Annotated in this window: 33 protein-coding genes and 1 pseudogene; 11 read left to right on the top strand and 23 right to left on the bottom strand. The window is 72.8% G+C overall.

Annotated elements, in window-relative coordinates; all coding sequences use genetic code 11:
* Positions 1 to 91: 91 nt before the first annotated feature.
* Positions 92 to 484: a winged helix-turn-helix transcriptional regulator gene (locus ACFV5N_RS02840; RefSeq protein ID WP_385593141.1), complete on the bottom strand. Its 393-nt coding sequence runs from the start codon at positions 482 to 484 to the stop codon at positions 92 to 94.
* A 115-nt stretch (positions 485 to 599) separates the two neighbouring features.
* On the opposite strand from ACFV5N_RS02840, the gene ACFV5N_RS02835 reads away from it, so the two are divergent.
* Genes ACFV5N_RS02835 through ACFV5N_RS02825 form a run of 3 tightly spaced genes read left to right on the top strand, consistent with a single transcriptional unit; the run spans position 600 to position 2,726 of the window.
* On the top strand, positions 600 to 1,007 hold the full coding sequence (locus tag ACFV5N_RS02835) for a RidA family protein (protein ID WP_385593138.1): 408 nt from the start codon (positions 600 to 602) through the stop codon (positions 1,005 to 1,007).
* 60 nt (positions 1,008 to 1,067) lie between these two features.
* A complete protein-coding gene (gene recO / locus ACFV5N_RS02830; RefSeq protein WP_385593135.1) occupies positions 1,068 to 1,817 on the top strand; it encodes a DNA repair protein RecO in 750 nt (249 codons plus the stop codon).
* Between the two features lie 48 nt (positions 1,818 to 1,865).
* The gene (locus tag ACFV5N_RS02825; protein WP_385593133.1) at positions 1,866 to 2,726 is read left to right on the top strand and encodes an isoprenyl transferase; all 861 of its coding nucleotides are present in this window, start codon (positions 1,866 to 1,868) and stop codon (positions 2,724 to 2,726) included.
* Here ACFV5N_RS02825 and ACFV5N_RS02820 read toward each other — a convergent pair.
* The 9 genes from ACFV5N_RS02820 to ACFV5N_RS02780 form a co-directional block, all read right to left on the bottom strand.
* The gene (locus tag ACFV5N_RS02820) at positions 2,716 to 4,269 is read right to left on the bottom strand and encodes a protein kinase (protein ID WP_385593130.1); all 1,554 of its coding nucleotides are present in this window, start codon (positions 4,267 to 4,269) and stop codon (positions 2,716 to 2,718) included. The genes ACFV5N_RS02825 and ACFV5N_RS02820 overlap by 11 nt on opposite strands.
* 53 nt (positions 4,270 to 4,322) lie before the next feature.
* A complete protein-coding gene (locus tag ACFV5N_RS02815) occupies positions 4,323 to 5,315 on the bottom strand; it encodes a hypothetical protein (protein ID WP_385593128.1) in 993 nt (330 codons plus the stop codon).
* Positions 5,312 to 7,249, bottom strand: coding sequence for a hypothetical protein (locus ACFV5N_RS02810; RefSeq protein WP_385593125.1), 1,938 nt, complete (start codon positions 7,247 to 7,249; stop codon positions 5,312 to 5,314). Before ACFV5N_RS02810 ends, ACFV5N_RS02815 begins: the two co-directional genes overlap by 4 nt.
* Positions 7,250 to 7,260: 11 nt before the next feature.
* Complete coding sequence (locus ACFV5N_RS02805) at positions 7,261 to 8,061, bottom strand: toll/interleukin-1 receptor domain-containing protein (protein WP_385593122.1); 801 nt, start codon at positions 8,059 to 8,061, stop codon at positions 7,261 to 7,263.
* A 71-nt stretch (positions 8,062 to 8,132) separates the two neighbouring features.
* Complete coding sequence (locus ACFV5N_RS02800) at positions 8,133 to 9,350, bottom strand: multiprotein-bridging factor 1 family protein (RefSeq protein ID WP_385593119.1); 1,218 nt, start codon at positions 9,348 to 9,350, stop codon at positions 8,133 to 8,135.
* Positions 9,351 to 9,392: 42 nt separating this feature from the next.
* Positions 9,393 to 9,824 carry a Fur family transcriptional regulator gene (locus ACFV5N_RS02795; protein WP_026047845.1) on the bottom strand — a complete coding sequence of 144 codons (432 nt, stop codon included), beginning with the start codon at positions 9,822 to 9,824 and terminating at the stop codon, positions 9,393 to 9,395.
* Positions 9,825 to 9,885: 61 nt separating this feature from the next.
* Positions 9,886 to 10,758, bottom strand: coding sequence for a metal ABC transporter permease (locus ACFV5N_RS02790; RefSeq protein ID WP_385593116.1), 873 nt, complete (start codon positions 10,756 to 10,758; stop codon positions 9,886 to 9,888).
* Positions 10,758 to 11,483: a metal ABC transporter ATP-binding protein gene (locus tag ACFV5N_RS02785; RefSeq protein ID WP_385593113.1), complete on the bottom strand. Its 726-nt coding sequence runs from the start codon at positions 11,481 to 11,483 to the stop codon at positions 10,758 to 10,760. Before ACFV5N_RS02785 ends, ACFV5N_RS02790 begins: the two co-directional genes overlap by 1 nt.
* Positions 11,484 to 11,506: 23 nt before the next feature.
* Positions 11,507 to 12,520: a metal ABC transporter substrate-binding protein gene (locus tag ACFV5N_RS02780; protein WP_385593111.1), complete on the bottom strand. Its 1,014-nt coding sequence runs from the start codon at positions 12,518 to 12,520 to the stop codon at positions 11,507 to 11,509.
* A gap of 184 nt (positions 12,521 to 12,704) precedes the next feature.
* Here ACFV5N_RS02780 and ACFV5N_RS02775 point away from each other — a divergent pair, with 184 nt between their 5' ends.
* Positions 12,705 to 14,087, top strand: a complete 1,383-nt coding sequence (locus tag ACFV5N_RS02775; protein ID WP_385593108.1) for a glycine--tRNA ligase — start codon at positions 12,705 to 12,707, stop codon at positions 14,085 to 14,087.
* A 64-nt stretch (positions 14,088 to 14,151) separates the two neighbouring features.
* Here ACFV5N_RS02775 and ACFV5N_RS02770 read toward each other — a convergent pair whose 3' ends face one another.
* Positions 14,152 to 14,736, bottom strand: coding sequence for a Uma2 family endonuclease (locus ACFV5N_RS02770; protein WP_385593146.1), 585 nt, complete (start codon positions 14,734 to 14,736; stop codon positions 14,152 to 14,154).
* A 240-nt stretch (positions 14,737 to 14,976) separates the two neighbouring features.
* Here ACFV5N_RS02770 and dusB point away from each other — a divergent pair, with 240 nt between their 5' ends.
* A complete protein-coding gene (gene dusB / locus ACFV5N_RS02765) occupies positions 14,977 to 16,125 on the top strand; it encodes a tRNA dihydrouridine synthase DusB (RefSeq protein WP_385593105.1) in 1,149 nt (382 codons plus the stop codon).
* A 150-nt stretch (positions 16,126 to 16,275) separates the two neighbouring features.
* On the opposite strand, the pseudogene ACFV5N_RS02760 reads toward dusB, so the two are convergent.
* The 4 genes and pseudogenes from ACFV5N_RS02760 to ACFV5N_RS02745 all read right to left on the bottom strand — a co-directional run.
* A pseudogene (locus ACFV5N_RS02760) lies at positions 16,276 to 17,397 on the bottom strand (Cmx/CmrA family chloramphenicol efflux MFS transporter); the annotation flags it as partial.
* 262 nt (positions 17,398 to 17,659) lie between these two features.
* The gene (locus ACFV5N_RS02755) at positions 17,660 to 18,172 is read right to left on the bottom strand and encodes a tetratricopeptide repeat protein (RefSeq protein WP_385593102.1); all 513 of its coding nucleotides are present in this window, start codon (positions 18,170 to 18,172) and stop codon (positions 17,660 to 17,662) included.
* Between the two features lie 40 nt (positions 18,173 to 18,212).
* Positions 18,213 to 20,189 (bottom strand): glycogen debranching N-terminal domain-containing protein, encoded by a 1,977-nt coding sequence (locus ACFV5N_RS02750; protein WP_385593100.1) that lies wholly within the window; start codon positions 20,187 to 20,189, stop codon positions 18,213 to 18,215.
* Positions 20,134 to 21,591, bottom strand: a complete 1,458-nt coding sequence (locus tag ACFV5N_RS02745) for a trehalase family glycosidase (RefSeq protein ID WP_385593097.1) — start codon at positions 21,589 to 21,591, stop codon at positions 20,134 to 20,136. Before ACFV5N_RS02745 ends, ACFV5N_RS02750 begins: the two co-directional genes overlap by 56 nt.
* A 151-nt stretch (positions 21,592 to 21,742) precedes the next feature.
* Here ACFV5N_RS02745 and ACFV5N_RS02740 point away from each other — a divergent pair, with 151 nt between their 5' ends.
* The 3 genes from ACFV5N_RS02740 (at position 21,743) to ACFV5N_RS02730 (ending at position 27,211) form a co-directional block, all read left to right on the top strand.
* On the top strand, positions 21,743 to 22,984 hold the full coding sequence (locus ACFV5N_RS02740) for an ROK family protein (protein WP_385593096.1): 1,242 nt from the start codon (positions 21,743 to 21,745) through the stop codon (positions 22,982 to 22,984).
* Between the two features lie 282 nt (positions 22,985 to 23,266).
* A complete protein-coding gene (ppdK, locus tag ACFV5N_RS02735; protein WP_385593144.1) occupies positions 23,267 to 25,939 on the top strand; it encodes a pyruvate, phosphate dikinase in 2,673 nt (890 codons plus the stop codon).
* A 312-nt stretch (positions 25,940 to 26,251) separates the two neighbouring features.
* Positions 26,252 to 27,211 carry an ArsR/SmtB family transcription factor gene (locus ACFV5N_RS02730; RefSeq protein WP_385593094.1) on the top strand — a complete coding sequence of 320 codons (960 nt, stop codon included), beginning with the start codon at positions 26,252 to 26,254 and terminating at the stop codon, positions 27,209 to 27,211.
* A 267-nt stretch (positions 27,212 to 27,478) separates the two neighbouring features.
* Here the strand turns inward: ACFV5N_RS02730 and ACFV5N_RS02725 are convergent, their stop codons facing one another.
* Positions 27,479 to 28,162 carry a response regulator gene (locus ACFV5N_RS02725; RefSeq protein ID WP_385593092.1) on the bottom strand — a complete coding sequence of 228 codons (684 nt, stop codon included), beginning with the start codon at positions 28,160 to 28,162 and terminating at the stop codon, positions 27,479 to 27,481.
* Positions 28,159 to 29,823 carry an ATP-binding protein gene (locus ACFV5N_RS02720; RefSeq protein ID WP_385593090.1) on the bottom strand — a complete coding sequence of 555 codons (1,665 nt, stop codon included), beginning with the start codon at positions 29,821 to 29,823 and terminating at the stop codon, positions 28,159 to 28,161. Before ACFV5N_RS02720 ends, ACFV5N_RS02725 begins: the two co-directional genes overlap by 4 nt.
* A gap of 79 nt (positions 29,824 to 29,902) precedes the next feature.
* Here ACFV5N_RS02720 and ACFV5N_RS02715 point away from each other — a divergent pair, with 79 nt between their 5' ends.
* On the top strand, positions 29,903 to 30,907 hold the full coding sequence (locus ACFV5N_RS02715) for a Bug family tripartite tricarboxylate transporter substrate binding protein (RefSeq protein WP_385593087.1): 1,005 nt from the start codon (positions 29,903 to 29,905) through the stop codon (positions 30,905 to 30,907).
* On the opposite strand, the gene ACFV5N_RS02710 is transcribed toward ACFV5N_RS02715, so the two are convergent.
* The 5 genes from ACFV5N_RS02710 to ACFV5N_RS02690 form a co-directional block, all read right to left on the bottom strand.
* Complete coding sequence (locus ACFV5N_RS02710) at positions 30,898 to 31,842, bottom strand: oxidoreductase (protein WP_385593084.1); 945 nt, start codon at positions 31,840 to 31,842, stop codon at positions 30,898 to 30,900. The genes ACFV5N_RS02715 and ACFV5N_RS02710 overlap by 10 nt on opposite strands.
* Positions 31,843 to 31,904: 62 nt before the next feature.
* A complete protein-coding gene (locus tag ACFV5N_RS02705; protein WP_385593082.1) occupies positions 31,905 to 34,178 on the bottom strand; it encodes a glycoside hydrolase family 3 N-terminal domain-containing protein in 2,274 nt (757 codons plus the stop codon).
* A gap of 54 nt (positions 34,179 to 34,232) precedes the next feature.
* A complete protein-coding gene (locus tag ACFV5N_RS02700) occupies positions 34,233 to 35,063 on the bottom strand; it encodes a carbohydrate ABC transporter permease (protein WP_385593080.1) in 831 nt (276 codons plus the stop codon).
* Positions 35,060 to 35,956 (bottom strand): carbohydrate ABC transporter permease, encoded by an 897-nt coding sequence (locus ACFV5N_RS02695; RefSeq protein WP_385593077.1) that lies wholly within the window; start codon positions 35,954 to 35,956, stop codon positions 35,060 to 35,062. The genes ACFV5N_RS02700 and ACFV5N_RS02695 overlap by 4 nt, the downstream gene beginning before the upstream one ends.
* Before the next feature lie 14 nt (positions 35,957 to 35,970).
* The gene (locus ACFV5N_RS02690; protein WP_385593074.1) at positions 35,971 to 37,266 is read right to left on the bottom strand and encodes an extracellular solute-binding protein; all 1,296 of its coding nucleotides are present in this window, start codon (positions 37,264 to 37,266) and stop codon (positions 35,971 to 35,973) included.
* A gap of 238 nt (positions 37,267 to 37,504) precedes the next feature.
* Here ACFV5N_RS02690 and ACFV5N_RS02685 point away from each other — a divergent pair, with 238 nt between their 5' ends.
* Complete coding sequence (locus tag ACFV5N_RS02685) at positions 37,505 to 37,810, top strand: YciI family protein (RefSeq protein ID WP_385593071.1); 306 nt, start codon at positions 37,505 to 37,507, stop codon at positions 37,808 to 37,810.
* A gap of 75 nt (positions 37,811 to 37,885) precedes the next feature.
* Here ACFV5N_RS02685 and ACFV5N_RS02680 read toward each other — a convergent pair whose 3' ends face one another.
* On the bottom strand, positions 37,886 to 38,923 hold the full coding sequence (locus ACFV5N_RS02680) for a LacI family DNA-binding transcriptional regulator (RefSeq protein WP_385593068.1): 1,038 nt from the start codon (positions 38,921 to 38,923) through the stop codon (positions 37,886 to 37,888).
* Between the two features lie 136 nt (positions 38,924 to 39,059).
* Between ACFV5N_RS02680 and ACFV5N_RS02675 the strand changes: the two genes are divergently transcribed.
* Positions 39,060 to 40,417: endo-1,4-beta-xylanase (locus ACFV5N_RS02675; RefSeq protein ID WP_385593065.1), on the top strand; the 1,358-nt coding region annotated here is incomplete at its 3' end.

Genomic DNA, 40,417 nt, shown 5'->3' with positions numbered 1-40,417 from the left:
GGGCGGCCACGCTCGACGGACACGGCAAGGCGCTCGGCTACCACCTGCTGACCCTTGCCCTGGAAGAACGGCCGGTCGGCGACGCCAGCGGCTAGCCGGCGGACCCGGTGGCGAAGCGCCTGCGGGAGTCCTCGATGTGCCGCAGGTTCTGGTGGGTCCAGGAGCACATCGTGTCGACGGTGGCCCGCAGACCGCGCCCGGGGCCGGTCAGGGTGTACTCGACGCGCGGCGGCACGGTGGGGTGCACCTCGCGGTGGACCAGGCCGTTGCGTTCCAGCATGCGCAGGTTCTGGGTGAGCATCTTGTGGCTGATGCCCTCGACCTCCGCGCGCAGCTCGCTGAAGCGCAGGGTGCGCTCGCCCAGGGCCTCGATGATCAGCAGGGCCCATTTGTTGGCGACGTCCGAGAAGATCTCGCGGGCGAGGGAGTCGGCGCGGCGCAGATCCGCCTCGTCGGGCAGGCCGCTGTACTGCTTGGTCACCATCAGGTTCCCCTGTCACGGAAAAGTGCGTTCTTCCAGGTCAGCGTTCACTCTCCTAGGGTTTCCAAGGAACCGCAAGAGAGTGCGGACGCCCGATGCCGAGGAAACGGAGCCACCCATGGCCATCACCCTGATCGACCCGCCCGGACTGCCCGAGATCGGCGCCTACCGGCAGGTGTCGGTCGCGACCGGCTCGAAGCTGGTCTTCGTCGCCGGCCAGGTCTCCTGGGACGCGGACGGGACGACGGTGGGCGAGGGCGACCTCGCCGCCCAGGTCGAACGCTGCTATCTGAACGTGGCCACCGCGCTGGCCGCGGCCGGTGCCACCTTCCGTGACGCGGCGAAACTGACCGCCTACGTCGTGGACTGGACGCCGGACAAACTGCCGGTGTTCCTGTCCGGAGTGGCCCGGGCAGCCGACCGGCTGGGCATCACTCCGCTCCCGCCCGCCTCGCTCATCGGGGTCGCGGCCCTGGACGTCCCCGACCATCTGGTGGAGGTCGAGGTCACCGCCGTCCTCGACTGACCGGCCGGGGGCCGTTCCCCGCCGGGCGGGGAACGGCCCGGGCTGAGGCAGAATGCGCACATGAGTCTGTTCCGCGACGACGGCATCGTGCTGCGCACCCAGAAGCTGGGCGAGGCGGACCGGATCATCACCCTGCTCACCCGCACCCACGGACGGGTCCGGGCGGTGGCGCGCGGCGTGCGGCGCACCAAGTCGAAGTTCGGGGCGCGGCTGGAGCCGTTCTCGCACGTCGACGTGCAGTTCTTCGCGCGCGGCAGCGAGCTGATCGGCCGCGGACTGCCGCTGTGCACCCAGGCCGAGACCCTCGCCGCCTACGGGCAGCCCATCGTGACCGACTACGCCCGCTACACCGCCGGCACGGCCATGCTGGAGACCGCCGAGCGCTTCACCGACCACGAGGGGGAGCCCAACGTCCAGCAGTACCTCCTGCTGGTCGGCGGGCTGCGCACCCTCGCGAGCGGGGAGCGTACGCCGGGCATGGTGCTGGACGCGTTCCTGCTGCGCTCGCTGGCGATGGGCGGCTACGCGCCCAGCTTCGAGGACTGCGCCAAGTGCGGGCTCCCCGGACCGAACCGTTTCTTCTCCATCGCCGCGGGCGGGGTGATCTGCGGCGACTGCCGGGTGCCCGGGAGCGTCGTCCCCTCGCCCGAGGCGCTGCGGCTGCTCGGCGCGCTGCTGACCGGCGACTGGCCGGCGGCGGAGGCCGCCGAGAGCCGGCACGTACGGGAGGGGAGCGGGCTGGTGTCCGCGTATCTGCACTGGCATCTGGAGCGCGGGCTGCGGTCCTTGAGATTCGTGGAGAAGGGCTGACCGGGGTTACGCTCGACCGCAGAGCTTTCGAACCGTGGAGAGTCCCCTATGGCCGCCGTCCAGCGCCGGTTCCTGTCCCGGCAGCACCGTGAGTACCGGGCGCCCGATCCCCACCCCTCCGGCGCGCAGCCGCCGAAGCTGCCGGGTGAACTGATCCCGCGGCACGTGGCGATCGTCATGGACGGCAACGGCCGCTGGGCGAAGGACCGCGGGCTGCCGCGCACCGAGGGGCACAAGGTCGGTGAGACCGTCGTCCTGGACGTGGTCAAGGGCTGCCTGGAACTCGGCGTCAAGAACCTCTCCCTGTACGCCTTCTCCACCGAGAACTGGAAGCGCTCCCCGGAGGAGATCCGCTTCCTGATGGCGTTCAACCGCGATGTGATCGACCGGCGCACCGACGAACTCGACGCGATGGGCGTCCGCATCCGCTGGGCCGGGCGCGAGCCCCGGCTGTGGAAGTCGGTGGTGACCAAGCTCAAGGCCGCCGAGGAACGCACCCGCGACAACGACGCGATGACCCTGTACATGTGCGTCAACTACGGCGGCCGGGCGGAGATCGCCGACGCGGCGGCCCGGCTCGCGGCGGACGTGGCGGCGGGGCGCCTCGACCCGGCGAAGGTCACCGAGAAGACCGTCGCCCGGTACATGTACCACGCCGACATGCCGGACGTGGACCTGTTCATCCGGCCCTCGGGCGAACAGCGCACCTCCAACTACCTGATCTGGCAGAGCGCCTACGCCGAGATGGTGTTCCAGGACATCCTGTGGCCGGACTTCGACCGGCGGGACCTGTGGGACGCGTGCGTGGAGTACGCCTCCCGCGACCGCCGCTTCGGCGGGGCACTGCCCAACGAGGTCCTGCTCGCGCAGGAGGCCGCCGCCGAGCGGCGCGGGGACGTCAGCGGCTGAGGACCGGATCGCCGACGGCGAAGACCCAGTCGGAACAGTACGACTCGGGAAGCGCCTCCAGCTCCAGCCGCAGCACGTCCGTGACATCGAGGTCGAAGCTCTCGCTCTCCCCGAACGTGAAGGTCCGGCTCGCCAGCACCTCCCCGTCGCCGCGCACGGTGAACCGTACGGTCTCCTCCACCGAGGTGTCGTGGAACCCGGCGGTCAGGCGCAGCGACGTCCAGGAGCGGCCGAGGTTGTAGGAGACCGGCTCCTCCAGGACGCAGGTGCTGAAGCTGAGGGAGTCCTCGTACGCGACGCCGTCGATGTGGACGGGCTCGGGCACCACGCCGTAGGGCAGGCTCACCGGTTCGAGCGACACCAGCGGCGCGGGGCCGGTCTCCGGCGGATCCAGGATGATCTCCCCGCCCGCTTCCTCCCCGGCTTCCTCGCCCACCTCCTCGCCGTCGCCCGGCCCCGGCCGGGTGACGGTCACCGTCACGGTCGCCTCCGGCGCGGCCGAGGCGCCGTCCGCCCCGGAACCACCGGCCAGCAGATAGCCGCCGGCCCCGCCCAGCGCGATCGCCGCCACCGCCCCGGCGGCCAGCAGCGGCAGCTCGCGGCGGCGTCGCGGCCCCGGAGCGGGCGCGAAGGGCGGAGGCGGCGGCGGGGACGTGACACGCCCGGTGTGCGCGCTCACCGCCCGCACCTCCCGCACCCACCCGGTCAGGCTGTGCGGGCGGCGCTCCGGGCGGGCCTCGAAGAGCCGCGGCAGCGTCGCGGAGCCCGCCACCCCCGGCAGCGCGCCGAACGCCTCCCGCAGCTCCTCCGGGGTGGTGGGCGGGGACTGCCCGCTGAGCAGGAAGTACGCCAGCGCCCCGAACGCGTACCGGTCGGCGGCCGGCGACCGCTTCCCCTCGTACACCTCGGGCGCCGCGAACCCCGGGGTCAGCCACGGCTCGGCGGTGTGATGCTCGGTGGCCAGCTTGCTCAGCCCGAAGTCCACCAGCGTCGCCTGGCCGTCCGCGTCCACCATCACATTGCCCGGCGACAGATCGCCGTGGATGACGGTGCGCCCGGAGGGCGTGGCGGCGCCCGAGTGCAGCCAGTCGAGCACCTCGGCGAGCTGTTCGAGGGTGCGCAGCACGGCCCGCCGCTCGGCGGGCAGCGCCAGCTCCGGCGACAACTCGGCGCGCCAGTCCCGCAGATCGAGCCCGTCCACATGGTTCATCACCAGACACAGCGCCCGCCCGGTGGTCGGCGCGCCCCGCCCGGCCGGGTGGGGCGGCGGCCCCTCGAAGTGCTCGCGGACCCCGACCACCCCGACCCGGTGCGCGAACCGCAACAGCTCGGCCTGCTCGTTCCACTTGGCGCTGATCTCGGCGAACCGCTGCCGGCTGACCGTCCGCCGCATGTCCAGCACCTTGACGACCACGGGCTCGGTGCCCCCGGACAACTCGATCTCGGCGAGATACAGCACGGCCTCGCCACCCCGCCCGATGGACCGCACCAGCCGATACCGGTCCGCGGCCCCCTCCGGCCCCACGAACAGACTCCCCGCCACGCTGCCCCCATCTCCCCCGGCGACAAGGAAACTCAGCGTACGCGCCGGGTGTGTCAGTCGTCAGGCCCCGCCCCGGGCACGAAGGCCCGCCGGATTTCCTCGGCGGCTGCGGGCCGGCCGGAGTTCTCCAGGATTTTGATGATCCGATCGATGAACAGGGTGTTGTCGACGGAGATGTCCGCGTGGCGCATCAGATCGACCAGCGCCTCCACGACCGTCCGTTCCGACTCGGTGAGAGGGGTGTCCTCCACCGGCTCCGAGGGGTTCAGCGGGGAGGCGGCGGCATCGGGGAGCTCCTGATTGTTGGCCGCGGCCGACAGCAGGGTGAACAGACCGATGAGATCCACCGTTTCGTGCAGCTTGCTCTCGTCCCTGGACAGCCACCACACGAGGGCGCTGCCCGGATCCTTGAGCACGTCGTCCCCCAGGTAGGCGCGCTTGCTCCGTTCGTGGTGGCGCTCGTGTTCCCACACCTCCTCGTCCTTGCGGACCCGGGCCAGCTTCTCCAGCCGCTCCCGGTCGGGCCCGGGAAGGGAGAGCGAGATGTCCCGGGCCATCGCCACGACCAGCCGGCGGTCGTCGGGGGCCGCGACTCCCAGCTCCCCGCTGAGCAAGTGCTGCGTGAGGGAGACCTGTGAGGGATGCCCCCGGCCGGTCACCGCCTGGGCCCGGGCGATCACGGACCCGGCGGCGAGCGCCGCCCCGTCCAGCGGATACGGGGAACCGTCCCCGGAGCCCGTCTCGTACCAGCGGACGGTGGCCGAGAACTCGACGTGGTAGTCCGGGGCAGCGGTGGGCAGGGCCACCCGCTCGACGCGGTGCTCCCGGTACCGGGGCCCGTCGAAGGACGGCTGGGGGAGGTATCCGGCGTCGGCGGAGGGCTCCTCGCGTGTACGCGTGGCCGTGGCCGCGAGGGTGCACAGCACGGTGAGGGCCAGGATGCTCCAGGACCACTGGGGCCAGTCCAGGCTGATGCCGATGATGAGGAACAACAGGACGGAGAGCACCGTCAGATAGCCCATCAGGGTCTTGTGGTTGGAGGTCATCCGACGGGTTCCTCTTCCTGTGCGAGGTCGATGGTGTCCAGCAGAAGATGGGTGATCGGCAGCCGCTCGGGTGCGGCATGGGCCCAGTGGCGGGCCGCCGCGTACATCTCCTGAAGGTGGTACGGGTGATGGCGTGCGGCGTTCACCAGCACCGTGAGCAGCAGTTCCGGGCTGCGGCCCTCGGCACACGCGTGCAGCCACCTCCCCAGTGCCTCCCGCCACCGTTCGCACGGCTCCCGTTCGAGCACCACGCGCCAGCCGGCGGTGAGCACGTCCGGGAGGCCGGGCCGGAGGATGAGCGGCGCGGGCGGGGTGGTGAGACGGAAGGGGTCGGCGAGTTCGAGGAAGAACCGGGCATCGAGTTCCCAGGGCCGGCTTCCCTCGGGCGGATTGGCGAGCCGGCCGAGCATGAAGCGCAGTTTCCGAGGGTCCACCACCTGCTGGCGCAGTGCCTCCAGCGCCACGGGAGTGGCGCCCGCGTGGTCCTCGCGCCTGGCGAGCTGATGCAGCCGGACCAACGCCTGGTGCGGGTGGGTGTGTGCGATGACGCCCGTGCACACACCGGCGATCACCGTGCGGAGCTTGTCGGTGATGGTCCGGTCCGTGCACCAGAGGTAGAGGGTGTTCCTGAACCTGCCGGCGTACTCCTCGCTGCGCAGGCCGCGCTCCAGAGCATCGGCGGCGACCGCCATGAGTTCGCGCCCGGCACCCGGGCCGGTCCAGCTGCGGGCCAGTGCCTCCAGGTCCTCCGGGCGGCCGGTGCGCAGGCACTGCTCGGCGAACCGGTCCATGAGGGCCGCGCGTTCATCGGAATTCAGCGTCACTTCACGGGCCACCCGGTCCACCCACACCCGGAAGGCGTCCCGCAGATCGGGCCGATTGGTCCAGAAGTGGAACCGTACGGCCCGGTCGTAGGCGAGCTGCGTGAAGCGCACCCGGCCGTACGCGTCGGTCTCGGCGTCGACAGCGGCGAGCAACTGGGAGAGATCGGCGCGCTCCAGCGGAGTGCCGGGTTCCTCCGGGGGCTGGTCGAGGACGTCGTACAGAATCTGCGTGGCCTTGAGGACGGACTCACCGAGCGCGCCGTTGAGCATGGCGGCGGAGATCAGCAGGGCACGCTGCCAGCCCCGCCGGTGCCGGGCGATGCGGTTGCTGACGTCGCGGGTCCAGGGGCGGGTGGCGAGCAGTGCGTGGTCGCACCACTGGGCGAACGAGTCGCCCTGCTGGGTCTGCCGGGCCGAGCCGATGAGTATGGCCAGCTCGGCGGTCTGGCCCATGGAAGCGCCGGACAGGCGTTTGTCGAGCGGTGGATACCGGACGTCGGCACGCCGCAGCCGGATCTGCCCGTCCAGACGCAGATAGCGCTGCAACACCTCGGTACTGTCCGGGCGCCCGAGACGGGCGGTGAAAGGCCGCAGTTCGGCCGGGGTGAAGTCGTGGTCCGGCGGCAGGACGACGACGAGCTGGGCGCCGCGTGCCCGGATCTCGGTGTAGTAGGCGGCCAGTCTGCCGCGGATGACGGAGAGCGGATGGGGGCCGGTGCGGGTGAGGTCGAGGAAGAGCCTGTCGCCGCTCTCCACCGTCTCCGGATCGAGAATCGGCTCGCCGGGACTGTCCGGCGTGTCGTTGAGCTCGGTGATCCCCCGCACGGCCGACCGGGGAGGCCGCAACAGCATCATGGCCGCACTGCGCCGGCCGGTACCGGCGGCACCGGAGAGGAGGGCCACGCCGTGCTCCTCCAGCAGTGACTGGGCGGCGCCGAAGCCGCCGGGGGAGACGAAGCGCTGGGTGAGCCAGCGCAGATAGGCCTCGGCGATGACCCGCCGGTCGCGTCGGACGGACAGAGTTCCGTCCGAAGTGGTGTGGAAAACCACCTGAGTGCCGCTGCCGGTGTGGACAGGTCCGCTGGCCTGGTTGAGGAGAGCTCCGATCACCGAGTTGGGATTCACCGGCCGGACTCCGGTGTGTCATCGTCGCGCTGAGGGGATCCGACATTCACTTGGCCGGAACCGAAGTTCAGACCCGTTCCCCGCACATCCCCTGAGATCATCGCCCCGGAACCGGTGTGCACCGAACCCGAGGGCTGGTTGATGACCGTTCCGGAGTTGGGGGAGTTATGGGTGACACGAGAGTTGTCGGTATGCACGCCTCCGGTCACGTCGCTCAGTTGGTGCGACGTGCCCACACGTCCGCTGACGGAGTTGCTGATCGACCCGGGACCGGGCGCGGGGGGCGCGTCCTCCCCGTTGGTCTCCCGCATGCCCCGGGCCGCGAGCTCCGGCACATACTGCAAGACCTCGTCCACGATGTGATCAAGGTCCACCTGGGACCGGTGTTCGAAACGCACGTACTGCGCCTTCGCGAGGAAAGCCAGTGCCTCCGGCAGTTCGGTCTCCGTCAGGCGGGTCATCTCGCGGCTGATCAGCACCGGGATGACCGGGATGCCGAACTCGTGGGCCTGAAGGATCTCCCGGCGTGTCCAGTCGGTCTCACTGTCCAGGGCCCGGCCGCCTGTTCGGGCGGGGAACGCGGCCCACTTCCGGCCGATGATGGCCAGGAGAATCCGGCAGCGCCGGATGGCGTCTTCCAGTTCCTTCTCGTAGTCCTTTCCCGCCTGGATGGAGTGGCTGGCGTAGAACACGCGGTCACGTCCGAAGCGGCGGGCCAGCTCGCTCTGAATGTGCACGGCCGCCATTTCCTCATCGCCCGTACGGTAATTGATGAAGACTTCCGGAGAATTGGGCATGACAGGATCACCTTTCTGGTGGGGAGAGACTGCTGAAGGTCGGGAAGTGAAACTGCGGCGAGGGGCGGTCGTCAGCCGGCGGGCCGCAGTGAAGCGGTGATGCGCGGGGAGAGTTCCCGCACCGCTCCGTGGGTGGCGAACCGGTTCAGTTCGCGGTGCAGGCGGCGCAGGTCGGTGCCGATGGTGGCCGAGTCGACGACATCGACCGAGCGGAGGAGGGCGTCCGTCACCGCGCACGCGTGGTCGATCTCGCCCGCCGTCGCGTGGGCCAGCGCGCGGCGGATGCCGAAGCGGGCGCGGGAACGCATGGCGCCGGTGCCCAGCCGGCCCAGCTGGTGGTCGAGTACCGCCGCCGCTTCGGCGGGGCGGCCCAGGTCGTACAGGCACCAGCCCTCGGCCATCGCGGCCGGGTCGCCCACGTTCGAGGTGCCGATGACCGGCGCCGGGGAGTCACCCGGGTCGCGTGAGAGCAGGTCACGGGCCCGGTCCAGGCTGCGTCGGCAGGCGGTTTCGTTGCCGTCGAGGGCGTGGCCCTGTGCCTCCCGGACGGCCGCCAGGCCCCGGATCCGGGGCGGTGCCGAGGAGTGCTGAGCGGCACGGGCCAGGGTGATGGTCGCGTCGGCGTCCCCGGCGTACATGGTGATCAGCGCGCGCCGCACCAGCGCGTAGTGGGCCAGGTCGTGGTCACCGCCCGCTTCCGCCAGGCCGACCGCGTGATCGGTCCAGCGCTGCGCCGAGTCGCTGTCGCCCGCCTCCTGGGCCATCCAGCCGGTGAACTCGGCGTAGCGGGAACCGAGGAGGAGCAGTCCCCGCCGGACGGGTTCGCCGGTGCGGTTGGCCTGGTCGGTGACGGCCCGGGTCTGGGCGGTCAGCGCCGGGAGCACCGCCCGCGGGCCGGCTACCTGGCCGAGCTGGCGGAACTGGTCGAACAGCGAGCGCAGGAAGGTCAGCGAGGCGCCCTCTTCCGGTGTGGCCGAGGTCGCTGCCGCCGCCGGAGCTGGATCCGCGCCGGCCATGCTTGCTACCAGGACGGATGCCGTCCCCGCACGTACTGCGGCGCGGCGCCGTACCCCTTCACCCTGCGGTGCGGCGAGTGCGGTGAGCCGGCCGTTCGCGTTCAGGGCGGTGTCGCACAGGCGTGCCAATTGAGGGGGTGGCTGCTTGTCGCCCCGCTCGATTTTGCTCAGATGGCCTTTGCTGTAATGGATCTTCTGCGCCAGCCGGGCCAGGCTCAGCCCGGCTTCTTCCCGCAGTCTGCGTAATTCGCTGCCGAATCGGGTGTCCGTCACAGCGAAAAGCGTGCGGCACCACGAGAGGGGCTCACAAGGTGGTCAGGGGTGTTTCCCGTTTCCTCTTGCCGCCGTGCATTCGTCGCAGGTGCCGAAGATCTCCACGGTGTGGCCGACGTCCGTGAAGCCGTGGTCGCGGGCCACCGCCTCGGCCCATTTCTCCACCGCCGGGCCTTCCACCTCCACGGCCTTGCCGCAGATCCGGCAGACCAGGTGGTGATGGTGGTCGTCGGTGCTGCACCGGCGGTAGACGGCTTCGCCGTCGCTGGTGCGCAGGACGTCGACCTCGCCGGCGTCCGCCAGTGACTGGAGGGTCCGGTAGACGGTGGTCAGGCCGACCGAGTCGCCGCGGTGTTTGAGCATGTCGTGCAGCTCCTGCGCGCTGCGGAACTCGTCCACCTCGGCCAGCGCCGCCGCCACCGCCGCACGCTGGCGGGTCGACCGGCCACGGACCGGGGGTCCTGGCGTGTCCACGTCTACCACTGCTCCCTGCTGGTGCTGGGCGTCCTTGTGCGCCCCAAGGGTAGCGGCTCGGCTAGGGCCGGGCCGCCAGGGCGTTCTCGGTGGCGGGGGACGGCCGCGCCGCCCGGCGGGCGCGGCGCCGGGCCAGGGGCAGGGCCAGCAGCGACACCACCGCGAAGACGCCGAGGGCGATCAGGACGATCGTCGCGCCGGGCGGTACGTCCGCGTGGTACGAGGTGACGGTACCGGAGATCGAGACCAGCACGCCCACGCCCATCGAGAGAATCAGGGTCGCCTTGAAGCCGCGGGTGACCGCCTGGGCCGTCACCACGGGGATCACCATCAGCGCGCTCACCAGCAGCAGCCCCACCACCCGCATGGCGACCGTCACCGTGGCCGCGGCCGTGACCGCGAGCAGGAGGTTCAGGGCGCGGACCGGCAGCCCGGAGACCCGGGCGAACTCCTCGTCCTGGCAGACGGCGAACAGCTGCCGGCGCAGACCCAGCGCCACGCACAGCACGAACGCCGACAGGACGCAGATCGCCGTGATGTCCTGCGGGGAGACGGTGGTGATCGAGCCCCACAGGTAGGTGGTGAGGTTGGCGGTCGAGCCGCCGGGCGCCAGGTTGATGATCATGACGCCGCCCGCCATGCCGCCGTAGAACAGCATCGCCAGCGCGATGTCCCCGCGCGCCCGCCCCGAGGAGCGCAGCAGCTCCATGGCGACCGCGCCGAGCGAGGAGACCAGGACCGCCATCCACACCGGGTTGGCCTGGAGGAGGAACCCCAGCGCCACCCCGGTCAGGGCCACGTGTCCGATGCCGTCGCCCATGAGGGCCTGGCGCCGCTGGACGAGGAAGATCCCCACCGCGGGCGCGGCCACCCCGATCAGCAGCGCGGCCAGCAGGGCCCGCTGCATGAAGGCGTAATCCAGGAGGTCCAGCATCACAGGATCCCCGTTTCCAGCTCGTGCGGATGGCAGGCGTTGGTGGCTTCCACCAGGCCCGCCGACAGGGAGACCGAGCGGGTGATCAGCGGCTCCAGCGGGCCCAGCTCGTGCAGGACGACCAGGGTGGACACGCCCTGCGCCAGCTGGCTGCGCAGGGTGTCCGCCAGGATCCGCTGGCTGGCCAGGTCGACGCCGGCCAGCGGCTCGTCCATGATCAGCAGCTCCGGCTCGCCGGCCAGCGCCCGGGCGATCAGCACCCGCTGGTGCTGGCCGCCGGACAGGGCCTCCACCGGGTCCCTGGACCGGTCGGCGAGGCCGACCAGCTCCAGCGCCCGGTCCACCGCCGCCCGGTCCGCGCGCCCCAGGGGCCGCAGCCGGCGCCGCGCGAGCCGCCCGGCGGAGACCACCTCGCGTACGGTCGCGGGCACCCCGCCGGCCGCCGTGGAGCGCTGCGGTACGTACCCCACCCGGCGCCAGTCGCGGAACCGCCGCACCGGAGTGCCGAACAGCGCCAGCTCGCCGCCGGTGACCGGCACCTGGCCGACCGCCGCGCGGACCGCCGTGGACTTGCCCGAGCCGTTGGCGCCGAGCAGGGCCACCACCTCGCCCCGCCCCACGGTCAGATCGATGCCGCGCAGCACGGGCCGGCCGCCCAGCTCGGCGTGCACGCCGCGCAGGGTCAGCGGGGGCTCGGCTATGGCGGGGTCCGCTGCCGGTTCCATGCGGGGTCCTTTCCTTCCGTCCGTTACGAGGCGCCGAGCGCGTCGCGCAGGGCCGCCAGATTGGCGCGCATGACCTCCAGGTAGTCAGCGCCGGCGGACCGGTCGGTGATTCCCTCCAGCGGGTCGAGGACGCCGGTCTTCAGCCCGAGGTCGTCGGCGAGGGTGCGGGCGGTGGCGTCGCTGGCCAGGGTCTCGAAGAACACGGTGCTGACGTTGTCCCGCGCGGCGACCTCGTGCAGGTCGCGCAGCCGGGCCGCGCTGGGCTCCGACTCGGGGTCGATGCCGGCGATGGCCTCCTCGTGCAGCCCGTACCGTTCGGCGAGGTAGCCGAAGGCGGCGTGGGTGGTGATGAAGGTCCTGGTCTCGGTCTCGGCGAGGCCCGCGGTGAACTCCTCGTCGAGGGTGGTGAGCTGGGCGATCAGCGCCTCGGTGTTGGCCTCGTAGTCGGCGGCGTTTTCCGGGTCGGCCTCGGCCAGCGCGTCGCCGACGCCCTGGGCGACCTCGGCGTACTTCACCGGGTCCAGCCAGATGTGCGGGTCCTCGGCGCCGTGGTCGTGACCGTGGTCGTGGTCATGTCCGTGGTCGTCGTGCTCGTCGTCGCCGTGCTCGTCGTCGTGCGCGTGGTCCTCGTCCGTCCCGTGCGCCTCCAGGGACGTGAACGAGGTGGCCTCGACGATGTTCCCGACGCCGGACTGGGCGATCGCCTCGTCGACGGCCGGCTGGAGCCCCTTGAGATACACGATGACGTCCGCCTCGGTCAGCCGGGCGGTCTCCTTGGGACTCAGATCGAGATCGTGCGGCTCCACGCCCGGCTTGGTGAGCGTGGTGACCGTGACGTGCTCACCGCCGATCCGCTCCGCCAGGAACTCCATGGGGTAGAACGACGCCGTCACGGCCAGGGTGCCGTCCGGGCCGCCGCCGCCGCCCGCCGTGCCGGAGTCCGATCCGCAGGCGGTCAGGGTGAGCACGCCGAGGGCCGCAGCACCGGCGGCCAGCGTGCGGGCGGGGGATATCCGGGGGCGGCGTCGTCTGCTCATGACAGCCATTTTCAAGTGGGATGGAAACCATTGTCAAACGTTGGACCGAGTATGTGACCGGTACCTCCCGATGGCTTCCCGATGGCCCCGATACCCGCCGGTGATCCGGCCCTCACGATTTGCTGCGGCCCCCTCGTACGCCGGTAATCTGGGGCCACTCCATCGTCGTCCTGAAGAGAGCACCGTGGCCGCCGACAAGATCGACACTATCGTCAGCCTCAGCAAGCGCCGTGGCTTCGTCTACCCGTGCAGCGAGATCTACGGCGGGCAGCGCGCCGCCTGGGACTACGGTCCGCTGGGCGTGGAGCTGAAGGAGAACATCAAGCGCCAGTGGTGGCGTTCGATGGTCACCTCGCGCGACGACGTGGTCGGGATCGATTCCTCCGTCATTCTGGCCACCGAGGTGTGGGAGGCATCCGGTCACGTCGCGACCTTCACCGACCCGCTCACCGAGTGCACCTCCTGCCACAAGCGTTACCGCGCGGACCACCTGGAGGAGGCGTACGAGGCCAAGCACGGCCACCTCCCCGCCACCGGTCTGAGCGAGCTGAACTGCCCGAACTGCGGCAACAAGGGCACCTTCACCGAGCCCAAGCAGTTCTCCGGCCTGCTGTCCACCCACCTCGGCCCGACTCAGGACTCGGGCTCGGTGGCGTACCTGCGCCCGGAGACCGCGCAGGGCATCTTCACCAACTTCGCCTCCGTGCAGCAGACCTCGCGGCGCAAGCCGCCGTTCGGCATCGCCCAGATGGGCAAGTCGTTCCGCAACGAGATCACGCCCGGCAACTTCATCTTCCGCACCCGCGAGTTCGAGCAGATGGAGATGGAGTTCTTCGTCAAGCCCGGCGAGGACGAGCAGTGGCAGATCTACTGGATGGAGCAGCGCTGGAACTGGTACCGCGGCCTCGGCCTGCGCGAGGAGAACATGCGCTGGTACGAGCACCCGAAGGAGAAGCTGTCGCACTACTCCAAGCGCACCGCCGACATCGAGTACCGCTTCAACTTCGGCGGCTCGGAGTTTGGTGAGCTGGAGGGCGTGGCCAACCGCACGGACTACGACCTGAGCGCGCACTCCAAGGCCTCCGGCCAGGACCTCAGCTACTTCGACCAGGAGGCCGGCGAGCGCTGGACCCCCTACGTCATCGAGCCGGCCGCCGGTGTCGGCCGGGCCATGCTGGCGTTCATGCTCGACGCCTACGTCGAGGACGAGGCGCCCAACGCCAAGGGCAAGCTGGAGAAGCGCGTCGTGATGCGCTTCGACCCGCGGCTGGCGCCGGTCAAGGTCGCGGTGCTGCCGCTGTCCCGCAACCCGCAGCTGTCCCCGAAGGCGAAGGGGCTGGCGACCGCGCTGCGCCAGCACTGGAACATCGAGTTCGACGACGCGGGCGCCATCGGCCGCCGCTACCGCCGCCAGGACGAGATCGGTACGCCGTTCTGCGTCACCGTCGACTTCGACACCCTGGAGGACAACGCGGTGACCGTGCGCGAGCGCGACACCATGAAGCAGGAGCGCGTCTCGCTGGACCAGATCGAGTCCTACCTGGCCAGCCGCCTGATCGGCTGCTGAGCAGTACACGTCCCACCGTGGCCCGGTCCCGCGCCGGCGGGGCCGGGCCACGGCCGTTACCGGGTCACTTCTCCCACCCCGCGGTGTCGATCGCGCAGTCGAACGGTGCGGGGAGCGCCACCGTCGGGCCGAACAGCACGGTGTTCTGCTGCTGGTAGCCCTGGGCGGAGGGTGCTGTGTACACGGTGAGGCTGCCCTTCTGCATATCCACCAGGAGGTAGACCGGGACGCCCGCCACCCCGTAGCACTCCACCTTGTCGTACCGGTCGACATCCGCCGTGGACGCCGAGGTCAGTTCGGCGACGAGCGACAGGGCGTGCCCCGGCAGCCGCGGACTGCGGATCCGGGTGGCCTGGACGTCCGCCACGTGGAGATCGGGGCCGAACGCACGGCTCATCTCGGGAAAGATGTAGAGGCAGGGAGCGACACTCACCCGGTGCCCCGCGGGGAGGTGGGGCCGGAGCTGATCCGCCAGGGACTCCATGATGTCCAGGTAATACCCCTGCGACCATGACGACATGATGATCTTTCCCCCGGTGATCTCCGCCCGATACCCCTCGGGCACCTCCATCTCCTCCAGCGTCTGACACAGCTCCTCGAACAGTGCCGGGGACGGTATCGACATCGGTCGCTCTATCACCATCGTCATGATGCACCTCCTCAGGCGCCCGGGCCAGTAACCACACAAAGTGGAGGAGTGGCTACTGACAGCGCCCCGTGTCCGGTGCTCAGCCCCGCAGGCCGCGCAGCAGCAGGGCGACGACGGCGGCGAGGGCGTCGTCGGCGTGCGCGGGTTGGTGGAAGACGGCGGTGGCCCGGTGCACGGTGCGACGGGGGAGGGGCCGGGCTCCGGGCGACCGCCGCCGGCCGGATACGGGACAATGGGCGGATGACCGCACCGCCCGTACCCTCCCTCCAGATCGGACCGCACACCGTCGACCCGCCCGTGGTGCTCGCCCCCATGGCCGGGATCACGAACGCGCCGTTCCGCACCCTGTGCCGGGAGTTCTCCGGGGGCCGCGGGCTGTTCGTCAGCGAGATGATCACCACCCGGGCCCTGGTCGAGCGCAACGAGAAGACCATGCAGCTCGTCCACTTCGACGCCGCCGAGAAGCCGCGCTCCATCCAGCTCTACGGGGTCGATCCCGGCACCGTCGGCCGCGCCGTCCGCATGATCGCGGAGGAGGACCTGGCCGACCACATCGACCTCAACTTCGGCTGCCCCGTCCCCAAGGTGACCCGGCGCGGCGGCGGCTCCGCCCTGCCGTACAAGCGTCCGCTGCTGCGCGCGATCCTCCGCGAGGCCGTCCGGCACGCGGGCGGGCTGCCGGTGACGATGAAGATGCGCAAGGGCATCGACGACGACCACCTCACCTACCTCGACGCGGGCCGGATCGCGGTCGAGGAGGGCGTGACGGCGATCGCGCTGCACGGCCGCACGGCGGCGCAGCACTACGGCGGCGAGGCCGACTGGTCGGCGATCGCCCGGCTGAAGGAGGCCGTGCCGGAGATCCCGGTGCTCGGCAACGGCGACATCTGGACGGCGGACGACGCGGTGCGGATGATGCGCGAGACCGGCTGCGACGGGGTGGTCGTGGGACGCGGCTGCCTGGGCCGGCCGTGGCTGTTCGGCGATCTGGTGGCCGCCTTCGACGGCCGGGGGCCGCAGGCGTACGCGCGCCCCACGCTGGAGCAGGTCGCCGAGGTCATGGTGCGGCACGCCCGGCTGCTGGGGGAGTGGCTGGGCGACGAGGCACGCGGCGTCATCGACTTCCGCAAGCATGTCGCCTGGTACACCAAGGGCTTCTCGGTCGGCTCGGAAGCCCGCCGGAAGCTGGCGGTGGCCGGCTCGCTGGACGAGCTGTCCGCGCTGCTGGGCGAGCTGGATCTGACGCAGGAGTGGCCCCCGGGGGCGGACGGCCCCCGGGGACGGACCTCGGGGCGCAACCGGGTCGCGCTGCCGGACGGCTGGCTCGGCGACCCGTACGACTGCGCGGGGGTGGCGGCGGACGCCGAGCTGGACACCTCCGGGGGTTAGGCCGACGGCCGGGCCGGGGCTCCGGGGCGCCCGAGTGCGGGCGCCCCGGGCCCCGCCACGGTCAGCCGGCCGGGGCCGTCCGGGCGGGGACGGCTCGCCCGTGTCCTCCCGGCCGCCGTCCCGGCGCCGGGCGACTGCCGCCGCCGTACCCGCTGTCAGCAGCGCCGCCGTCACCAGCGCGGCGCTCAGCCACAGCGGGGCGCGCAGTCCGAGGCCGCCGGTCAGCGCGACGCCGCCCAGCCAGGGGCCGGCCGCCGCCCCGATGTTGAGGCAGGCGGTGGCGAAGCTGCCGGCCAGCGTCGGTGCGCCGGCCGCCGCGTACAGCACCTGGGAGATCAGGGTGCCGCCCACCGCGAACGACAGCGCGCCCTGCACCAGGGCGAGCGCCACCACCGCCGCCGGGTGCGCGGCGGTCAGCGCGAACACCGTCCAGCCCGCCGCCAGCGCCGCGCCCCCGCAGACGAGCAGCGGCAGCGGACGGGAGTCGGCGTACCGGCCGCTGATCCGCACCCCGAGGAACGCGCCGGTGCCGAACAGCATCAGCAGCGCCGGGACCGCCCCGTCGCCGAGCCCGGCGATGTCGGTGACGACGGGCGCGAGGTAGGTGAACGAGCAGAACGTCGCGCCGTTGACCAGCGCGCCGAGCAGCAGCATCAGCAGCAGCCGGGGCCGGCGCAGTACCCGCAGCTCCGCGCGGGCCCCGGCCGCCGGGGCGTCCGCGCCGCCGGGCGCCGCCGGGACGGACGCCAGTACCGCCACGACGGCGGGCAGGGTCACCAGCGCCACCGCCCAGAACGCCGCCCGCCAGCCCCACAGCTGGCCGAGCCACGCCCCGCCGGGCACCCCGGCGACGCAGGCGACGGTGGTGCCCGCGAGCAGGACGGCCAGCGCCCGGCCCTTGGCCCGCTCGGGCACGAGGGCGGTGGCGGTGCTCAGCCCGACGGCCAGGAACCCGGCGTTCGCCAGCGCCCCGGCCACCCGGGTGGCGAGCAGGACGGCGAAGCTGCCGGTCAGCGCACCGACGACATGGGCGAGGACGAAGACGGCGAGGAAGCCGGTGAGGGTGGCCCGGCGCGGCCAGGTGCGGCTGAGCAGGGCCATGAGCGGGGCGCCGGCCGCCATGCCCACCGCGAAGGCGGAGGTGAGCAGACCGGCGTCGGCGAGGGTGACCCCGAGGTCGGCGGCGATGTCCGGCACCAGGCCGGCCAGCATGAACTCGGAGGTGCCCTGGGCGAAGACCGCCAGGGCGAGAAGGTGCACGGCCAGGGGCATACGGGCCCTGGGTTCGTGGGACATGCGGAAGCTCCGTGGGTGATCGGTGGGATACCGGAAAGGGTTCACGGCACCGGTCGATCGGGCGCGGGGCACGGCGGGCGGCACCGCCCGCGCCAAGGGGCGGGGGTGCGCACGCGGAGAGCACGGGGCGGCACGGAGTGTGCCGGGACGGGGGAATCCGTCGAGCGGGCTCGGCCGGCGCCACCGGATGACCGGTGGCTAGCTTCTGGACGCCTCGGGGCTCGACATGGCCGTCAGGCTAGCAGCCTTCCCGCTCCAGTGCGTCGAGATATCCGGTCACCGAGGCCCGGTAGCTGCTGAGATGGGGGGTCAGCGCGCGCAGGGCCAGCAGCGCCGCCTCCCGGTCCCGCCCCAGGTCGAGCAGCGCGAGCGCGGCGAACGTACTGATCTCGTCCGCCAGCGGCCCGTCCGCGCCCCCGGTGGCGCGTTCGGCGCTCAGCAGGTCCGCGCCCTCCTGTGCCCGGCCGAGGTTGCGCAGGGTGCTGGCGTACTGGATGACGGCCTGCACGCGCAGGTCCCCGGAGAGCCCGGCGGCGAAGGCCGCCTCGTAGTAGCGGGCCGCCTCCTCCTCGCTGTCGGTGGCGTCGTGGGCGGAGGCCAGTTCGAACAGCGCGCGCGCCTCTCCCGGCCGCTCGGCCGCGAGCGCGCCCATACGGGCCCGGAAGGCGGCCGGTTCGAGGTCGTCGACGGCGTCCCACAGGGCCGCCAGCCGCTCGTCCCAGCCGCCGTCGCACGGATCGTCGTTCTGCATGGCGTGACTGTCGCACGGCGCCCGCCCGGCCGTCACCCGGTTATGCCGTGGTGGCCGGTTCCCGTACCTGCCGCACCGCCGCGCCCACCGCCGTGCGCAGGGCGAGCGGGGCCGCCGCCGACCAGGCCTGGGGGGAGCAGGCGTGCGGGTAAGGGACGGGGCCCAGGCTGTCCTCGCGGTCGTAGCCCGCGATCACCTCGGCCAGCCGCCAGCCGCTGCGGGCGGCCACGTCCACGACCGCGCCGGCCACCGTACGGGCCTGCTCGTGCAGCCCGTACCGGGCCAGGCCCAGCGCCGCGACCGCGTTGTCGTGCGGCCACACTCCGCCCCGGTGGTAGGAGAGCGGGTGGTAGGCGCCCTGGCCGCCGGCCACGGTGCGGATGCCCCAGCCGGAGAAGAACGCGGGGGACAGCAGCCGGCCGGCCACCGCCTCGGCCCGCTCCCGGTCGAGGATGCCCGACCACAGCAGATGGCCCGCGTCCGAGCCGAGCGCGTCGGCGCGGCGGCCGGTGCCGTCCAGGGCGAGGGCCGGGAAGCGGTCGGCGGGCAGCCAGAAGTCGCGGAGAAAACGGTTTTGCAGACCGGCGGCCGTCTCCTCCAGCCGGTCCGCCCAGCCGGGGTCGTCCCACACGGTGCGGGCCAGGCGCGCGGTACGGATCAGGGCGTCGTAGGCGTACCCCTGGGCGGTGGCCGCGCTGATGACGCCCTTGGCGGGGGAGCCGTCGGCGAAGCAGATGGCGCGGGCGGAGTCCTTCCAGCTCTGGTTGGCCAGCCCGCCCTCGTCCGCGCGGTACCGCAGATAGCCGTGCTCCTCCAGGCCGCCGTCGGTGAGCATCCAGCGCACCGCCGCCCGCGCGTGCGCTTCAAGACGGGCGGCAGGTTCCGGGTCGTGGACGGCGGCGTACGCCTCCAGCAGCACCAGGAACAGCGGGGTGCTGTCGACCGAGCCGTAGTAGCGGTCGTACGGCACCTGCCGGAAGTGGGCCAGTTCGCCGTGGCGCACCTCGTGGACGATCTTGCCGGGCTGGGCGATGCGCGCCGGGTCCTCGGTGCGGGCCTGGGTGGCGGCCAGCGCCAGCAGGGTGCCGCGGGCCAGCTCCGGGCGCTCCCGGAGGGCGAAGAGCGAGGTGATGAGGGCGTGCCGCCCGAGCAGGGTGAGGAACCAGGGCACGCCGGCCGCCGGTACGGCGACGGTCTCGCCCTCGGGGCCGGTGGCGGCCATCCGCAGCCCGTCGAGGTCGGCCAGGCCCCGGGCGCAGGCCAGGTCGAGTTCCGGCCAGCCGGAGGACGCGGGCTCGTCCACGCCGGTCCTGTCCGTACCGGGCTGCTCCGGCAGCGCGGGGACGGGCCGGGGCGCGGGGGCGCCGTGCGGGCGGGCGGTGACCTTCAGCAGCAGTTCGGCGATGCCGTGCGGCGGCAGCCGCAGCACCCAGCACAGCCGCCGCGCCCCGCTGCCGGTCTCCTCGACGGCGTCGGGCGCGGGCTCGGCGGTGACGACGGTGCTCGCCTCCCAGTCCCGGCGCCGGTACCCGAACTCGACGCCGTCGGGGAGTAACCGGCGGGTGCGCACCGCGTGCGGTTTCTCGTACCAGCGGTGGTCGGAGCGCAGTTCGAACTGGTCGGCGAAGTCGGCGTCCACGGTGAGCGCCAGCAGGACGGTCGACTCCTCGCCCCGGTTGCTGCGCAGCCGCAGCCGTTCGGTGAAGGTGCCGGAGCCGACGGTCTGCCGCCGGAAGACGGTGTGCGCCGGTGCCTCGGCGCGGCTGCCCGGCCGGGTGACGACCGCGGTGGCGGTGGCGGTCAGCTCGTCCGAGGGCGGCACCAGGACGGTCGGGCTGCTGCCGTCGATCGTCAGCTGCCAGCGGCTGAGGTGCCGGGCGTCCCGCGCGAACAGGCCGTCGGGCCGGGCCCCGCGTTCGCCGGTGATGTCCCCCGAGGGACCCACCGCCGCGAAGGTCCCGTCATGGACGAGCTGTTGGTGATGCGTGGAGGTGGTCACGAAGCCCCCCTGCGGCATAGGGCCGCGGCTCGGTGTGTTCGGTTGTGGTGGTGCTCAGGCCCTCGGTGGCGCCCTGGGCCAGCAGGTCGATGGTGAGCGCGGCCGTCCAGCCGAACGCGCGGCTGCCCCGGGCCGCGCCGGTGTACGGGTCCACGTACTCGGTGAACCGCGAGTCGGTGGCGGCCCGCAGCATCGCGGTGCGCAGCGCGGCGGCGCGGCGGCGCGCCCCGTACCGGCGCAGGCCGCGTTCCAGGAGCCAGTTGACGTTGAACCAGGCGGGCCCGCGCCAGTAGCGGCTGGCGTCGAAGGCGGCGCCGGTGAGCGCGTAGCTGGGCACCAGGGCGGTGGCCGTGCCGAGGCCGAAGTGCGGCCCGGTCATGGTGGCGATGAGCGCGTCGCTGATGCTCTCGGGGAGCCCGGGGACGATCAGCGGGATCAGCCCGGCGGCGCTGCGCTCGCGCACCGGGGCGCCGGCGCGTACGTCGTAGCTGAAGAACTGGCCGGCCTCCTCGTCCCACAGCCGCTTGCGCAGCGCGGTGGTGGCGGTCTCGGCGCGCACCAGGTGGTCGGAGGGGTCCTCGCCGATCTCCATGGCGATCTCGGCGAGCGCGTGCTCGGAGGCGATGAGCAGCGCGTTGAAGGCCGGGTCCTCGACGGCGAAGGGGTGCGGGGCGAGGTCGTCGCGGTAGCCGTGGTCGCGGTAGTCGAGGGCGAGCCGGACGTACTTGCCGTAGTCGAGGTCGGTGGGCCGGTCGCAGGGCGCGCCGTGCGCGAGGTCGGCGCGGGTGAAGGAGCCGGGCGCGGCGGGCGGCACGGCGGCGAGCGGCTGGTCCCAGCTGGGGCTGTTGTCCATGCCGGATTCCCACGGATGGACGATGGCGGCGAGTCCGTGGCCGCCGAGGTCGCGGCGTTCGGTGAGGTAGCGCTGCCAGGCGACCAGCTTGGGGTGGACGCGGGCCAGGAAGCCGCGCCGCCGGGAGGTGTCGGGGTCGGCGCGGTGGACCAGCCAGGCGGCGAGCGCGTGGAGGGGTGGCTGGACGATGCCGGAGGTCTCGACGTGGCGGGGGGCGCCGGCTCCGGCGCCGCGTCCGGCCGTGGTGCTGTGCCAGAAGTCGGGGCTGGGGAAGTAGGCGGTCAGCGGCACCTCGGGGTTGAACACGATGTGCGGGATCCGGCCGTCACCCCACTGGGCGGCGAGCAGCGTCTCCAGTTCCTGCTGGGCGCGCAGGGACGACAGGTGGCGCTGTCCGATGGCGATGAACCCGGAGTCCCAGCTCCACTGGTGGGGGTAGAGGCCGCGCGAGGGCACGGTGGAGGAGCCGGTCCAGTTGTCGAGGAGTACGTGGCAGGCACCGTCGTAGGCGGAGATCGCGTCGGGGGTGAGGGGGTGGCGGGAGCTGGGCTGGTCGGCTCGTTCCACGTGTACTCCGGTGCAGGTCGGGGCCGCCGTTTTTGTCGAGGACACCGTAGAGTTACGTCTACTTAACACGCAAAAGTAGCGCTGTAATATCTCCATCACAAGATGAAGTGGCGAACGTCATCAGATCGCTACCGGAGACGGACCGGTGCCCATGAGCCAGCCCAAGCCCGCGACCCAGGCCAGCGCGGGGCATCTGCTGCGGCTGATCCGGCGGGGACAGGCGGGTACCCGGGGGGAGTTGCAGCGGGTCACCGGGCTGTCACGGTCCACTGTCTCCGCCCGTCTCGACCAGCTTTTCCGGGCCGGATGGGTGCGCGAGCACGCGGGTGATCCGGTGGCCGATCCGACCGGTGGGCGGCCCGCGGTCAGGCTGGAGTTCGACGGGTCGCACGCGGTGGTGCTGGTTGCCGATCTGGAGACCCGGCACGCGCGGGCGGCTGTCCTCGATCTGAACGGGGAGGTGCTGGCCGAGCACTCCGGGCGGCTGCTGATCGACGACGGCCCGGTGGTGGTGCTGGACCGGCTGGCGTCCTGGTTCGCGGAGCTGCTGACCAAGGCGGGGGCCGGTCTGGGGTTGGTGTGCGGGGTCGGGCTCTCGGTGCCGGGGCCGGTCGATTTCGGCTCGGGGGAGATCGTCCAGCCGCCGATGATGCCGGGCTGGGACGGCTTCCCGGTGCGCGAGGAGCTGCGGGCGGCGCTGGTGCGGCACGGCGGGGAGTCCGCGGCGGAGCGGCTGCCGGTGCTGATAGAGAACGACGCCAATGTGATGGCGTACGCCGAGCAGCGCCTGGGATTCCCGGACTGCTCGGCGTTTCTGCTGGTCAAGGTGGGGACCGGGATCGGTGCCGGGGTCGTGGTCGACGGGGAGATGTACCGGGGGATCGACGGCGGCGCCGGGGATATCGGGCACATCCGGCTGACCGGTTTCCCGGACGCGCTGTGCCGGTGCGGGTCCTACGGCTGTCTGGCGGCGGTGGCCAGCGGGCGGGCGCTGGCGGAGCAGCTGACGGCGGCCGGGGTGCCGGTGGCGTCGGGGTCCGGGGTGCGCGATCAGCTGGCGATCGGGCAGCCGGACGCGGTGCGCCTGGCGCGGGCGGCCGGGCGGCAGGTGGGGGAGGTGCTGGCCACGGTGGTGACCCTGCTGAACCCGGGGGTGCTGGTGATCGCCGGGGATCTGGCGGGGCCGCCGTTCCTGACCGGGGTGCGGGAGCTGCTGTACCAGCGGGCGATGCCGCGGATCACGGCGGAACTCCAGGTCGTGACGGGCCGGCTGGGGGACCGGGCGGGTCTGGCCGGGGCCGGGGCCATGGTCGTGGAGTACCTCTACGCGCCGGACCGGGCGGACGCGCGGCTGGCGGAGCTGGCGCGGGCGGGCGCGGCGCGGCAGGGCTGACCGGCCGGGACCGGGCGCCTTCTTTACTCAAACTTTCCCTGGAACCAGGTGTCGTTTCGCGGGGGTTGACACCCTCTCTGCCCCTTTTGTGCGGGTGCACTGCTCCACGTATGATGGAATAAGCGCTCAGATGAGCGTGCGCCGGGGTACTCTCCCGCTGTCAGGGCAGACAGCACCAGCCCCCGGATCCCGTCCGGGGGACCCTCCAAGGAGTCGAGTCTCGTGACACAGACCGTGGAACCACCCTCGATATCTCCCCCCTCGTCCCAGCCCACCCGCCCGGTGAAGTTCGTCTACGACTTCTCCGAGGGCGACAAGGACATGAAGGACCTGCTCGGCGGCAAGGGCGCCAACCTCGCCGAGATGACCCGGCTGGGCCTCCCCGTCCCGCCCGGCTTCACCCTCACCACCGAGGCGTGCCGGGCCTACCTCGCCACCGGCACCGAACCCGCCGGACTGCGCGACGAGGTGAGTGCGCACCTCGACGCGCTGGAGCGCCGGATGGGCAGGCGGCTCGGGCAGGGCGCCGACCCGCTGCTGGTGTCGGTGCGGTCCGGGGCCAGATTCTCGATGCCCGGCATGATGGACACCGTCCTCAACATCGGCCTGTCCGACACCTCGGTGACCGCCCTGGCCGACCGCTCCGGGGACGAACGGTTCGCCTGGGACTCCTACCGGCGCCTCATCCAGATGTTCGGCAAGACGGTCCTCGGCATCGACGGGGAACGCTTCGAACACGCCCTGGAGGAGGCCCGGCACACGGCCGGGGTCAGCAGCGACGTCGACCTGGACGCCGAACGGCTGCGCGCCCTGGTCACCACCTTCAAGGACCTGGTGCGCGACACGACGGGACACGACTTCCCCCAGGACCCGCGCACCCAGCTCGACCTCGCCGTCCGCGCCGTCTTCGCGTCCTGGAACGGCGACCGGGCGCGGCTGTACCGCCGCCAGGAGCGCATCCCCGACGACCTCGGCACCGCCGTCTCCGTCTGCGCCATGGTCTTCGGCAACCTCGGCCCCGACTCCGGCACCGGCGTCGCCTTCACCCGCGACCCGGCCACCGGACACCAGGGCGTGTACGGCGACTACCTCCCCAACGCCCAGGGCGAGGACGTGGTGGCCGGCATCCGCAACACCGTGCCGCTCGCCGACCTGGAGCGGATCGACCCCGCCTCCTACCGCGGGCTCCTGCGCATCATGGAGACGCTGGAGAACCACTACCGCGACCTGTGCGACATCGAGTTCACCATCGAACGCGGCACCCTGTGGATGCTCCAGACCCGGGTCGGCAAGCGCACCGCGGCCGCCGCGTTCCGCATCGCCACCCAGCTCCTCGACCAGGGCCTCATCGACGAGCCCGAGGCGCTGCGCCGGGTGACCGGGCCGCAGCTGGCCCAGCTGATGTTCCCGCGCTTCGACACGACGGCCGGGGACGCCGGCCGCACCGTGCTGGGCACCGGCCTCGCCGCCTCGCCCGGCGCGGCGGTCGGCGCGGCCGTCTTCGACGCGGCGACCGCGGTGGAACGGGCGGCGCGCGGCGAGGACGTCATCCTGGTGCGCCGCGAGACCAACCCCGACGACCTGGACGGGATGCTCGCCGCCCGCGGCATCCTCACCTCGCGCGGCGGCAAGACCTCGCACGCGGCCGTCGTGGCGCGCGGCATGGGCAAGACCTGCGTCTGCGGGGCCGAGGGCCTGCGGGTCGACACCGCCGGGCGCCGGTTCACCACGGCGGACGGCCAGGTGATCGAGGAAGGCGAGATCCTCTCCGTCGACGGCACCAGCGGCACCGTGTACCGGGGCCGGGTCCCGGTCGTCCCGTCCGCCGTCGTCGACTACTTCGAGCACGGCACGGGCGCCGGGGACGACGACCTGGTGCGCGCCGTGGACCGGATCATGCGGTACGCGGACCGGGTGCGGCGCCTCGGCGTACGCGCCAACGCCGACACGGTCGAGGACGCGGCGCGCGCCCGCCGGTTCGGGGCGGAGGGCATCGGGCTGTGCCGCACCGAGCACATGTTCCTCGGCGAGCGCCGGGCGCTGGTGGAACGGCTGATCCTCGCCGGGACGGACAGCGAGCGGGAGGCGGCGCTGGGCGCCCTGCTGCCGCTCCAGCGCGGCGACTTCGCCGACCTGTTCGCCGCGATGGACGGGCAGCCGGTGACCGTACGGCTGCTGGACCCGCCGCTGCACGAGTTCCTGCCGGACCTCACCGACCTGTCGGTGCGGGTGGCCACCGGAGACGACCCGCACGACCGGGAGCTGCTGCCCGCCGTGCGCCGGCTGCACGAGCAGAACCCGATGCTCGGGCTGCGCGGGGTGCGGCTGGGGCTGGTCGTCCCCGGCCTGTTCACCATGCAGGTACGCGCCATCGCCGAGGCCGCCGCCGACCGGCGCGCGGCCGGCGGGGACCCGCACGCGGAGATCATGATCCCGCTGGTGGGCACCGTGCGGGAACTGGAGATCGTCCGGGACGAGGCGGAGGCGGCCATCGCCGAGGTCGCGCGGCGGCGCGGCGTCGAACTGTCGCTCGCGCTGGGCACGATGATCGAACTGCCCAGGGCGGCGCTGACGGCCGGGCGCATCGCCGAGTGCGCCGACTTCTTCTCCTTCGGCACCAACGACCTCACCCAGACCGTCTGGGGGTTCTCCCGCGACGACGTGGAAGCCAGCTTCTTCTCCGCCTACCTGGAGAAGGGCATCTTCGGCGTCTCGCCGTTCGAGACGATCGACCGGGACGGCGTCGGCGCCCTGGTGCGCACGGCCGCCCGCGCCGGCCGGGCCACCCGCCCGCACCTGCACCTCGGCGTCTGCGGCGAACACGGCGGCGACCCCGAGTCGGTGCACTTCTTCGACGAGGTGGGCCTGGACTACGTGTCCTGCTCGCCCTTCCGCATCCCCGTGGCCCGTCTGGAAGCAGGCCGGGCGGCGACGGCGCGCACGCACGACGCGTAACGCGGCCCGAGCCACCGGGAGTCCCGCCACCCCGACCCTCACCCGGCGGACTTCCCGGCCCCTCACGGGGACCCCGGGGGCGGCGCCTGTGCGGAGGCGCCGCCCCCCTCTGTGCGTCCTGGCGGGCCCGGCGCGGTCGGGGGCGCCGCCGGGTGGGGCGGCTTGGTCAGCAGCGAAGGCGAGCTGGGCCGTTCGCTGATCCCCCCGTCCCCCGAGGCGCCGGGCACCCCCACCTTCCTGGACGGAGCGGCGGTCCGGCCAATCATTTCGGCGTACGCTGAAAAACCGAGGTCACACGCCTGGAGGTGCTCAGTGCTGCGCATCCATGTCACGGGGGAGGACCTGGCCCGGATACGCCTGGCGGACCGGCCGGATCCGATGTGGGAGACCGTGCTCAGTTCGCTCCGCTTCCGGGACCGGCGCGGCCCCGGCACCTACGGCCGGTGGCGGGAGCAGGCCCGGCACCGGTTACGGGCGCTGCCGCCCACCCTGCGCGCCCTCGTCCCCGTCGGCGGCTACTTCCCCGACTTCCTCACCCCGGTGGCGCCCGGCGGCAGCTGGGAGGAGCGGGTCGAGCTGCTGCGCTCCACCCCACGGCGCCGGCTGCGGGCCGACATGCTGACCCTGGACGCCGAGTCGCCCCAGGGCCTGCCCGGCTGGGTGCGCGCCCTGGCCGACGGGGAGCGGAAAGCCCTCGACCGGGTCGCCGACGACCTCGACCGCTACCACCGCGCCGCCATCGCCCCGGCCGCCCTGTGGGCCGCCGTCCAGACCCAGGTGGACGCCGACCGCGCCGTCCGCATCCGGCATCTGACTTCCGGCGGCGTCGAAGGACTGCTGCGCGGGCTGCGGCCCGTACTGCGCTGGGAGGACCCGGTGCTCACCGCCGACTACCCGGTGCCGCGCGAACTGCGGCTGGACGGCCGGGGGCTGCTGCTCATCCCCTCGTTCTTCTGCTGGCGCCATCCGGTGACCTTCTACGACGACGGGCCACGGCCCGTGCTGGTGTACCCCATCCAGCACACCGCGCCCGCCCCGCCGGCCGCCGCCGCGCTCGGCCGGCTGCTCGGCGGCACCCGCGCCCGGGTGCTGCGCTGCGTCGGACACGGCGCCACCACCGGCGACCTCGCCCGCCGGGCCGGGATCTCCGCCGCCTCCGCCAGCGAACACGCCGGAGTGCTGCGGGAAGCCGGGCTGCTGGTCTCGGTGCGGCGCGGCAACGAGGTGCTGCACACGCTCACCCCGCTCGGCACCGAACTGCTGCCGGCTTAGGGTCTGTCCGGCGGATCTTGGTGGGTCAGCCCTCGTCTCCCCCAGCCTCCGGCCGGGAGGTGCCCCCGGATGCGGTCAGCCGCAAGGCGGAGCGCCGTCCTCATACCGGGTCGTATGCGGACGAGGCGACAGCTCTGCTTCCAAGGGCTTTCAGCGGAGCAGAGACGAAGCGAAGCGAAGTGCGGCAGATGGCCGTAGCCGGGGGCACCTCCCAGCCGCCAGGCTGGGGGAGCGTCGAGGGCCCGCCAAGATCCGCCGGACAGACCCTCAGCCCGCCGCCCAGTGGTAGCGGCGCTCCGGACGCCCGGTGGCCCCGTACCGCAGCCGCACCCCGACCTGCCGGGTGGAGACGAAGTATTCGAGGTAGCGGCGCGCGCTCACCCGGGACAGCCCGCTGCGGGCCGCGCACTCGGCCGCCGACAGGTCCTCGGCCGCGCCGAGCGCGGCCAGCGTCGCCCGGATCAGCTCGGCCGTCTGCTCGGACAGGCCCTTCGGCAGCCGGGGCGGGGTACGGTGCGCCGCGCCGCCGAATACCCGGTCCACGTCGTCCTGCCCCGGTACCGCGATGGCCGCCAGTTCCCGGGAGCGGCGCGCGTAGTCGCGCAGCCGCTCGGCCAGCACCGGCGGGTCGAACGGCTTGATGATGTAGTGCACCGCCCCGCCGCGCAGCGCGCCGCGCACCGTCTCGGCCTCCCGGGCGGCGGTGATGACCAGGACGTCCACGTCCGAGTCCTCGTCCGCGCGCAGCTCGCGCAGCACGTCGAGGCCGCTCATGTCCGGCAGATAGATGTCCAGCAGGACGAGATCGGGCCGCAGCCCGCCGACCGCCGCCAGCGCCTCCGCGCCGGTACGGGCCTCGCCCACGACCGTGAACCCGGGCACCCGCTCCACCAGCTTGCTGTGCAGCCTGGCCACCATGAAGTCGTCGTCGACGACCAGCACCTTGATCACGGGGACACGGCTCCTTCCCGCTCGTCGTCGCGCGGCAGCCGGGCGGTGAAGACCGATCCGTCGACCGTGACGGAGCCGCCGCGCCGGGTGCACACCAGCCGGGTGATGGCCAGGCCCAGGCCCCGGCCGGCCGCCGGGGCGGTGGCCTTGGTGGTGAAGCCGTGCCGGAAGATCTCCTCGGCGAGTTCGGGGGCGACCCCCGGGCCCGAGTCGCGCACCGTGAGCCGGACCTCCGACGGGCCGGACGGGCCGGACGAGGCGGAGGAGCCGGACGGGCCGGGGCCGGTCTCGGTGAGGGTGATCTCCACCCAGCCGTCCCGGCCCGCGCCGCGCACCGCGTCCAGGGCGTTGTCCACCAGGTTGCCGACGACCGTCACCAGGTCGGAGGAGAGCGTCTCGGGCAGCGGACCCAGCGCGCTGCCGTCGGTGACCCGCAGGGCGGCGCCCTGCTCGGCGGCCAGCGACGCCTTGGCGATCAGCAGCGCCGCCAGCGACGGGTCGGCGATCTTGGAGATCACCTCGGCGGCCCGTTCGGTGTGCGCGCCGCTCACCCCGCGCACGTACCGCGCCACCTCCGGGTACTCGCGCAGCTCGACGAGCCCGGCGATGACATGGAGGTGGTTGGAGAACTCGTGCGCCTGGGCCCGCAGGGTGTCGGTGGCACTGCGGGTGGTCTCCAGCTGGTGCTGGAGTGCGGCTATTTCGGTCAGATCGCGCATGGTGGTCACCGAGCCGGCGTACTGGCCCCGGGTCATCAGCGGCATCCGGTTCAGGGTCAGCACCCGGTCGGCAGTGAACACTACCTGGTCGTGCCCGGCGGACCGCCCGCTCAGCACCTCGTGCAGCCGGGGCTCGACGCCCAGTTCGGCGAGGGTACGGCCCGGGGCGTCGCCCGGCAGCCGCAGCAGCGCCCGGGCCGTGTCGTTGACCAGGGTGACCCGCCCCTGCCGGTCCAGACCCAGCACCCCTTCCCTGATGCCGTGCAGCATCGCCTCCCGGTGCTCGGCGAGCGCTGTGATCGCCTCCGGCTCCAGGCCCAGCGTCTGCCGCTTGATGCGGCGGGCCAGCAGATAGGAGCCGAGCGCCCCCAGCGCGCTGGCGATGCCCAGATAGGCCAGCATCTGCGGGGCGGCGGCGGCGATCCGCTCGGTGAGGCTCTGGTAGTCGCGGCCCGCCGAGACGATGCCGAGCAGCCGGCCGTCCTCGCCGAAGACCGGGACGTGCGCCACCAGCGAGGTGTGGCCGCCCGCCGTGGTGATGCCGATCCAGGCCCGGCCGCCGAGCACGTGCGAGCCGCCCAGCGGCAGTTCGGCGCCGATCCGGCGCGGGTCGGCCGCCGTCAGGATCCTGCGGTCGGTGCCGGTGATCTCCACCGTCGAGGCGCTGGAGACGCTGCGGGCGTTCTCGGCGGCCGACATGAGGATGCCCTGCCGCCGGGAATCGGCCAGCCCCACCCGTACCGCGTCCTGGGCCGCGACCGTCTCGGCCACGCTCAGCAGCCGGCCGCCCTCCGCCCGCCGGAACTCGGCGTCCGCCTGCGCCACGGTGACCGCCGCGATCACCACGAGCACCACCACGATCAGCCCCAGCTGGAGCACCAGGAACTGGCCGGCCAGGGTGAGGCGGGGCCGTGTGCGGAGACGGCGCCGTACGGATATCACGGGCTCCGCCTCCCTTCTTCGGACATGCGCTGGTGTTGCATCCTAGGTACCTCAATGGCGACCGGCGGAAGGGCGGGCGGTGAGCACCTCGCGGCGGACCCTGCTCGCGGGCGGCGCGGGCGCGCTCGGCGGGCTGCTGCTCGGCACGGCGGGCTGCGCCGCCAGCGGCCCCGTACCCCACCACGAACTGCGGCTGATGGTGCCGAACACCCCCGGCGGCGGATACGACTACACCGCCCGCACGCTCGCCGTCACCCTCAGCGACACCGAGCTGGTGGACGCGGTCGAGGTGTTCAACCTGACCGGCGGCTCCGGCACGGTGGCGCTCACCCGGCTGGTGCACGAGGCGGGCAACGGCCGGCTGCTCCTCCAGATGGGCCTCGGCCTCGTCGGCAGCGTGAACACCCACGCCGAGCTGAACCCCACCCGCATCGCCGACGCCACCCCCGTCGCCCGCCTGATGGACGAGGCCGAGGCCGTGATCGTCGCCCCCGACTCCCCCTACCGCTCGCTGGCCGCGCTGATGACGGCCTGGCAGGACGGCGGCCTGCGGGCCGGCACCGGATCACGCCCCGGCGGCCCCGACCATCTGGCGCTCATGCTGACCGCCGAGGCCGCCGGGATCGCCCCCGCCGAGGTGCGGTACGCCGTGTACGACGGCGGCGGCGGGCTGCTCGCGGCGCTGCTCAGCCACGACGTGGACTTCGTCATGAGCGGCGTGAGCGAGTACCGGCACGCCATCGCCACCGGCGAACTGCGGGTCCTCGCGGTGACCGGGGAAGAGCGCCTCGCCGGGATCGACGCCCCCACCCTGCGCGAATCCGGCTTCGACCTCGCGGTCACCAACTGGCGCGGCCTGCTCGCCCCGCCCGGCCTGGCCGAAGGGGACCTGGCCGAGACCACCGCCGTCCTGGACGCGCTGCACGCCACCACGCAGTGGCGGCGCGCCCTGCGCGACAACGGGTGGAGCGACGCGTACCTGACCGGCGAGGACTTCGGCCGCTTCCTGGCGGCCGAGGACCGGCGGGTGGGGCGGCTGCTGCGCGCCTTCCCCGCCGGAACCGGCGGCGCCGGTCAGGCCTGAGGCCGGGCCGGCACCGGCGGCAGCGCCTCGTACCGCACGCCCGTCAGCTCCTCCGAACGCCGCCACAGCCGCTCGGCCGGCCCGTCCCGCCGCGTCCACGGCGCACGCCAGCCGGCACCGGGGCCGCCGCGCAGCCGCCGCCCGCCCAGCACGCTCGGCCCGGTGAAGGAGTCCGCCGCCACGTCCGGGGCGGTCGCCGCGTACAGGATCGGGGTGGCGCCCACCTCCGGGCCGGCCGCGAACAGCCGGTGGGCGGTGCGCGCGAGCCGCTGCCCCGTGCCCCCGTCGGCGCCGCGCGCCTCCTCGCCGCCCGGCTCCGTCTCCGCGAACCCGGGGTGGACGGCGGCGGCCAGCAGATCGGCGCCCGACGCCCGTGCCCGGCGGGCCAGCTCATGGGTGAACAGCAGATTCGCCGCCTTCGACCTGCTGTAGGCGCGCCACCTCCGGGAGCGGCGCTCCGGGTCCAGCACCCCGGCCCCGGCCAGGTGCAGCAGGCTGGAGACGGTCACCACCCGGGCGCCCGGCGTCGCCAGCAACTGGTCGAGGAGCAGCCCGGTGAGCGCGAACTGCCCCAGATGGTGCACCCCGAACTGCGTCTCGAAGCCGTCGGCCGTCCGCCCGTACGGGACGGCCCCCGGCCCCGCGTTGTTGATCAGGACATCCAGCGGCCGGTCGCCGTACCCGGCGGCGAAGGCCCGCACCGAGGACAGGTCCGCCAGGTCCAGCAGCCGCAGCTCCACCCGCGCCTCCGGCACCTGGGCCAGCAGCCGCTCCAGCGCCCGCGCCCCGCGCCGCCGGTCGCGGCAGGCGAGGATGACGTGCGCACCGCGGCGCGCCAGCTCCCGCGCCGCGACATGGCCGGGCCCCGCGCCCGCGCCGGTCACCACGATGGTGCGGCCCCGCAGGTCGGGGATGTCGCGTACCGTCCAGCCCATGTCTCCAGCGTAGGCCGTCCCTTCCGGGCCACCGGAAACCCGGAAGGGACGGCCCGCCGCCCTCAGACCGGGATCACCTGCGCCGGGCAGCGCAGCCGCCGGTCGTGTCCCACCGTCCGCTCCGGACCGGTGAGGGTGAGCGGCAGCGCGTGGCGGATGTCGCCGCTGGAGGCGCCCAGCCGCAGTTCGAGCGCGCCGGGATCGGTGACGCGGCGCCCCGGGGCCACCGTGTACGCGGCCAGATCGGCGTGGAAGGCGAACCGCACCCGGGCGGCGGCGCCGGGCGCCAGCTCCACCCGCGCGTAGCCGATCAGCCGGTTGACCGGGCGGACGACGGCGGCGACCGGATCGTGCAGATACAGCTGCACCACCTCCGTCCCCGCGCGATCACCCGTATTGGTGACGGTGACCTCGACGTCCGCCGTGCCGTCGGTGCCGGTGGCCGTGGTCGACAGCCGGGCACCGGTCCACTCGAAAGAGGTGTACGACAGTCCGTGCCCGAACGGGTACAGCGGGGTGGGGTCGAGGGAACTCTGGTCGCCTGCCCGGCCGAGCGGCGGCGCCAGATAGCCCGCCGGCTGCCCGCCGGGGTGGACGGGGACGCCGACCGGCAGCCGTCCCGACGGGTTGACCCGGCCCGACAGCACCCCGGCCACCGCCGGGCCTCCTTCCTCGCCGGGGAAGAACGCCTGCACGATCGCGGCGGCCCGCCCGGCCCAGCGGCCCAGCGCGTACGGCCGTCCGGTGAACAGCACCAGGACGACCGGCGGCCCGTCCGCGGCGCCGAGCAGCTCGTCCAGCAGGGCGCCCTGCCCCTCGGGCAGTTCCAGGTCGGGGGCGTCGCAGCCCTCGCCCGAGGTGCCGCGCCCGAACAGTCCTGAGCGGTCGCCGACGGCCACCACGATCACATCGGCGTCGCGGTCGGCCCCGGTGACGATCTCGGCGTCCGGGAGCTCGGCCCGCAGCGACTCCAGCAGGGTCGGCAGCGCGACCCCCAGCGGCAGCTCCGGGTACTCCAGGCCGACATGGCGCGGGAAGCTGTAGCAGCCGAGCATGGCCGCCGCCTCGTCGGCGAACGGGCCGGTCACCGCGATCTTCGCGCCCGGCGCCAGCGGCAGCGCCCCGGCACGGTGCTCCAGCAGCACCACGGACTCCTCGGCCAGCCGGCGCGCCGCGTCCCGCAGGACCGGCGGGTCGAGATCGATGGTGCGGCCCTCGCGCACGGCGGGCGGCTCGGGCGTCCAGTCCGGGTCGAGCAGCCCCAGTTCCGCCTTCTGGGTCAGCACCCGCAGCACCGAGCGGTCCACCAGCGACTCGGGCACCTCCCCGGACCGCACGGCCTTCAGCAGCGGGATGCCGTACGCGCGGACCGCCGGCAGCTCCACGTCCACCCCGGCGCTCAGCGCCCGGACCGCCGCCTCGGCCGGGGAACCGGCCACCCCGTGGCTGGTCTCCAGGAACGTGACGCCGAAGTAGTCGGAGACCACCGTGCCGGTGAACCCCCACTCCTCGCGCAGCAGCTGGGTCAGCAGCCAGGAGTCGCCGTGCGATGGCACCCCGTCCAGATCGACGTAACTGGCCATCACCGAGCGGGCACCGCCCTCGCGCAGCCCCATCTCGAACGGCGGCAGCACCACATCGGCCAGCTCGCGCGGCCCCATGCCGACCGGGGCGTGGTTGCGGGCGCCGCGCGAGGACGCGTAGCCGGCGAAGTGCTTGAGGGTGGCCACGACTCCGGCCGACTCCAGGCCGCGCACATAGCCGGTGGCGATGGTGGCCACCAGATACGGGTCCTCGCCGATGGTCTCCTCGGTGCGCCCCCAGCGCGGGTCGCGCACCACGTCGAGCACCGGGGAGAGGCCCTGGTGGATGCCGACATCCCGCAGCGAGGCGCCGATCAGCCCGGCGGCCTCCTCCACCAGGTCCGGGTCGAAGGTCGCGCCCCAGGCCAGCGGGGTGGGCAGCACGGTGGCCTGCCAGGCGGTGAAGCCGGTCAGGCACTCCTCGTGCGCGAGCGCCGGGATGCCGTGCCGGTTGGCGCCGGCGATCCTGCGCTGCTCGGCGGCCAGCGAACGGGCGCGCTCGGCGGGATCCACGGGTGCCGTGCCGAACGGCCGGGTCAGCTGGCCCAGGCCGTGCGGCAGCAGGGCGTCCAGGTCCATGTCGGGTTCGGTGAGCAGGCCCTGCAACGGGGCGACGTCCTCCCCGTCACCGTCCGAACCGGGCCAGATGCTGCTGAGCTGGGCCAGCTTCTCCTCCAGGGTGAGGCGGCCGAGGAGATCGGCGGCGCGTTCGGCGGCCGGACGGGACGGGTCCTGCCACGTCTGCTGCTCCATGAGGGCTCAGGTCTCCTTGTCGTGGTGCGGGGGCGCGGGACGCGCGGCGGCCGGTCAGCGGCCGCCGACGCCCATCAGGCCGTTGATCAGCTGGCGGCGGGCGAAGAGGTAGGCGGTGAAGATCGGCACGATGGACAGCACGACGGCGGCCAGCAGCGCGGGGATGTCCACCCGGAACTCGCCGATGTAGTCGTACAGGCCCAGCGTCAGCACCCGGTTCTCCCGCGACTGGGTGAGGATCAGCGGGAACAGGAAGCCGTTCCAGGCGCCGAGGGCGGAGAACACGCCGACGGTGGAGATGCCGCCCCGGGTCATCGGCACCACCAGCTGCCACAGCACCCGGGCCGGGCCCGCGCCGTCCAGCGCCATCGACTCGTACTGCTCCTCCTCGATGTCGCGCATCGAGCCGACGAGGATCAGCACGCTGACGGGCAGGGAGAACGCGGCCGTCGGCAGGATGACCGCCAGCAGCGTGTCGTACAGCTGGAGTTCGGTGATGATCAGATAGATCGGGATGATCACCGCCTGGGACGGGATCGCGAGCCCCAGCAGGAAGATCTGGAACACCCGCCGGGAGAGCCGGGTCCGGGTGCGGATCACGCTGTACGCGACGGTGACGGCCAGCACGATCACGATCGCCGCGCAGGCGACCGTGACGATCAGCGTGTTGAGCAGATAGCGCGGGAAGTCGCCCTCCAGGACCCGGCGGTAGCTGTCCAGCGTGAACTCGCCGGGCAGGGAGAGCGGACCGTTCTCCAGATAGGAGGAACGGGACTGCACGGTGGAGGCCACCAGGATGTACAGCGGCACGGCCACGATGACCAGCCACAGGACGGCGGCGGCCCCGGCCGGGATGTTGGCGCGCCGGTGCGCGGGCTTGCTCATATCCCCTCCCGGGTGCTGCGCATCTTGCTGAAGCCGGTGAGCCGTACCAGGAGCAGCGACACGGCGGTGGCGGTGATGACGAGGGCGGTGGCCACGGCACTGGCGTAGCCGAGGTCGAAGGCCTGGAAGCCGGTGCGGTACATCAGGAACGGCACGATGGTGGTCGCGTCGCCCGGACCGCCGCGGGTCAGGATCAGCACGGTGTCGAAGTAGGTGAGCGCGCCGACGACCATCAGCACCGAGGAGGTGACGACGGTGTTGCGCAGCTGGGGGAGGGTGATGGAGAAGAACTGGCGTACGGTGCCGGCGCCGTCGAGGGCGGCGGCGTCGTAGAGCGACTGCGGGATCTGCCGGGCGCCGCCCTGGTACAGGAGCGTGTGCAGCGGGATGAACTGCCAGGCCGTGACGAAGAGGACGGCGGCGAACGCGCCGCGCGGCGACCCCAGCAGATCGGCCGAGGACAGGTTCAGCCAGTCGGCGATCTGCGCGTTGAGCCCGAGGTTGGGGTCGAAGATCGTCTTCCAGAGCAGGGCGAGCGCCACCGAGGAGGCGAGCAGCGGGAGGAAGAAGATCGCGGAGAGCAGGGCGCGGGTACGCTGCCGGCCCGCCGCCCACACGCCCAGCAGCAGGGCGATGGGGGTCTGGAAGAGCCAGGTGAGGACGGTGAGCAGCAGGCTGAGCCCGATCGCCTGCCGCATCGCGTCGTCGTTCCACAGCCGGGACCAGTTGTCGGTGCCGGTCCAGGAGGGGTTGCTGAGGCCGTCCCACTGGGTGAAGGACAGATAGCCGACGATGAGCATCGGCGCGGCGGCGAAGAAGAGGAAGTACAGCAGGCCGGGGACCGCCCAGGCGATGCCCGGGCGGCCGGTGCGGCGTCGGGGGGCGGTGGTCACGTGAGCCGTCCCGCCTAGAGGTCCTGCATGGCGGCGACGAAGTCCTCGGGGCTCAGCTGGCCGCCGAACAGCTTCTCGATGTTGTCGTGCAGGGCGGGTGCCTTGCCGGGCGGCAGCGCCTGGTCCCAGGAGAGGGTGAAGGACGGCGCCTCGGCCACCATGTCGTACTGGAAGCGGGCGAACTCCGGGCTGGCGTGCGAGTCCAGCAGGCTCTCGGCGTTGGCGGTGGTGGGGATGTCGCCGTTGTCGATCAGGGCCTGGGCGTACTCGGGCTCGGCGTGCATCCGCAGGAAGTCCAGGGCGGCGTCCAGGCGTTCGCCCTCGACCTGGGAGTTGATCGACCAGTAGTTGGTGGGGTTGCCCACCAGGGCGCCCGGGTCACCGGTGCCGTCCGGGACGGTCGGGAAGGCCGCCCAGCCCAGGTCCTCGGCGGCGAACTCGGGCTGCTGGGACAGCTGGTTGGCGTACTCCCAGCTGCCCATGAGGTGCATCACGCCGCCGCCCTGGGCGAAGAAGGTGGAGGCGCCGTCGGCGGTGTAGTTGACGGAGCGGAAGTTGTTGCCGAACGTACCGGCGTCCACCAGCTCCTTGACGGTGTCGGCCATCCAGCGCACGGCCGGGTCGGACCAGGCGCTCGCGTCGCCGTTGCGGATCCGGTCGAAGATCTCGGCCCCGCCGCGCCGGTCGAGCAGGTACTCCAGCCACATCAGCTCGGTCCACGGGTCGGCACCGGCGACGACGGCCGGGACGGTGTCGCGGTCCAGGAAGACATCGATGACGTGCAGCATGTCGTCCCAGGTGGCGGGCGGTTCGACGCCGGCCTCGGCGAAGGCGGTCTTGTTGTAGAAGAGGATGACGGGCTGCACACCGCGCATGGGTATGCCGTAGTAGCGCCCGTCGACGGAGCCCGCGTCCAGGATGGTGGGGATGAAGGCGTCCTTGAGTTCGGGCTCGTCCTCCAGGATGGGCGTGAGGTCGACCAGCATGTCCTGCTCGACGAAGTCGGCGATGGAGCCGCCGCCCCAGTTGAAGAAGACATCGGGCGCGTTGGGGCTGCCCATGGCGGTGCGCATCCGGTCGGTGTAGTTGTCGCCGGGGATCTGCACGAGATCGATCTTGATGTCGGAGGTCTCGTTGAACTTCTCGACGAACTCTTCCTGGATGACGGTCGAGCCGTCCTGATAGACCCACACGGAGAGGGTGTCGCCCCCGCCGCGGCTCGGTCCGCTGCTGCCGCAGGCGGCCAGAGTGGTCGTCGCCACGGCGCAGGCCGCCGTGGCGGCGAGGACACGCAGGGTACGGATACGCATCGCACACCTTCCGGAAAGTCGCCGAAAATTATCGGAGCAAGTGCCGAAGAAAGTTACGGCGGTGGGGCGTTGGCGTCAACGGTTTGCACATGACTCCCTGGCGGGAGGACGCCGGGACGGGGCGCGGGGCGTCCCGGAAGCGTCCCGGAAGCGGACCGGAACGCCACGGGTGGCAGGATCACCGGCACCACCACCGGCGGCGTACCGCCGGACACCCGACCCGACTGAGGAGGCCACCGTGCTGTTCGTGCTCAGGCTGCGCTACACGGCGACGGAGGAGGACGCCGCGCCCTTCGTCGCGGGCCACGTCGCCTTCCTGGAACGGCACCACCGGACGGGCACGTTCCTGCTCTCCGGCCAGACCGTGCCCACCTCCGACGGCGGGGTGATCCTCGCCCACGGCCCGGACCTCGCGGCCATGGAGCGGCTGACCGCCGAGGACCCCTTCGTGGCGAACGGCGCGGCGGCGTACACCATCACGGCCGTCACCCCGGGCCGCGCCCACCCGGCTCTGACCGAGGCACTGACCCGCCCCGGCGACTGACCGCCCGGCCCGGGCCGGGACGCACGTCGATCCGGCCCGGCCGCCCGCCGGGCCTGCCGCCCGCCGGGCCCCGGCTCAGCGCACCGCGGGCGGGGCCGTGCTGGCGCGGACGACCAGTTCCGTGGCCAGTTCCAGGCGGGGGGAGTCCACCTCGCCGCCCCGGGCCTGGCGCAGGACCGTGCGGGCCGCCATCTTGCCCATGTCGGCCAGGGGTTGCCGCACCGTGGTCAGGGGCGGCGCCGCCCACCGCATCTCGGGGAGGTCGTCGAAGCCGACGACGCTCACGTCCTGCGGAACGCGCAGCCCCTTGCGGCGCAGTGCCTCGATCGCGCCGAGCGCCATCTGGTCGCTGGCCGCGAACACCGCGGTCGGCGGCTCGGGCAGCGCCATGAGCGTCTCGCAGCCGGTGAAGCCCGACTCGTGGTAGAAGTCGCCCGGCGCGATCAGCGCGTCCTCCACGGGTATCCCGGCGCTCTCCAGCGCCGCCCGGTAGCCGTCGAGCCGGGCGCGGCTGCACAGCAGCCGGGGCGGGCCGGCGATCAGTCCGATGCGGCGGTGGCCGAGTTCCAGCAGGTGCTCGGTGGCGGCCATGCCGCCGGCCCAGTTGGTGGCGCCGATCGTCGGCGCGTCCAGGGCGGGGGAGCCGGCCGGGTCGATGACCACCAGGGGGACGCCGAGCCGGTGGAGTTCCTTGTGCAGGACCGGCTCCAGGGCGCTGGTGACCAGGATGACGCCGTCGGAGGCGCGGGCCCGCAGGTTCTTCATCCACTGGCGGGCGGCGCCGGCCCGGTCGTGGATGGCGGAGACGACGGTGCCCACCCCGGACGCGTGCGCGACCTCCTCGACGCCCCGGATGATCTCCACCGCCCAGGGGCTGTCGAGGTCGTTGAAGACGAGGTCGAGCAGTGCCGCCCGGTCGCCGGGGGCCACGGTACGGCGCCGGTAGCCGTAACTCCGCAGCAGCTCCTCCACCCGCGCCCGGGTGTCGGGCGCGACGTCGGAGCGGCCGTTGACCACCCGGGAGACGGTGGGCACCGAGACGCCGGCCTCGCGGGCGATGGCTGTGATGGTGACCTTGCGCCGACCCTCGCCCTGGTCCTTGTTGCCGCCCATGTTCCCTACTTTCTGCCGCCGGCCGACTCCCGCCGGAAGTTTTTCAACATTATTCCGGAAGGGTTGACGCCCACCATGGTCCCCCTTACAACGGTCCCGTCAGCCTGCGGGGGCATGACAATGGGAAGGGACGGCCATGTTTTCCCACCTGCGCAGAGCCGCGGTCGTCGTCGCCACCGGGGTCCTGCTCTCCGGTGCGGCGCTGCACGGCGGCGCACAGGCAGCTCCGACGACGACGGGTGAGGCGCCATCGGCTCAGCTGGCGACCTTACGCGAAGCGGCGTCAACAAGCGGTAAATTCATCGGGACGGCGGTCGCCGACCACCGGCTGAGCGACGCCACCTACAGCGGGATCGCGGCGCGCGAGTTCAACAGCGTCACCGCCGAGAACGTCATGAAGTGGGAGTCCATCCAGCCGCAGCGCGGCTCGTTCAACTGGGCGGGTCCCGACCGGCTGATGCAGTTCGCGCAGGCCAACGACCAGCAGGTGTACGGGCACACCCTGGTGTGGCACAGCCAGATGCCGGGCTGGCTGGCGAACGGCAACTTCGGCGCCACCGAGATGAACCAGATCATGAACACCCACATCTCCACGGTGATGGGCCGCTACCAGGGCCAGATCAACCGCTGGGACGTGGTGAACGAGGCGTTCAACGAGGACGGGACGCTGCGCAACTCCAAGTGGCTCCAGGTGCTCGGCCGGGACTACATCGCCAACGCCTTCCGGGCGGCGCGGGCGGCCGACCCCAACGCGAAGCTGTTCATCAACGACTACAACACCGACGGCATCAACGCGAAGAGCACCGGCCTCTACAACCTGGTGCGGGACCTGCGCGCCCAGGGAGTGCCGATCGACGGGGTGGGCTTCCAGTCGCACCTCATCCTGGACCAGCTGCCCAGTGACTACCAGGCCAACCTCCAGCGGTTCGCCGATCTGGGCGTCGAGGTGGTGGTCACCGAGCTGGACATCCGGATGCAGATGCCGTCCGACGCGGCCAAGCTGGAGCGCCAGTCCCAGCAGTTCGCGCGCGTCGTGCAGGCGTGTCTGAACGTCTCGCGCTGCTCGGGCGTCACCGTCTGGGGCTTCAGCGACCGGGACTCGTGGGTGCCGGGCACGTTCCCGGGCGAGGGCGCGGCACTGCCGTACGACGACAACTACCAGCCCAAGCCCGCCTACAACGGGATCCTGACGGCCCTCGGCGGCACCCCGGGCGGCGGTGACCCGGGGGGCCCGGGCCCCGGCGCGGACTGCACGGCCGCCTACCAGGTGGCCAACCGGTGGAACGCCGGCTCGGTGGTGGACGTCCGGGTGACCGCGCGCCAGGCGCTCAACGGCTGGGCGGTGACCTTCTCCCTCCCGGCCGGGGAGTCGGTGACCAGCCACTGGAACACCCAGCTCACCCAGTCCGGGACGACGGTGACCGCCCGCAACGTCGCCCACAACGCGACGATCCCGGCGGGCGGCAGTCTGAACTTCGGGTTCCAGACCAACAG

This window comes from Streptomyces sp. NPDC059853, from assembly GCF_042731495.1.
Classification (GTDB): Bacteria; Actinomycetota; Actinomycetes; order Streptomycetales; family Streptomycetaceae; genus Streptomyces.
Note: the sequence above shows the minus strand (reverse complement) of the source record. Positions and strands in the feature narration are given on the sequence as shown.

Excerpts from the sequence above, each read along its gene's own strand:
- ACFV5N_RS02840 (WP_385593141.1), bottom strand. The coding sequence starts at position 484 with ATGGTGACCAAGCAGTACAGCGGCCTGCCCGACGAGGCGGATCTGCGC.
- ACFV5N_RS02785 (WP_385593113.1), bottom strand. The coding sequence starts at position 11,483 with ATGGAACCGGCAGCGGACCCCGCCATAGCCGAGCCCCCGCTGACCCTG.
- ACFV5N_RS02740 (WP_385593096.1), top strand. The coding sequence starts at position 21,743 with ATGAGCCAGCCCAAGCCCGCGACCCAGGCCAGCGCGGGGCATCTGCTG.
- ACFV5N_RS02755 (WP_385593102.1), bottom strand. The coding sequence starts at position 18,172 with ATGCAGAACGACGATCCGTGCGACGGCGGCTGGGACGAGCGGCTGGCG.
- ACFV5N_RS02705 (WP_385593082.1), bottom strand. The coding sequence starts at position 34,178 with ATGGAGCAGCAGACGTGGCAGGACCCGTCCCGTCCGGCCGCCGAACGC.
- ACFV5N_RS02680 (WP_385593068.1), bottom strand. The coding sequence starts at position 38,923 with ATGGGCGGCAACAAGGACCAGGGCGAGGGTCGGCGCAAGGTCACCATC.
- ACFV5N_RS02690 (WP_385593074.1), bottom strand. The coding sequence starts at position 37,266 with ATGCGTATCCGTACCCTGCGTGTCCTCGCCGCCACGGCGGCCTGCGCC.
- recO (WP_385593135.1), top strand. The coding sequence starts at position 1,068 with ATGAGTCTGTTCCGCGACGACGGCATCGTGCTGCGCACCCAGAAGCTG.
- ACFV5N_RS02710 (WP_385593084.1), bottom strand. The coding sequence starts at position 31,842 with ATGGGCTGGACGGTACGCGACATCCCCGACCTGCGGGGCCGCACCATC.
- ACFV5N_RS02815 (WP_385593128.1), bottom strand. The coding sequence starts at position 5,315 with ATGACCTCCAACCACAAGACCCTGATGGGCTATCTGACGGTGCTCTCC.
- ACFV5N_RS02790 (WP_385593116.1), bottom strand. The coding sequence starts at position 10,758 with ATGCTGGACCTCCTGGATTACGCCTTCATGCAGCGGGCCCTGCTGGCC.
- ACFV5N_RS02835 (WP_385593138.1), top strand. The coding sequence starts at position 600 with ATGGCCATCACCCTGATCGACCCGCCCGGACTGCCCGAGATCGGCGCC.
- ACFV5N_RS02825 (WP_385593133.1), top strand. The coding sequence starts at position 1,866 with ATGGCCGCCGTCCAGCGCCGGTTCCTGTCCCGGCAGCACCGTGAGTAC.
- dusB (WP_385593105.1), top strand. The coding sequence starts at position 14,977 with ATGACCGCACCGCCCGTACCCTCCCTCCAGATCGGACCGCACACCGTC.
- ACFV5N_RS02780 (WP_385593111.1), bottom strand. The coding sequence starts at position 12,520 with ATGAGCAGACGACGCCGCCCCCGGATATCCCCCGCCCGCACGCTGGCC.
- ACFV5N_RS02770 (WP_385593146.1), bottom strand. The coding sequence starts at position 14,736 with ATGACGATGGTGATAGAGCGACCGATGTCGATACCGTCCCCGGCACTG.
- ACFV5N_RS02805 (WP_385593122.1), bottom strand. The coding sequence starts at position 8,061 with ATGCCCAATTCTCCGGAAGTCTTCATCAATTACCGTACGGGCGATGAG.
- ACFV5N_RS02700 (WP_385593080.1), bottom strand. The coding sequence starts at position 35,063 with ATGAGCAAGCCCGCGCACCGGCGCGCCAACATCCCGGCCGGGGCCGCC.
- ACFV5N_RS02750 (WP_385593100.1), bottom strand. The coding sequence starts at position 20,189 with ATGCCGCAGGGGGGCTTCGTGACCACCTCCACGCATCACCAACAGCTC.